This window comes from Mesorhizobium silamurunense (assembly GCF_014843905.1).
Lineage (GTDB): Bacteria > Pseudomonadota > Alphaproteobacteria > Rhizobiales > Rhizobiaceae > Mesorhizobium > Mesorhizobium silamurunense.
The window spans coordinates 1-55813 of sequence record NZ_LPVS01000050.1 but is presented as its reverse complement, the minus strand read 5'-3'; the positions used below and the strand labels follow the sequence as shown (position 1 = coordinate 55813).

Sequence of the window (55813 nt, the reverse complement as noted above, 5' to 3'; positions counted from 1 at the left end):
GCTGTCACAAGCGGTCCGGCGGTCGAGGGCGGGGGGCTTGGGGTTCGGCCGCCGGGCCTAACCGGCAGGGGCTCGGAATCGGAACAGGGCAGGCATACTTCGGGTCGCGACTCTGGGCTCATCCAATTTGTGAATAGAGCAAGCCAAACACCCTAGTTTTGCCAAGTTGGCAGCGCCGCAAGCTGGCCTATAACCCCACCGGCCGGCGAACCTAACCCCGTTTTCCGGCTCGGCCCGGCGGCCAAACCCGCCACCCAGCCACGGTCGCCGGGCTGAACGTAGGCGAGCCCCAGGCGAGACTGAGATCACTGACAGCAGTTGCCCGAGATCTAATCGGCTGGATCGGCTGGAACGCGAGCGCGAGCGGGAAGCCTTGACGCGCTATTGCGGCCGAGCAACACCATGGATGCGCAGACGGTTAATGAAAGTGGGCTGGCGCTTGGCGCGATCGTGACGATGACCGGCGCCGTCGTTGGGACGAGTAGACTGCCGGACGGGCGCACCTCTTACCTCGTCCAGTTCGACCGCAAGGGCGTAGCGGCGCAGGACTGGTTCTTTGCGGAAGACGTGGCTGATCCTGGCTTTGACGACTGAATAGCCGGATACCAAAAAGCCCCGCTTCAGCGGGGTTGCAGCACAAACAACAAAAAAGCGGGCTCTCGCCCGCTTCCCTTCGTTGCCGAGACTCTGCGTGATGCCGGTACATTCATGGTCATCGCGCCGTCGATCGGCTCAAATTGCAGCGTGCGCCTTCGGGCGGAACCTCACCGACTATCTGAAGGGACGTTCCTCGCCAGCGGCGACTGCTGGCGGGTGTATGACAGTCAATGGTGTTTGAAACAAGGCGCCTCGGCTGGTGACGCCCCCCGCGGAGGACACTAACAGCGCCAATATACCGAACAGCCGTCGTCGTCGTCGTATTGACCCCCACTGCCTCCCTGCCCTGCTATCAATACTAGAAGCCCGACTATTGCCGAGGTAACGACGGCCAAGCCGATCTTTCCAGCGAGTTCACCCCGCCGTTGCCTGGCTGCTTCGCACGCGTCTGCAGCATCGCGCTCACGTCGATAAACAGGGTCGATCTGGTACCGCTCGCGCTCCTGCAGAACATCCATCCAGTGGGTTTGCATATACAGAGCCTGTTCCTCAGCCAGATATCTGTTCACAAGTCCGCGGGTACCATCTTCGCGAACATGATAGAGCGCCCACACGGGCTGTTCGGTATGAGGCGAAAGTTCTTTCTCGATCGCATAGCTTTCCAATTTGCACCTTACTCCTCGTGCGCCCTGTTACCGCTAGCGCGGGCTTCCATGCGCCATTTGTGCGCCAGAGAATCCCGGCTAACCTCAGGAAACTCGGAAATGCGGTAATTTTGGTAAATCTAGTGGCGCACAAAAAGCGCTCCAAAATTCGCCTAAGTTATTGAATTTATTGGTGAGCGCGATGGGATTCGAACCCATGACCTACTGATTAAAAGTCAGTTGCTCTACCGGCTGAGCTACGCGCTCCCGCGGGCTGGAAACGCCGCCCTCGAAATTGCGCGGAACATAGGGAGAGTGCCGCGACCGGTCAACCGGAAAAAGATGGCTTTCCTGCCGGAGTTTTGCGGGGTTTCCATAGGCGCGCGCCGCAGATGTTTTCGCCAAGGGGGAACCACGCCAGGCCGCAAGAAAAGGGCCAGGCCGCCGTCCACCAGTCATTTCAGAAGTCTCTACAATAACAAAGGGCTGCGATCGCGGCGGGAATTGTTGCAACCCTAGGCCGTTTCTCCCCCATAGGGACGTCCAACCCCTTTTCGAGGAGAAGATTGATGAACCGGATCGCATCGGGCCTGCTGGCAGCCGCCCTCTCGGCGTCGTTCGTCGCGGCGGAGATGGCGCCAGTCAACGCTCAGCCAGCTTATGTGCCACAACCCCAAGGGCTCTCGTCGGATGTCCAGACCGTGCAGTATCGGGATTGGAGAAGGCACCGCAGCTTCAACCGCAATTTCTCGCGTCGTGATGGCGCCGTCTGGTGGAACGGCCATCGCGGCTATCGTGAGTATCATCGCGGCTATCGCCGGCATGGCGATTATTGGTTTCCGCTGGCAGCCTTCGCCACCGGCGCGCTGATTACCGGCGCCATCATCAACAACCAGAACCGTATCTACCGCGGCGATGCGCACGTGCAGTGGTGCTATGACCACTATCGCTCGTACCGTGCTTCGGACAATACCTTCCAGCCCAATTACGGTCCGCGCCGTGAATGCATTTCGCCTTACTAACGGCTTCTAGCCAGTGCCCAGGGTCGTTGACCGAGCTCGCGCCGCGGCGCGAGCTTTCTTTTGAGAGTCAGGTAGCCCAGCTGATGCTTTTGAGAACCAGATACAGGCCTCCGCCTTCACCGCGCGGTGAGCGATAGGCCCCAAGCCCGTTGCAAATCCGGACCATCGCACCGGTCAGTTCCCAACCAAGTGCTTCGAGGTCATTGGCAGTGTCTATCACATAAGCCTGAGCCAGTTCGTCTATGCCCTTCTCCTCGCCGAACGACCGAACCAGTTTGGCGTCGCTGAGAAGGTCGCCCGGCAAATTTGAATTTGCCCAAGCCCAGAGCCAGTTGCCCGCCTTGGCGCTTGTAGAGCCGGCAATCTGTATTTCGGCGACGACCTTCACGACACCGTCTGCCAAAAAAGCAGCTTCCCGGTCGTCAAGTCGTAGTCGTAGCGCGACCAACTGCCGAGGCGGAATTCTTCCTGCAAGCGACCGTTCTTTTCGTTTAGCTGGTCGAACGCCTCATCGCGCCATGCTGGATACCAGTCCGGATGCTTCACGCCCTACCCTCAGCCTGGCCTGCCTGCTTATCTTATTGCACGCTTAGCGTGCGCCGCACAGCATCACGCCAGCCCGCGAGCTTCGCCAAGCGAGTGGCTCCATCCATGTCCGGCTTGAAGCGCTTATCGAGCGCCCAGGTCTTGGCGAAATCCTTCGCTTTCGGCCACACACCGGCTTCCGATCCGGCAAGCCAGGCCGCGCCCAGCGCGGTCGTCTCCAGGATCGTCGGACGGTCGACCGGCGCATCCAGAATGTCGGCGAGACGCTGCATGGTCCAGTCGGACGCCACCATGCCGCCGTCGACCCGAAGCACGGTTTTGGCGGAAGCGCCCTTCCAGTCCTTGCGCATGGCGTCGAGCAGGTCGCGCGTCTGGAAGGCGACGGATTCCAGCGCCGCGCGGGCGAATTCTGCGGGACCCGAATTGCGGGTAAGACCGAAGATGGCGCCGCGCGCATCCGCGTCCCAGTGCGGCGCGCCGAGCCCGACGAAGGCCGGCACCAGATAGACCTGTTGCGCCGGATCGGCCGTCGCCGCGAGCGCGCCGCTATGTTCAGCCTTGCCGATCACCTTGATGCCGTCGCGCAGCCACTGCACGGCAGCACCCGCGATGAAGATCGAACCCTCAAGCGCATAGGTGGTCTTGCCGTTCAGCCGGTAGGCGATCGTGGTCAAGAGCCGGTTCTTCGAACGCACTAGGTCGGCGCCGGTGTTGAGCAACGCGAAGCAGCCTGTGCCGTAGGTGGATTTCATCATGCCGGGCTCAAAACAGGCCTGGCCGATGGTCGCTGCATGCTGGTCGCCGGCGACGCCGAGGATCCGCATCTCGGCGCCGAACAGGCTCTTCTCGGTGACGCCGAAATCATCGGCGCAGTCCTTCACCTGCGGCAGGATCGCGGCGGGTATCTTCAGGATGGACAGCAGCTCGTCGTCCCAAACGTTCTTCTCGATGTTGTAGACCAGCGTCCGCGAGGCATTCGTGGCGTCGGTGGCATGCACCTTGCCGCCGGTCAGCCGCCAGATCAGGAAACTGTCGATGGTGCCGGCGAGCAATTCGCCCTTCTCGGCGCGCTTCCTCGCGCCTTTCACCTTCTCCAGCATCCAGGCGATCTTGGTGCCGGAGAAATAGGGATCGAGCAGCAGCCCGGTCTTGCGCGTGAATGTCTTCTCCAGCCCTTGCTTCTTCAATTTCTGGCAAAGCGGCGCTGTTCGCCGGTCCTGCCAGACGATGGCATTGTGGATCGGCTTGCCGGTCGCCTTGTCCCAAATGACGACGGTCTCGCGCTGGTTGGTGATGCCGATCGCGGCCACATCCGATGCCGCGCGGCCAGCGGCCTTCAGCGCCGCCTTCACCGTCGCGACCACGCTTGCCCAGATATCTTCCGGGTCATGCTCGACCCAGCCGGAAGCCGGATAATGCTGTGTGAATTCCTGCTGGCCGATGCCGGCGACCTTCATCCTGTCGTCGAACAGGATCGCCCTGGTCGATGTTGTCCCTTGATCGATGGCCAGCACAAAACCGCTCATTCCGTTCCCTCCACTCCTCATGCAACAGGGGAGACGGCAAAGCCGCCTCCCCCGCATTTCCTACATGGGCAAGCACGCCCACGTCATGCAGTTACTTCTGCCAGCTCTTCACCAGCTCGTCGTAGTTGACGGTGATCGGCTTGTCCTTCTCGTTCTCGACCTTGAGCTGCGGCGCAAGGTTGCCCTTCGAGACGGCGTCCTTGTTCCAGTAGTCGAGGTCGTGCTCCTCGGCCATCTTCGGGCCGATGTCGCCCTGCACGCCCGCCTTCTCGAGACGCTCGAGCACCTTCTCCTGGTCGCCGCAGAGCGAGTCCATCGCTTCTTGCGGGCTCTTGGCGCCGGAAGAAGCGTCGCCGATGTTCTGCCACCAGAGCTGCGCCAGCTTCGGATAATCCGGAACGTTGGTGCCGGTCGGGGTCCACTGCACGCGTGCCGGCGAACGGTAGAACTCGACGAGGCCGCCAAGTTTCGGAGCCCGTTCGGTGAAGCTCTTGTCGTGGATGGTGGAGTCGCGGATGAAGGTGAGACCGACATGGCTCTTCTTCACGTCGATCGTCTTCGACACCACGAACTGCGCATAGAGCCACGCGGCCTTGGCGCGATCGGTCGGGGTCGACTTCATCAGCGTCCAGGAACCCGCGTCCTGGTAGCCGAGCTTCATGCCGTCCTTCCAGTAGACGCCGTGCGGCGACGGCGCGACACGCCATTTCGGCGTGCCGTCCTCGTTGACCACCGGCAGGCCGGGCTTGGCCATATCAGCGGTGAAGGCGGTGTACCAGAAGATCTGCTGCGCGATCGTGCCTTGTGAGGGCACCGGGCCCGATTCGGAGAAGGTCATGCCCTGCGCTTCCGGCGGCGCATAGGCCTTCAGCCAGTCGAGATACTTCTGGATGGCGTAGACCGAGGCCGGACCGTTGGTGTCGCCGCCGCGGGCGACGCAGGAGCCGACGGGACGCGAATTCTCGTCGACCTTGATGCCCCATTCGTCGACCGGTTTGCCGTTCGGAATACCCTTGTCGCCATTGCCGGCCATGGACAGCCACGCGTCGGTGAAGCGCCAGCCCAGCGACGGATCCTTCTTGCCGTAGTCCATATGGCCGAAGACCTTCTTGCCGTCGATCTCGCGGCCGGTGAAGAAGGCGGCGATGTCCTCATAGGCCGACCAGTTGACCGGCACGCCGAGGTCGTATCCGTACTTGGCCTTGAAGTCCGCCTTGTTCTTCTCGTCGTTGAACCAGTCGTAGCGGAACCAGTAGAGGTTCGCGAACTGCTGGTCGGGCAGCTGGTAGAGCTTGCCGTCAGGCGCGGTGGTGAACGACTTGCCGATGAAGTCGTCGACATCGAGCATCGGATCGGTGACGTCCTTGCCTTCGCCCGCCATCCAGTCCGTCAGGTTGCGCACCTGCTGGTAACGCCAGTGCGTGCCGATCAGGTCGGAGTCGTTGACCCAGCCGTCATAAAGATTCTGGCCGGTCTGCATCTGGGTCTGGATCTTCTCGACGACGTCGCCCTCCTGGATCGTGTCGTGCGTGACCTTGATGCCGGTGATGGCGGAAAAGGCCGGCGCCAGCACCTGCGATTCATAGGAATGGGTGGCGATGGTTTCCGACACGACCTTGATGTCCATGCCGGCAAACGGCTTGGCTGCGTCGATGAACCACTGCATTTCCTTTTCCTGATCGGCGCGCGAAAGCGTCGACAGGTCGCCTATCTCCTTGTCCAGAAAGGCTTTTGCCTCGTCCATCCCGGCATAGGCATGGCCAGCCCCGAGCAATAGAACAAGGGCGGTCGTTGATGTTAGAAATTGCCTTCGCATGTGTCTCCTCCAGTCTTAGGTTTCAAGTGCGATCTGGAGTGGCCGCCAGCACGCGGCCGCTCCAACTATTTCCCCCTCTATACGTATCGGAATACGCCAATCGCGTAGACCACGGAGAGAGCGAGAGCCCACCACAGGTTGGGCCCAACGAGACCCAGCCAAGCGAGATGGATAAAGGCGCTGCCGAGCAGCGAAACGAAGAGGCGGTCGCCGCGCGTCGTCTCGAAGCGCAGCACGCCGACGCGCGGATTGCCGCCCGGCGAGACATATTCCCACACGCCCATGCCGCAAAGCATCAGCGCAATGACGATGAAGAAGGCGGCCGTCGGCCAGGTCCACGCCATCCAGGAGAAGTCGAGGTTCATGGATCACACCCTTCCCAGGGCGAAGCCCTTGGCGATATAGTTGCGGACGAACCAGATCACGAGCGCGCCGGGGATCAGCGTCAGCACGCCGGCCGCGGCCAGCAGCCCCCAGTCCATGCCGGCGGCAGAGACGGTGCGGGTCATGGTGGCGGCGATCGGCTTGGCATCGGTCGTCGTCAGCGTGCGGGCGATCAGGAGCTCCACCCATGAGAACATGAAGCAGAAGAAGCAGGCCACCCCGATGCCGCTTGCGATCAACGGCATGAAGATCTTTACGAAGAAGCGCGGGAAGGAGTAGCCGTCGATATAGGCGGTCTCGTCGATCTCCTTCGGCACCCCGGACATGAAGCCTTCCAGGATCCACACCGCCAGCGGCACATTGAACAGGCAGTGCGCCAGCGCCACCGCGATATGCGTGTCGATGAGCCCGAAGGCCGAATAGAGCTGGAAGAACGGCAGCGCGAACACCGCCGGCGGCGCCATGCGGTTGGTGAGCAGCCAGAAGAACAGGTGCTTGTCGCCGAGGAAGCGGTAACGCGAGAAGGCATAGGCCGCCGGCAACGCCACGGCCACCGAGATCACCATGTTCATCACCACATAGGTGATCGAATTGAGGTAGCCCGAATACCAGGACGCATCGGTAAAGATGATCTTGTAGTTGCGCAGCGTCGGCTCATGCGGAAAGAGCGTCAGCGAGGAGATGATCTCCTGGTTGGTCTTGAAGCTCATGTTGATGAGCCAGTAGATCGGCAGGAGCAGCACGATGATGTAGATCGTCGGCACGATCCACCACCAGCGCGATTCCTCGCCGCGGCGCCGCATCAACTTCGCCACTTCGTCCTGCGACAGCGTGCTGCCTACTTCGGTGACCGCCGTTTCGCTCACGCGTGTCGTTTCGTTTACGCCCGTCATCTCAGCGCTCCGCGTCGTAGTTGGTCATCACGGTGTAGAACACCCACGACAACAGCAGGATGATCAGGAAGTAGACCAGCGACATGGCGGCCGCCGGACCGAGATCGAACTGACCGAGCGCCGTCTTGACGAGGTCGATCGACAGGAAGGTGGTCGAGTTGCCGGGACCGCCGCCGGTGACGACGAAGGGCTCGGTGTAGATCATGAAGCTGTCCATGAAGCGCAGCAGAACCGCGATCAGCAGCACCCGCTGCATCTTCGGCAACTGGATGTAGCGGAACACTGCCCAGCGCGAGGCGCCGTCGATCTTGGCCGCCTGGTAGAAGGCGTCCGGGATCGAGACCAGGCCGGCATAGCACAGCAGCACGACAAGGCTCGTCCAGTGCCAGACATCCATGATGATGACGGTGACCCAGGCATCGAACGGATCCTGGACGTAGTTATAATCGATGCCGAACGCGTTGACGTAGTAGCCGAGCAGGCCGATGTCATTGCGGCCGAAGACCTGCCAGATCGTGCCGACGACGTTCCACGGGATGAGCAGCGGCAGCGCCATCAGCACCAGGCAGACCGGCACGCCCCAGCCCTTCTTCGGCATGTTAAGCGCAATGAAGATGCCGAGCGGCACCTCGATCGCCAGGATGATGAAGGAGAAGATCAGGTTGCGCACCATCGCTTCCCAGAAGCGGTCGGAGGCCAGCAGATCCTCGAACCACTCGGTGCCGGCCCAGAAGAAGACGTTGTTTCCGAACGTGTCCTGCACCGAATAGTTGACGACGGTCATCAGCGGGATGACGGCCGAGAACGCCACCAGCACCAACATCGGCAGGACAAGGAACCAGGCCTTGTTGTTCCAGGTCTTTTCCATCTATGCCCCCATCTCGACGCGCCATGAATCGGCATAGATGTTGATGCCGGCCGGATCGAAGCGGACCTTGGGTTCGGCCGGCACCTCGTCGTCCTCGCCGATAACGGCCGCGATTTCCCGGCCTTCCAGATTGGCGCGCACCACCTTGTGGCGGCCGACGTCCTCGACCTTGCTGACGGACACGGCCATCCCTTCGCGGCCGAGCCGCACATATTCGGGACGGATGCCGAGTTCGACGGGGCCGGCTTCGGCCTTGGGCGCGCCCGGCAGCTCGATGCGCTGCGCGCCGAGCATCGCCGTCTTGCCTTCAAGCGCAACCGGCAGCACGTTCATGCCCGGCGAGCCGATGAAATAGCCGACGAAGGTGTGGCGCGGCCGCTCGAACAGCTCGGCCGGCGTGCCGATCTGCACGATCTCGCCGTCATACATGACCACGACGCGGTCGGCGAAAGTCAGCGCTTCGGTCTGGTCGTGTGTGACATAGACCATGGTGTAGCCGAAGCGGCGGTGCAGCTGCTTGAGCTGCGAGCGCAGCACCCATTTCATATGCGGGTCGATGACGGTGAGCGGCTCGTCGAACAGGATGGCATTGACGTCCGAGCGAACCAGGCCGCGGCCGAGCGATATCTTCTGCTTCTGGTCGGCGGTCAGCCGGCGTGCCTTCCGGTTGGCCATCGCGGCGAGATCGATCATGTCGAGCGTCTCGCGCACCTTGCGGTCGACGTCCGCCTCCGGCACGCGGCGGTTGCGCAGCGGAAAGGCCAGATTGTCGTAGACCGTCATGGTGTCGTAAATGACCGGGAACTGGAACACCTGGGCGATGTTGCGTTCCTGCGTCGACAGCCGTGTCACGTCGCTGCCGTTGAAGAGCAGCTTGCCGTGTGAGGGGTGAAGCAGCCCCGAAATGATGTTGAGCAAAGTGGTCTTGCCGCAGCCCGACGGCCCGAGGAGTGCATAGGCGCCGCCATCCTCGAAGACGTGGTGCACTTCCTTCAGCGCGAAATCCGAATCCTTCTTCGGATTGGGCAGGTAGGAGTGGCGGATATGGTTGACGTCGATGCGTGCCATCTCTTCCTCCTCAAGCCGCCAGCTTCGACGCCGTCACGGCGCGGCCGTTCTGGTCGAACACCATGATGTGGCGTGGATCGATGAACACCTCGACCTCGTCGTCGGTCTCGAAATCGAGGATGCCGTGGGCGAGCATGACCCAGCGCGCATCCGCGAAGTCGAGATGGACGAAGCTTTCCGAGCCGGTGATCTCGGTGATGGTGACCTTGGCCCGCACCGGCACGGCGCTCGCGTTCGGACGCTCGAGCGACAGATGGTGCGGCTGGAAGCCGATCGTGTAGCTGGCATCCGGGATACTGAGCAGTTCCGGCGGCACCGGCAGTTTCACACCGCCTTCGAGCAGGAAATCCGATCCCTTCTTGGCGAGCACGATCGTGTTGAGCGGCGGGTCGGCGAAGGTCCTTGCCGTCACCAGATCGACCGGCTTGCGAAACACGTCGATGGTCGGACCGAATTGAGTGACGCGGCCTTCGGAAAGCGTCGCCGTATTGCCGCCGAGCAAGAGCGCTTCGTGCGGCTCGGTCGTGGCATAGACGAAGATGGTGCCGGCGGCGGCGAAAATCTTCGGCAGCTCGGCTCGCAATTCCTCGCGCAGCTTGTAGTCGAGATTGGCGAGCGGCTCGTCGAGCAGAACCAGGCTGGCATTCTTGACGATGGCGCGGGCAAGCGCCGTGCGCTGCTGCTGGCCGCCCGACAGGCTGAGCGGCGTGCGGTCGAGATAGGGCGTGAGCTTGAGAAGTGCGGCGGCGTTGCGCACCTCCTTGTCGATCCTGGCCTGTTCGACGCCGGCGACCCGAAGCGGTGAGGCGATGTTCTCGTAGACCGTCATCGCCGGATAGTTGATGAATTGCTGGTAGACCATGGCGACGTTGCGCTTCTGCACCGGCTGTCCGGTGACATCCTTGCCGTCGAACCAGACCGAGCCGGAGGTCGGCGCGTCGAGCCCGGCCATCAGCCGCATCAGGCTGGTCTTGCCGGAAAGCGTCGGCCCAAGGAGAACGTTCAGCGAGCCGTGCTGAAGCGTCAGCGACACGTCGCGGATATGCTCCTGCGCGCCGACCGTCTTCGTCACGTTCCTCAGTTCCAGCATCACGCCTCCTCCCAGGCCTTGCGCATTACCGGGCGGCCTTCATTCGGCCGCCGCGACGTGGCGCCGGCCACGCATGAATTCTTCCAAGGCAGCTGTCTGTTCGCGGCTGAATTGCAGGCCGCGCTTGGTTCTGCGCCACAGCACGTCCTCGGCGGTGAGCGCCCACTCGTTCTCTACCAGATAGCGCACCTCGGCCTCGTAAAGGTCGGCGCCGAAATTGCGGCCGAGATCGGCATTCGACTTGGCCAGCCCAAGCAGCTTCTGCGCACGCGTGCCGTAGAGTCGGGTGTATCTGCGCGCCAGCCGCTGGTCGAGGAACGGATAGGCACTTTTGAGCTTCGATACCTGCGCGTCGAACCCGGTCGCCGGGAAATCGCCGCCGGGCAGCGGCGCATTGGCGGTCCATGGCTTGCCGCGCTTGCCGAGAAAGCCCTCGATCTTCTCCATCATCGATTCCGCCAGCCGGCGGAACGTCGTGATCTTGCCGCCGAAGGCATTGAGCAAGGGGGCAGCTCCCTCCCCGCCATCGGCCTTCAGCACATAGTCGCGCGTCGCTTCCTGCGCCTTCGAGGCGCCGTCGTCATAGAGCGGGCGCACCGCCGAATAGGTCCAGACGATGTCCGAACGCTTGACCGGTTGGGCGAAATATTCGCTTGCCGCGGCGCAGAGATAGTCGATCTCGGCATCACTGATCTTCACGTCATGCGGGTCGCCCGGAAAGTCGCGGTCGGTGGTGCCGATAAGAGTGAACTCTTCCTCGTAAGGAATGGCGAAGATGATGCGCCCGTCCTTGTTCTGGAAGAAATAAGCGCGCGGATCGTCAAACTTCTTGCCGATGACGATATGGCTGCCCTGCACCAGGCGGACATTGTGCACGTCGTTTTGGCCGACCGTTTTTGCCAGCACCTGATCGACCCAGGGCCCTGCCGCGTTGACCAGAAGGCGGGCGCGGACTTCCTCGGTCTCGCCGGTCAGCACATTCTGGATCTTGATCGTCCACAGCGCGCGCTCGCGGCGCGCGCTGACCACCTTGGTGCGGGTGCGGATCACGGCGCCGCGGTCGGCCGCGTCGCGGGCATTGAGTGCCACCAGGCGGGCATCGTTGACCCAGCCGTCCGAATATTCGAAGGCCTTGCGGAACAACGGCTTAAGCGGCTTGCCGGCCGGGTCGGTGGCCATGTCCAGCGTCTTCGTCGCCGGCAGCAGCTTGCGCCCGCCGATATGGTCGTAGAGGAACAGCCCGAGCCTAATCAGCCAGGCCGGACGCAGGCCCTTGGCGTAGGGCAGCACGAAGCGCATTGGCCAGATGATATGCGGCGCGTTCTTCCACAGAACCTCGCGCTCCATCAGGGCTTCGCGCACCAGGCGGAATTCGTAGAACTCGAGATAGCGCAACCCGCCATGGATCAGCTTGGTCGAACCGGAGGACGTCCCGCTGGCGAGATCGTTCATCTCGGCGAGAAATACCGAAAATCCGCGGCCAACGGCGTCGCGGGCGATGCCGCAGCCATTGATGCCGCCACCTATGACGAAAATGTCATGGATCGGTGATGCGTCCACAGTTTCCTCCACGATTTCGCATTGCACCATTTTTGTGTTTCGCGAAACCGTGGCGGGATTATTTCGAACTCAATCCGAATGTCAAACGAAATATCACAGGCGCGTGAGAAGCCCGTGAAACGACCTTATCCGAGCGCTGTCTCGATCAAACGAACCTCCGCCTCCTCGCAGATCCGGCGTACCGAAGGGATGTCGCAACGATCGGTGATAAAAGTGTTGACCTGCGACAGATGGCCGATGCGAACCGGCGCCGTGCGCTCGAATTTGGTCTGGTCGGAAACGAGGATCACGTGGCGCGCATTAGCGATGATGGCCTGCGCCACCTTGACCTCGCGAAAATCGAAATCGAGCAGCGCGCCGTCATGGTCGATGGCCGAGGCGCCGATAACGGCGTAGTCGACCTTGAACTGGCGGATGAAATCGACCGCAGCCTCGCCGACGACGCCGCCGTCGGAACCGCGCACCACGCCGCCGGCGATCACCACCTCGATCGAAGGATAGATGCGCATCCTATTGGCAACGTTGATGTTATTGGTGATGACCATAAGCCCGTTATGGTCGAGCAGCGCCTTCGAGACAGCCTCCGTCGTGGTGCCGATATTTATGAACAGCGAGGCGTTGTCGGGGATCAGCCTGGCCGCAGCGCGGCCGATCGCCTCCTTCTCCTCGGCGGCGATCTTGCGCCGCGCCTCGTATTCCATGTTCTCGATGCCGGAGGGAAACAGCGCCCCGCCATGGATGCGCGTCAGCAGCCGCTGGTCGCAGAGGTCGTTGAGATCCTTGCGGATGGTCTGCGGCGTCACGCTGAAATGTGTCGCCAGGTCGTCGACCAGCACCCGGCCGTGGTCCTTCGCCATCTGGATGATCTCTGCATGGCGCGGCGAAAGAAACATCGGCAGTCCTCCCGTTTTCGTTTTTCCTGCCTATATCGGAAAACGAAAGCGATGAAAAGGCATAAGCCGGCTAACGAAATCCATGTGACTGCAAAGCCAAACCGACCCGCAGCCGGCTGACAACCTTATGCAAGCTGTCGCGCGATCTCGGTGAAGACATCGAAAGCCATGTCGACATCGGCAGCCGTCGATTCGAACTGCCCCGCCTGGAAGCGGATCGCCACCCGCCCGTCGACGCGGGTCTGCGTCAGATAGATGCGGCCGTCGGTGTTGATGGCATCGACCAGTCGCAGATTGTGCTCGTCCGGGTCGGCGTCCGCCGGGGCGCGATGGCGGAAGGAAAACAGCGACAGCATCGGCTCGGTGACGAGCTCGAAGTCGCCTTCCCTGGCCAGACGATCGGCAAGGCCTTCACTCCAGGCAACGTGGTTGCGGATCATCTTGCGCAGGCCTTCCAGCCCATGGGCGCGCAGCAGGAACCAGAGTTTTAGCGCCCGGAACCGCCGGCCGAGCGGCACCGACCATTCCGAATAGTTGATGATGCCGTCATGGCCCAGCGTTTTTAAAAACTCCGGCTTGATCGCCAGCGTGCGCACAAGGTCTTCCGGCTGGCGGACGAACTGGATCGAGCAGTCGAATTGCGCACCAAGCCATTTGTGCGGGTTGAAGACGATGGAATCGGCGCCTTCGACACCCGCCCAGAAATGCCGGTATTCCGGACAGATCATCGCCGATCCGGCCCAGGCGGCATCGACATGGAGATAGAGGCCGTGCCGCTTCGCCACCGCCACAACGGCGGCGATGTCGTCGGTGCCGCCCGTGCTGGTGCCGCCGACGCAGGCGATGATGCCCGCCGGCAGCAGGCCGGCCTCGCGATCGGCGACGATAGCCGCCTCGAGCGCCGCCGTGTCCATGGCGCGGAAACGGCCGGCCACCGGGACGCGCACCAGGTTTTCCTCGCCGATCCCCGCCACCCAGATCGCCCGGTCGATTGAGGTGTGGACCTGGTCGGAGGAATAGACGCGCAGTTTCACCTGCCCGGCGAGACCTTGTCTGTTCCCCTGCCAGCCGAGCGCGCGCTCGCGCATCGTGAGCACCGCGGCAAGCGTCGCCGACGAAGCCGAATCCTGGATGACGCCGGAGAATCCTTCGGGCAGGCCGAGCGCCTGGCGCATCCAGTCGACGATGCGCGTCTCGAGCTCGGTCGCCGCCGGCGAGGTCTGCCAAAGCATGCACTGCGCAGCCATCGCCGAGACGAGGTATTCCGCCACCACCGAAACCGGCGCCGCGTTGGCCGGAAAATAGGCGAAGAAGCGCGGATGCTGCCAATGCGTCATGCCGGGCACGATCTTCGTTTCGAAATCGGCGAAGATCTTTTCCATCGGCTCGGCCGTTTCAGGCGGAGAGGCCTCGATGCTCCTGAATATTTCGCCGGGCGCGATTGCCGGTCGCACCGGCCGGTCACGCAGGCCGGAACGGTAATCGACACCCCAATCGGCGGCGCGTCTCGACCAATCGCGAAATTCTTCGTTGTCCATGCATCCTCCCGGCAGCCGACCGAACGCTGGTCGTCGGCCTTTCAATTTTTGATTAACATGTTAAATACAGCGAGGCTACGCAAATCGGTCCACTACCCCGGAAAGTCCGGCAGGCTGGCGAAGGCCGTCTTCAGCGCGTTGGACCAGCCGTCTGAGATGGTGCGGTAATAGGGATCGTCCTGGCCGATCCGCTTCTTGAGAGCGACCTTGAGGGCATCCTTTTCGAGGAACAGCAGGTCGAGCGGCAGGCCGACCGACAGGTTCGACTTCAGCGTCGAGTCGAAGGAAACCAAAAGCAGCTTCACCGTCTCGGCCAGGCTCATCGCCCGGTCATATGCGCGGATGATGATCGGCTTGCCGTATTTCGTCTCGCCGATCTGGAAGAACGGCGTGTCGTCGGTCGATTCGATGAAATTGCCCTCGGGATAGATCATGAACAGCCGGGGCGGGCTGCCCTTGATCTGGCCGCCGAGGATGAAGGAAGCGTTGAAATAGGAATCGGCCTTGTCGCCGGCGGGCGAGGACTGCGCGATGACCTCTTTCACCGTATCGCCGACCAACCGCACCGTCTGGTACATGGACGGCGTTTCGAGCAGCTTCTCGTGGCGATCGCCGATTGCCTTGGTACGCTCGTCGAGCAGGCTGACCACGGCTTGCGTGGTGGCCAGATTGCCCGCCGACATCAGCACGATGACACGCTCGCCGGGCTGTTCCCAGACATGCATCTTCTTGAAGGTCGAGATCGAATCCATGCCGGCATTGGTGCGCGTGTCCGACATGAACACGAGCCCGCGATCGATCTTGAGGCCGACGCAATAGGTCATAGTTCTTCTTCTGGCAGCGAATCTTGGCCGAAATTACTGCTCGACCGTCACGGTGACGGCAAGCTTCTCTTCCGCCTGGCCGAGCAGAATTCCCGATACCGGCGAAGCATCGCGATAGTCGCGTCCCGTCGCCACCCTCACATAACGTTCGTCGGGAGAAATACCGTTCGCGGGGTCAAAGGCAACCCAGCCGAGGCCCGGAACATGCGCTTCCGCCCAGGCGTGGCTCGCCGCTTGCTCGACTGCAGCGTCCATCATCAGATAGCCGCTGACATAGCGTGCTGGAAAGCCCATGGCACGCGCCGCGGCGGCGAAGATGTGGCTGTGATCCTGGCAGACGCCGCTCTTCAGTGCCAGAGCCTCTTCGGCCGGCGTAACGACGCTGGTCGCGCCCGGCTTGTAGTCGACGCGCTCGCGGATCGTGCCCATCAGCCGGTGCAGTCGCTCGATATCGCTCCCCTCGCCCGCCGCGCCTGCCAATTCGCGAATGCCGTCGCCGACGGTCGTAAGCAGCGTTTGCTGGCCGAACAGCCAGAGCGGCGCGAAACCATGATGCGCGCCGGACACGCCGGCCGTGTCGCGCGTCGTCACCTCGCCCGCCGCCTCGACTATGATGGTGTGGTGGCCGCCTTCGGCGCTCACCAGTCGCGTGTCGTTGCCGAAATGGTCGGTGAAGCGCACTTCCTCGCGCGCGCCATCAACCTTGATCGCCCAGGATGCGACCGTCTGTGTCGGTCCGTTCACCGGAAGCAGGCGCAACCGCTGCAGCAGATATTGCACCGGCGCATCGTAGCGGTACTCGGTCCGGTGTATGATCTTGAGCCGCATGGCGCCCGCCCCTTCAGCGCTCAGTAGAACCGGTAGTCCTGGGCGATCTCGTCGCCCAGCCTGGTGTTGTCGCGAATGAATTCGGCCAGGAACTCGTGCAGGCCGTGGTCGAAAATGTCCTTGATCGAGCCCTTCCTCAGCATGGCCTGGATCTTCTCGGCCGTAGCGTGACAGGCATGGCGCTCGCCATAGTCGTCGGCGAGAAATTTCAGATGCTCGCCGAGGAACCGGTAGCAGAAGGTGAGCGAGCGCGGCATGCGGACATTGAGGATCAGATAGTCGGCGATGTTGGTCGGCTTGTAGTCGGCGTCATAGACCCAGCGGTAGGAGCGGTGCGCCGACACCGAGCGCAGGATCGATTCCCATTGATAATTGTCGAGCGTCGAGCCCACCCAGGAGATCGAAGGCAGCAACACGTAGTATTTCACGTCGAGGATGCGCGCCGTGTTGTCGGCGCGCTCGACATAGGTGCCGAGCTGCGAGAAGTCGAAGATCTCGTTGCGCAGCATGGTGCCGTAGAACGAGCCGCGGATCAGCGCCGTCTCGCGCTTGATCGCGTCGAGCACCGTCGGCAGGTCGCGCTCGTCGATCGGCCTTGCCAGCATGCGCTTCAGCGACATCCAGGCTTCGTTGATGCTCTCCCAGGTCTCGCGCGTCAGCGCGGTGCGCACCATGCGCGCGTTGTTGCGCGCCGTCTCGATCGACGACATCGTGCTCGACGGATTGGAGGTGTCGCGCAGCAGGAAATCCGAGACGTTGGCGACGGTGTAGTCCTCGTATTTCTGGCTGAAGGCGACATCGGAACCGGCGCTGAGCAGCACCGAATTCCATTCCTCCGAAGCGTTCTGCGTGCGCGTCAGCGCCATGCGCAAGCCCGCATCGACCAGGCGCGCCATGTTTTCGGCCCGCTCGATATAGCGGTTCATCCAGTAGAGACCGTTGGCGGTGCGGCCAAGAAGCATGTCAGGCCCTTCGGGCTAGCGAATAGTGAGTAGTGAATAGTGAGTGGTGAATGGTGAATAGTTCAGCAATCGTGCTCGACGGCGCGTCATCTTCATAGGTTCAATCAATCCGGGCACCAGAACGTCTCCATTTCACTATTCACTATTCACTATTCACTATTCACCACCATTCAATCATCCAGCACCCATGTATCCTTCGTCCCCCCGCCCTGCGAGGAGTTGACCACCAGCGAGCCTTGCTTGAGTGCCACCCGGGTCAAGCCGCCGGGCACGATCTGGATGCGGTCGGAGACCAGCACATAAGGCCGAAGGTCGACATGGCGCGGCGATAGGCCCTTCTCGGTCAGGATCGGGCAGGTCGACAGCGCAAGCGTCGGCTGGGCGATGTAGTTCGTGGGCTTGGCCTGGAGTTTCTTGGCGAAGTCCTGGCATTCCTTCTTGGTCGCCGCCGGGCCGACCAGCATGCCGTAGCCGCCGGAGCCGTGCACTTCCTTGATGACGAGTTCGCCGATGTGCTCCAGCACATATTTCAGGCTGTCCGGCTCCGAGCAGCGCCAGGTCGGGATGTTGCCGAGGATCGCCTTGCGGCCGGTGTAGAACTCTACGATCTCGGGCATGTAGGAATAGATCGCCTTGTCGTCGGCAATGCCGGTGCCCGGCGCATTGGCGATGGTGATGTTGCCGGCGCGATAGACATCCATGATGCCCGGCACGCCGAGCGCGGAATCCGGCCGGAAGGTCAGCGGATCGAGGAAGGCATCGTCCACGCGCCGGTAGAGCACGTCGATCTGCTTGTAGCCTTCGGTGGTGCGCATCGTGACATGGCCATCGACGACGCGCAGATCCTGGCCCTCGACCAGTTGCACGCCCATCTGATCGGCGAGGAAGGCGTGCTCGAAATAGGCGGAGTTGTAGCTGCCCGGTGTCAGCACCGCGATGGTCGGCGCACCCTTGGTGCCCTGCGGACGCACAGCCGCCAGCGACTGGCGCAGCAGTTGCGGATAATTCTCGACCGGCCGCACCTTGATCTGCTGGAACAGCTCCGGGAAGAGCTGCATCATCGTCTCGCGGTTCTCCAGCATGTAGGAGACGCCGGAGGGCGTGCGGGCATTGTCTTCCAGAACGTAGAATTCGTTCTCGCTGATGCGCACGATATCGACGCCGATGATATGGGTGTAGACGCCGGCCGGTGGCTTCACACCGATCATCTCTGGCAGGAACGCTTCGTTCTTCGCCACCAGCTCCCTAGGAACGCGCCCGGCGCGCAGGATTTCCTGGCGGTGGTAGATATCGTCGAGAAAGGCGTTCAGCGCCTGCACGCGCTGCTCGATGCCCTGCGTCAGCCGGCGCCATTCCTGGCCGGAAATGATGCGCGGGACGATATCGAAAGGGATCAGCCGCTCGGAGGCTTCCTGCTCGCCATAGACGGCAAAGGTGATGCCGGTCTTGCGGAAGACGCGTTCGGCGTCCTGCATTTTCTGGGTGAGCCTGGCCGGATCCTGTTCCTTCAGCCAGCGATCGTAAGCCTGGTATGGTCTTCTCAATCCGGAGACTTCCGGAAGCATTTCGTCGAACGCTGCCAATCGCGTACTCCCCTCTGAAGCCATTTCACTGGCCCGGCCGGAGAAAATCAAGCGCAATCGGTGAATTGGGCGGCGGTGGCGGCCGCTCCATGCAAATTGCCTAAGATTAGGGCAGCGGGAACGATGCTGGGTCAGATCCTGCCCGGTGACCGGGCAGCAAACGGCAGTCAGAACGCGCGGAAGGTGACGATGGTGAAGGTGTCCTTGATTCCGGGCAGGATCTGCACCTTCTCATTGACGAAGTGGCCGATATCTTCCTCATCGTCGAGATAGAACTTGGCAAGCAGGTCGTAATTGCCGGCGGTCGAGTAGATCTCGGAGGCGATCTCTGCATCGGCGAGCGCGCTGGCGACCTCATAGGCTTTGCCCAGATCGCACTTTATCTGCACGAAAAATGCCTTCATTGCCGGTCCTGCCAGTCTTGCGCGAATGAGCGGCCCTTGTGGCAGACTGCCGCCCGGCTTTCAAGCATCAGGCGGCGCGCGCCTTGGCGACCGCTTGCCGCAATTCGGCGGCTGGCATGCCGCGCCGGTAACGGCTGCCGCCGATCACCAATGCCGGCGCGCCCCTCAGCCAGGCATGGGTATGGCATGGAGGGCCAAGAATCTTCCGCCGGCGATGAAACCGCGGCGCGTCGACGCGCGTATGTTAGATTGCGTTCGCAAAGCGAATTCCGGGGAGGCAGGCCATGCGTCGCTTATTGTTCGCATTAGCTCTCGTTCCAGTGCTCGTGGCTTCGATCGCCTTTGCCGGCGACGCCGAGGTCAAAGCGGCGCAAACGGTCATCGACAGCCAGCTGAAAGCCTTCCTCGCCGATGACGGCGCCACCGCCTACAGCTTCGCCGCGCCGAACGTGAAGCGGATCTTCCCGACCGTCGACACCTTCATGAACATGGTGACCAACGGCTATGCGCCGGTGCGCAGGCCGCAGAGCTACTCTTTCGGGAAGGTCGAGCAGACCGGACCGGGCTCGATCATCCAGCAGGTGCTGATCGTCGGGCCCGACGGCAAGGACTATGAGGCGGTCTATACGCTGGAGCAGCAGCCGGACGGCAGCTTCAAGATCACCGGCTGCAGCCTACGGGCGGCGAACTCAGTCAGCACCTAGAATACTCAAATAGAATCGCCGCCTCAAAAATGATAATTCAGGCTGTAGAAATCCGTCTCAAACGAAGTAGCAGACGATGCCTGAGATCGAAGCGCCTGCGTCAATCCCATTCAAAATTCGCACAACCTTTCCGGCACAACCTTTCCGGGTCGAATTTCAGGAATCAAGGAATGGACCCCCGAGGAGATCAAGCTCATCATCACGTCCTACCAGGAACGCTATTCCGAAGAATGGCAGTCCTATCTTGATGCCGAGGACAAAAATGGGTTCATTTCCAGTGAGATGAGTGATCGCATTTGTTCATTCATTGAGGAATTGTTTCCCGGCTTACATCGAAAGCACTATCGCGCTGGCGCAGTTGATTTTCGATTTGCGAACGAACGCACTTTTCACTTTTCCATGTGGCAACCCGAAAACCGACTCTTGCGCAGAGAAAAGCTGTTAGCTCACATAAAGAAACATCGGCAAATTGTTAATGGTTACGTCGAATGGAACGAAGAGCAGGTCATTGTTTTGTTGGAGCATATCAAAAGCAATGATCCTGATCTTTGGGTAGATTATTGCGACTCATACAACAACATCGGCTTCATAGGTCTCGGAATCGTCGGTCGAATTAAGGCGCATATTGCGGCCCTATTCCCTCTTCCGGAGGATTGCAGCAATAAGGGTGCAAGGCGCGGGCTATTGGACGAGGCCAATCGCCGGTACGGCTTTGAAATGCTCAAACCGGCAAACGCCAAGATCCGGGATCAGCTTGAGACCGAGTGGTTCAATCAGCGGCGCGGGTGGATGACTTTTGAAGAATGGCGCCAGCAGGTAAAGTTGCGCACCAAAAACAGTTCAGACAAACGCGATTAGGACCGGGCCGTGGCCGGAATATCGCCCCTCGCCCAGCCTTCCGAAATCTCGGCAACGCGCGTCTCGAAGGCTTTTGCCTCGATCGCTGCGCGGATGTCCTGCATCAGCTTCTGATAGTAGGACAGGTTGTTCCAGGTGAGCAGCATTGCGCCGAGCGATTCCTGTGAGCGCACGAGATGATGCAGATAGGCGCGCGAATAGTCGCGCGCGGCGGGGCAATCGCTTTCCTCGTCCAGCGGACGCGGATCGTCGGCATGGCGGGCATTGCGCAGGTTGATCTTGCCGCGGCGCGTATAGGCAAGCCCATGGCGGCCGGCGCGCGTCGGCATCACGCAATCGAACATGTCGATGCCGCGCGCCACCGACTTCAATATGTCGTCCGGCGTGCCGACGCCCATCAGATAGCGCGGCCTGTCGGCCGGCAGTTCCGGGCAGGTTATGTCCAGCATCTCCAGCATAACCGCCTGAGGCTCGCCCACCGCCAGCCCGCCGACCGCGTAACCCTTCAGGTCCATCGCCTTCAGCGCCTGCGCCGAGCGCACGCGCATGACCGCACTGTCGCCGCCCTGGACGATGCCGAACATCGCCTTGCCCGGCTGGTCGCTGAACGCGGTCTTGCAGCGCTCGGCCCAGCGCAGCGACAGTTCCATCGCGCGCTCGATTTCCGTCGGCTTGGCCGGCAACGCGGTGCATTCGTCAAGCTGCATCTGAATATCGGAATCGAGCAGCCCCTGGATCTCGATCGACCGCTCCGGGGACATCTCGTAGGGCGCGCCGTCGATATGCGAGCGAAAGGTGACGCCCTTCTCGGTCAGCTTCCTGAGCTTCGACAGCGACATGACCTGGAAGCCGCCGCTATCGGTCAGGATCGGGTGCGGCCAGCGCGCGAACTCATGCAGGCCGCCGAGCTTCGCCACGCGCTCGGCGCCTGGCCTGAGCATCAGGTGATAGGTGTTGCCGAGGATGATGTCGGAGCCGACGCCGCGCACCTGGTCCATATACATGGCCTTGACGGTGCCGCCGGTGCCGACCGGCATGAAGGCCGGCGTGCGGATCTCGCCGCGCGGCATGCTGATTACGCCGCGCCGCGCCTTGCCGTCGGTGGCGAGCAGCTTGAAGGAGAAAACGTTAGTCATTGAGTTCCTTTTCGGGCGTCTCCGCTCGGAAAAGCAGGCTGGAGTCTCCGTAGGAGTAGAACCTGTAGCGGCTCTCGATGGCATGCGCATAGGCCGAACGCATCGTCTCCAGCCCGCTGAAGGCCGAGACCAGCATGAACAGCGTCGAGCGCGGCAGATGGAAATTGGTCATCAACATGTCGGCCGTCCGGAAACGGTAGCCGGGCGTGATGAATATATCGGTCGGTCCGGACCAGGCCTCGATCCTGCCGTCTTCCAGCGCAGCGCTCTCCAGGAGGCGCAGCGACGTCGTGCCGACGGCGACGATCCGCCCTCCCCGCGCCTTTGCGGCGTTGAGCGCAGCCGCCGTCTCAGGACTTACCGAGCCTATTTCCGCATGCATCTTGTGGTCGGAAGTATCGTCGGCCTTCACCGGCAGGAAGGTGCCGGCCCCGACATGGAGCGTGACGAAGCGGCGCTCGATACCCTTGGCGTCGAGCGCTGCGAACAGCTCCGGCGTGAAATGCAACCCCGCGGTAGGGGCGGCGACAGCGCCCTCTTCCCTGGCATAGATGGTCTGGTAGTCGCTGCGGTCGCGCTCGTCATCGTCGCGCTTCGAGGCGATGTAGGGCGGCAACGGAATGTGACCGACGGCGTGCATTGCCTCGTCGAGGAACGGGCCGGAGAGGTCGAATCCGAGCAGCGCCTCGCCCGCTTCGCCCTTTTCGATCACTGTCGCATCGAGCTGGCCGAGGAAACAGGAATTCTGGTCATGGCCGAAATGGATGCGGTCGCCGACAGCGATGCGTTTGCCCGGCCGCATGAAAGCCTTCCAGCGATCCGGCGTCACCCGCATGTGCAGCGTGGCCTCGACCTGTGCCATCGCCTCGCCGCGCCTGCGGATTCCTTTTAGCTGCGCCGGAATGACCTTGGTGTCGTTGAACACCAGCACATCGCCGTCCTTAAGCAGCGACGGCAGATCGCGCACCGTTCGATCATCGAGACCTTGGCCGGGCCTGACGAGCAGCATCCTGGCGCTGTCGCGCGGCTCCGCCGGGCGCAGCGCGATGCGCTCCTCCGGCAGATCGAAGTCGAACAGACCGACGCGCATCAGAACAGCCGGATGAGCAGCGCTCCGGCGAGCAGCAACACGGCCCCGGCAACGCGGCCAAGCGAAATCTCGCGCACCGCGACGCCGAGGAAGCCGGCGCGATCGACGAGCATGCCGGCGATCAGCTGGCCGGCGACCAGGAAGGCCATCAGCGCGGCGGCGCCGATGCGCGGCGTAAGGATGGTGGAGAGCGTGACATAGAAGCCGCCGAGCACGCCGCCGGCAACGAACAGCCACGGCGCCGGCGCCTTCCAGTCCAGCGAGATGCCCTGCAGCTTCACCACGGCGACCGCGATGATGCCGAGCACGACGGCACCCGACAGGAACGAAAAGGCGGCGGCCGCGACCGGAAGGCCGAGGCCGCGCGCCAATTGCGAGTTGATCGGCGCCTGGATGGCGATGAAGGCGCCGGACAGGATGCCAAGCAGGGACCAGACTGCGCCCATCATCGTTATGCCTTACTTGACGTCGGCCGCGACCTTCAGCGACACGATCTTGTCGGGATCCTGCACCGGCTCGCCGCGCTTGATCTTGTCGACATTCTCCATGCCTTCGATGACCTGGCCCCAGACCGTGTACTGGCGGTTGAGGAAGGAAGCGTCGTCGAAGCAGATGAAGAACTGCGAGTTGGCCGAGTTCGGGTTCTGCGCGCGGGCCATCGAGCAGGTGCCGCGGCCGTGATTGGCGTTGGAGAATTCGGCCTTCAGGTCGGGCTTGTCCGAGCCGCCCATGCCCGCGCGGGATGGCGCGAAGGTCGGCTTGCTCGAATTGCCGAACTTGACGTCGCCGGTCTGCGCCATGAAGCCGTCGATGACGCGATGGAACACCACGCCGTCATAGGCGCCCTCGCGCGCCAGTTCCTTGATGCGGGCGACGTGGCCGGGCGCCAGGTCGGGATACATCTCGATGACGACCGGGCCCTTGGTCGTTTCCATGATGAGCGCGTTCTCGCGATCCTTGATCTCAGCCATGTCAGAAAATCCTTTTGAAAATTGCGGGAAGTTATTTGCCGTCGGCGGCGATGCGGACCTTGATCATGCGGTCCGGGTCGGTGACGGTGCCGTTGTCCGCCTCATCGCCCTTCTTGATCTTGTCGATAAGGTCCATGCCGCTCTCGACCTTGCCGACGATGGTGTACTGGCCGTCGAGGTTCGGCGCCGGCGCGAACATGATGAAGAACTGTGAATTGGCCGAATTCGGGTCCTGCGAGCGGGCCATGCCGACGACACCGCGGGTGAATTGCTCGGTCTGCGAGAACTCGGCCGGCAGGTCGGGAAGATCGGAACCGCCGGTGCCGACGGCTTCGGGATTGAAACCCTTCTTCATGTTGCCGAACTTCACGTCGCCGGTCTGCGCCATGAAGCCGTCGATCACGCGATGGAAGGCGACATTGTCATAGGCGCCCTCGCGCACCAGCTTCTTGATCTGCGCGACGTGCTTGGGCGCGAGATCGGGACGCAGAGCGATGGTCACGTCGCCGTCCTTCAGCGTGATGATCATCGTGTTTTCCTTGTCGGCGGCGAAGGCAGGGAAGGACGCCGCCAAAAGGCCGGCAAGCACGACAAGGAACGAAGCGAGCTTTTTCAGCTGCATTGGGATCTCCGAAAAGATTACTTTGCGAATTTGGCGGTGAGCGCGCCGGCAACCGCCGCCGGCACGAATGGGCGGATGTCACCGCCCATCGACGCAATCTGGCGCACGAGTGTGGCGGTAATGGTGCGCACGGAAGGGCTGGCGGGCAGGAAAACCGTCTGCAGCTCCGGCGCCATGGTTTCGTTCATGCCGGCCATCTGCATCTCGTAGTCGAGATCGGTGCCGTCGCGCAGGCCGCGGATGATGATCGATGCGCCATGCTTCCTGGCGGCGTCGATGACGAGGCCATCGAACGAGACGACCTTGATGCGGCCGCTGTCGCTGCCGAACTCGGCCCTGGTCGCGGTCTCGATCAGCTTGACGCGTTCCTCGAAGGAAAACAGCGGCGTCTTGCCGGGGTGGATGCCGATCGCCGCGTAGACCGTATCGGCCACGGCAAGCGAGGCCTTCAAGACATCGAGATGGCCGTTGGTCAGCGGATCGAAGGAGCCGGCATAAAGGGCGGTGCGTTCAGTCATGGCAGGCTTCTAGCGAGCCTCTCAAACAAAGGCAAATCCCATTGATGTGCCCGCTCGTGAACCTTTTCACGGACATGAACGACAGATGAATGCGACAATCACGAATGCTTCACGCAGCGTTCACTAGGTTGCCGCTTCAGGAGATGAAACCAAAGCACCATCTTTATCGTTGTGAGCGCAGGAGAACACGCAAATGCTGATCTACATGCTTGCCACTGCAATGACCATCGTGATGCTGATCGCCACCGCATTCGGGTTGCATCAGGAAGCAGCGCGGGTGCGCGTCAAGGCCAACACCAAGCGCCTCGATGGCTTCGTCGCCCGCAACGTTTACCGTCGCTTCTGATTTCCAGCCATGATCGCACCGGCCCAGAGGGCCGATGGCGCGTAGCCAAAGCCTATTCGGGGTTTCCCTCGCCCGCATCTTCTGCGGAGCCAGCTTCACCCGAAGGCGCTTCTTCGGCTTCCTCGTCCGACTGCGGCTCCGAAATCCGCTCGACCGACACCACTTTCTCACCTTCGGCCGTGTTGAAGATGGTCACGCCCTTGGTGGCGCGGCTGGCGAAACGAATGCCTTCCACCGGCACACGGATGACAGTGCCGCCGTCCGAAACCAGCATGATCTGATCGTCATTGCCGACCGGGAAGGTCGCGACGAGCCGCCCGATCTCGGCCACCTTCGAGACATCGGTGGCGCGGATGCCCTTGCCGCCGCGGCCCGTCAGGCGGAAATCATAGGACGACGAACGCTTGCCGTAGCCATATTCGGTCACCGTCAGCACAAGCTGCTCATGCATCTTGAGGAATTCGTAGCGCTCGTCGGAAAGTTCCGCCTCCTCACCGATCTCCTCATTGGTCAGCGCGATTTCTTCCTCCTCGCCGGCCGTCCCGACGGCAAGGCGGCGCTCGGCCGCCGCACGCTTCAGGTAAGCGGCGCGTTCGGCAGGCGAAGCATCGACATGCTCGATGATAGACATCGAGATCACACGGTCCGTCTCGGCCATGGCGATGCCGCGCACGCCGACGGAGTTGCGGCTCTGGAAGACGCGCACGTCGGAGACCGGGAAGCGGATGCACTGGCCGGAATTCGCCGTCAGAAGCACGTCGTCATTGTCGGTGCAGGTCTCGACGCCGAGGATCTCGTCGCCCTCTTCCTCCAGCTTCATCGCGATCTTGCCGTTGCGGTTGACCTGGACGAAGTCGGACAGCTTGTTGCGCCGCACCGTGCCGCGCGTGGTGGCGAACATCACGTCGAGCTCGCCCCAGCTCGTCTCGTCCTCGGGCAGCGGCATGATGGTGGTGATGCGTTCGCCCTGCTCGAGCGGCAGCATGTTGATCAGCGCCTTGCCGCGCGACTGCGGGTTGCCGACCGGGAGGCGCCAGACCTTTTCCTTGTAGACGATGCCGCGCGAAGAGAAGAACAGCACGGGCGTGTGCGTGTTGGCGACGAACAGCCGGGTGACGAAATCCTCTTCCTTGGTCGACATGCCGGAGCGGCCCTTGCCGCCGCGGCGCTGCGCCCGGTAGAGCGAGAGCGGCACGCGCTTGATGTAGCCAGAATGGCTCACCGTCACGACCATGTCCTCGCGCTGGATCAGGTCCTCGTCTTCCATGTCCGCCCCGCCTTCGGCGAGCTCGGTGCGGCGCGGCGTGCCGAACTCGTCGCGCACCGCGATCAGCTCGTCCTTGACGATCTGCTGGATGCGCGCGCGGGAAGACAAAATGTCAAGGTAATCAACGATTTCGGCGCCGATCTTGTTCAATTCGTCGGCGATCTCGTCGCGGCCGAGCGCGGTCAGACGCTGCAGGCGCAGATCGAGGATGGCGCGTGCCTGCTCTTCGGAGAGATTGTAGGTGCCGTCCTCGTTGATGCGGTGGCGCGGATCATCGATCAGCTGGATGAGCGGAGCGACGTCGTGGGATGGCCAGCGCCGTTCCATCAACTGCTCGCGCGCCGTCTGCGGGTCGGGCGCGGTGCGGATCAGCTTGATCACCTCGTCGATGTTGGCGACCGCGATGGCAAGACCGACCAACACATGAGCCCTCTCACGAGCCTTCCGCAAAAGGTACTTCGTGCGCCGGCTGATCACCTCCTCGCGGAAGCCGACGAAAGCCTTCAGCATGTCGATCAGCGTCAGCACTTCCGGCTTGCCGCCGTTCAGCGCCACCATGTTGGCGCCGAACGAGGTCTGCAGCGGCGTGAAACGGTAAAGCTGGTTCAGGATGACGTCGGCGACCGCCTCGCGCTTCAGTTCGATGACGACGCGGTAGCCCTGGCGATCGCTCTCGTCGCGGATGTCGGAGATGCCCTCGATGCGCTTGTCGCGCACCAGTTCGGCCATCTTCTCGATCATCGACGCCTTGTTCACCTGGTAGGGAATCTCGGTGACGATGATCGATTCACGATCGTTGCCGCGCGCCTCGATATTGACGCGGCCGCGCATAACGATCGAGCCGCGGCCCGTCGAATAGGCGTTGTAGATGCCGGAGCGGCCGAGCGCGATGCCGCCGGTCGGGAAATCCGGACCGGGCACGATTTCCATCAGCGACGGCAGATCGATTGCCGGATTGTCGATGATGGCGATGGCGCCGTTGCAGACCTCGGCCAGATTGTGCGGAGGGATGTTGGTTGCCATGCCGACGGCGATGCCGCCGGAGCCGTTGACGAGAAGATTGGGGAAGCGCGCCGGCAGGACCTTCGGCTCACTGCCTGACGCATCGTAAGTGTCCTGGAAATCGACGGTTTCCTTGTCGATATCCTCCAGCAATTCATGCGCGACCTTGGTCAGCCGGGACTCGGTGTAGCGCATCGCCGCCGGCGGATCGCCGTCGATCGAACCAAAATTGCCTTGACCGTCGATCAGCGGCACGCGCAGCGACCAGTCCTGCGCCATGCGAACCAGCGCGTCGTAGATCGAGGCGTCGCCATGCGGATGGTATTTACCCATCACGTCGGCGACCGGGCGCGCCGACTTCACATATTTGCGGTTCCAGTGGTAGCCGCTCTCATGCGAGGCGTAGAGGATGCGGCGATGCACTGGCTTCAAGCCGTCGCGCACGTCGGGCAGCGCGCGGCTGACGATCACGCTCATGGCGTAATCGAGATAGGAGCGCTGCATCTCCTCGATGATCGAAATCGGCTCGATGCCGGTGGGGCCGCCCTCCGGCCCGCGCGGTGTCTTCTGGTCGGTCAAATCAGGTCACAATCCAGTCAGGAATCACTCGCCGCTTATATAGGAAGCCGGGCTGAAACTCCAATGGCGGCGACACTTTTCCAGAGACAATTTTGATGGCAATTTCAAATGGATATCGCTGATTGCGACGATATGGCCAAGCTGCATTTCGCGCTTGCTGGGCAAGGTCGGCGATATCGAACCGCTTTGGCTAACGTCCGCGTCCGCCCGCCCGTTTGGCGCGATAGGCGCCGGGAGCCTCGCCCATCTTGCGCCGGAACCGGCGGTTGAAGGTCGACAGATCGTTGAAGCCGGCGTCGAAAGCGATTGTCGAGATCGCCTCGTCCGACGCGCGCAGCCGCACCGCGGCGCGGTGCAGCCTGGTCCTCAACAGGAATTGGTATGGCGTCATACCGGCGACCTGCCGGAACGTGCGCAGGAAATGATAGGGGCTGGTCGCAGTGCCGTCGGCGAGTTCGGCCAGCGATAGCGGCCGCCCGGCATTGAGCTCGATCAGGCGCACCGCTTCGGCAACGCGTTTCTGGTCGCGCCGGCTGGGTGCCCGGGCAATCTCGGACGTATCCGCCGCAGCCCCGACAACCGCGCCGGCAATGCGCAGCCCAAGTTCCTCGAATGCCTCGCTGTCGGCCGTTTCCCGCGCGGCCTCCGCTTGCGCCAGCAACGGCGCCAGCGCCGGCAAGGGCGTCAGGCGCGGACCGGCGAAGCCAAGCCGCTTCGCGCCCGGCACATCCGCGACCAGGCGCTCCATGTAGGCGGGAGAAAAATGGAAGGAGAGGCAGCGATCGCCGGCGCCATGCTCGTGGCCGCATTCGTAGCAGGCGCCGGGATTGCCGAGCAGGATGGCGCCGGGAGCAAGCACCGCCATGCCCTGGCCCGTCCGGTAGCGGAACGTGCCCCTGGTCACGGCGGCGACGCAGAAGCTGCGGTGCTGTTCCTCGAACGGCTTGTCGCCGGCGCCGGCGGTGCAGATCACGTCGGATACCTGCCAACCTCGACCCGACGCAAGGTTTTTCGCGGTCGTCGTCATCACATGGAAGATAGCAATTTTTCCCAAGCGCAGAACCCCGCCATGCGCCTATTGCTCGGCCTCTCCTGACAAACGAGGCAGCAGCCATGACCGACCCCTTTGCCGAAGCCCTGCACAGCGACGGCCCCAACCCGGATCTCGCCGAAAAGCTGAAACTCTACGGCCGCTTCATCGGCGCCTGGACGTTCGACGCCACGCGCACTTTAGAGGACGGCACCAAACTAACCGGACGCGGCGAGGTGCATTTCGGCTGGGTCCTGGAAGGCAAGGCCGTCCAGGACGTCTGGATCCTGCCCGCGCGCGATGCCGGTCCCTCGCCATCGCTCGGGCCATGGACCTTCTACGGCACGACGCTGCGCGTCTACGATCCCGGCGTGGACGCCTGGCACATCTTCTGGAACGATCCCCGTAACCAGTATTACAGCCGGCAGCTCGGCCGCGCCGAAGACGACATGATAGTGCAGCAAGGCGCCGACGACACCGGCTCCTCGGTGCGCTGGAGCTTTTCGCGCATCACCGAAAGCTCGTTCCGCTGGCTGGGCGAACGTTCGCATGACGGCGGCGCAACTTGGCGCATCGAGGTCGAGTTCCTCGCCCGTCGCGCGACTCCAGCCTGAGCAGTCAACCACCTGTAATCATGGAGAAAACCATGCTCGACCATATCTCGATCGGCGTCCGCGACGCCAACGCCTCGAAACGCTTCTACGACGCCGCCCTGCAGCCGCTCGGCTATTCCTGCCTCAGCCAGTCGCCTGGCTCGCTCGGCTACGGCGCGAAAACGGTGGAGCTCTGGGTCAACGAGGCCGGCCGCCCGGTGCCGGCCGACAAAGACTCCGGCCTGCATTTCTGCTTCGCCGCGCCGACGCGCGCCGGCGTCGATGCATTTCATGCGGCGGCGTTGCGCGAGGGCGGCCAGGACAATGGCCCGCCCGGCCTGCGCGCCGCCTACGGCGACAACTACTATGCGGCGTTCGTCATCGACCCGGACGGGTATCGCATGGAAGCCTGTTGCAGCAAAGCCCAATAGCCGGCTGATTTCCCCTTCCGCCTGTTCCCACCGCTCCGGCTTTGCTCTACCAATTGCGGGGCTTGGGCGTCGCCCGGCGGGAGGGGACCAGCGATGCCGAGCTTCGACAGCCTGTTCAACGCCTTCGTCACCATCCTGGTGACCATCGACCCGCCCGGGCTGGCGCCGCTCTTTCTCGCCGTCACGCGAGGCATGAACCGCGATGAGCGCCAGCAGGTCTCGGTGCGCGCTTCGGTGATCGGCTTCCTGGTGATGGCGCTGTTCGCCGTCGCCGGCGCCTCGATCCTGTCGGTGTTCGGCATCACGCTGCCGGCCTTTCGTGTGGCCGGCGGCTTCCTGCTTTTCTTCATCGCCTTCGAAATGGTGTTCGAGCGGCGTCAGGACCGCAAGGAGAAGATCGGCGACGTCGCCATCACCAAGGACATGATCCACAACATCGCCGCCTTCCCGCTGGCGATCCCGCTGATCGCCGGCCCGGGCGCGATCTCGGCGACCGTGCTGCTGTCGGGACATTTCGAGGGTTTTGGCGCTCAAGCCGCGCTGGTCGGCATCATCGCGATCTGCCTTGTCCTCACCTATCTGGTGTTCGTGCTGGCCGAGCGCATCGATCGCATCCTCGGCCAGACCGGCCGCTCGATCCTGACGAGGCTGCTCGGCGTCATCCTTGCGGCGTTGGCGGTGCAGTTCGTGGCGGACGGCGTCAGGGCGCTGATGGCGGCCTGAGCAATATCCCTACTGGCTGCTGCCTACTGCCTACTGCCTATTTCTGCACCGTATCGACCACCTCGAAATCATGCGTGACCGTCGCCGTCTTGGCCATCATCGCGGTGGCCGAGCAGTATTTCTCGATCGACAGATCGATCGCACGTTTCACCTTGTCTCGCGACAGGGCTCGGCCCTTGACGATGAAATGCATGTGGATGCGGGTGAAGACGCGCGGCTCGGTCTCGGCGCGATCGGCGTCGAGCTCGACCACGCAGTCCTCGACCGCTTCGCGGCCCTTCTCGAGGATATGGACGACATCATAGGCCGAGCAGCCGCCAGTGCCGATCAGCACCAGTTCCATCGGGCTTGGCCCCGGCGTCCTGCCTTCCGGCCCATGCGCCGTGCCCAGCACGACCTTGTGACCGCTGCCGGACTCGCCGACAAAGGTGCGTTCCTCGACCCATTTGACGCGTGCTTTCACGATGACCTCCTTGCAATACCGCCCTATTGACCGAACACGACTGCGTGCATGATGCGGCCAGGCAGCAGCGTGAAGATACCGGCGCCGACCAGGGCGAAAACATAGAGTTTCATCATGACGCTGCGATGCGCGGCCACCTTATGGGCGTGCGCATACCACACCGCCAGCGGCGCCGTCACCAGCACCAGGATCGACAGGAGATGGATCGGGCTGAACGGCCCGATCAGGCGGATTTGCTGAATCCAGAAGCTAGAGACGGCGATGACCGGCATCAGCGCCGCCCAAACATAGCCCATCACGCGATGGCGGATCGTTCCTTTCGGCAGCGCCAATTGAGCGCCGCCGACGGCGAGCGCTGCAATGGCTGCGAAAGCGTGCCACGGAATGGGAGGCGGCGCCGACAGAAGCGGTCCAGCGACATCGCCTCTCCTCAAACGATCATCGCGACCTTTATGCTCAGAACGGAATCTCGTCGTCCAGCTCGCGCGACGAACCGCCGCCACCGCCCTTGGAACCGCCGCCGCCGCCACGGCTAAAACCTTCGTTCGGGCCGGACTGGCCGAAATCGGAACCACGGCTGTTGCCGCCACCGGCATAGTTGCCGACCTGGCCGCCACCCTCACCGCGCGCATCGAGCATCTGCAGCTCGCCGCGGAATTTCTGCAGCACGATCTCGGTCGTGTAGCGGTCGTTGCCGGTCTGGTCCTGCCATTTGCGCGTCTGCAACTGGCCCTCGACATAGACCTTCATGCCCTTCTTCAAATACTGCTCGGCCACCTTGGCGAGCTGATCGTTGAAGATGACGACGTTATGCCACTCGGTCTTTTCCTTGCGCTCACCGGAATTCTTGTCGCGCCAGCTTTCCGAAGTGGCGACGCGGATGTTGACGACCGGATCGCCCGAATTCAGGCGGCGGATTTCAGGGTCCGCGCCGAGGTTGCCGACCAGAATGACCTTGTTGACGCTACCCGCCATGATACTTCTCCGCGCTCATCCGAAACAAAATCTATGTTGCCGCACCTTACAGCCTGTGAGTCTCCGCCGCCCGCAAAGGCTGGCTTTTCCCACAAGGTTTTTGTTCTCTTTTCGTTCTAGTTCCAGCCACCGCCTCTGTCAAGGAATGTCAGCAAAGGCATGGCCAGGCCACCGTATCTCGATATGGCGATCAAATAGCGGCTTGCCAAATCGATAAGTATCGACTTATGCTTTTACCATGATCGAGACAGAGATTTTCCGGGCCTTGGCCGATCCTACCCGCCGCGCCGTCTATGAGCGGTTGGCAGCCGGCGAGAGGACGGTGTCCGAGTTGCGCGCCGGTATGAGCGTATCGCAGCCCGCGGTCTCGCAGCACCTGGCCGTGCTGCGCGGCGCCGGCCTCGTGGTCGAGCGGCGCGCCGGCCGCAACGCCTATTATCGCGCCGACCCGCAAGGGCTCGATCCCCTGCTCGGCTGGATCGAACGCTACCGCGCCTTCTGGCCGGAGCGCATCGAGAGGTTGAAGGCGGTTCTGAAGGAAATGGACCAATGACGGCTACAAAACACCCGACAGCGACCGATGCGCCGCTCAGCTTCGAATGCGAGCTTGCCGACCCGCCGGAAAAGGTGTGGCGGGCGCTGACCGAGCCGGAGCTGCTCGCCGCCTGGATGATGCCGAACGACATCAGGCCAGAGACCGGTAAGCGCTTCGCCTTTGCCGGACCAGGCTCAGCAATCGACTGCGAAGTGCTCGACGCCGAGCCCGGCAAGCTGCTGCGCTATTCCTGGCGCGAGCGGCCAAGTGCCGAAGATGCCGACCATCTGCCGGCATTCGATAGCATCGTCACCTTTACACTTGCGCGTACGGTCTCCGGCGGCACGCATCTCAGCATCGTCCATGACGGCTTCGTGCCGGTGGCGCAGCCTGTCCTCGCCGTTGCCGGTGCCGGCTGCGGCCTTTCGCTCGACGCGCGCAAGAACGCAACCGCCGCCAATGCGCCATGCATGATGCTGCGCGCGGCCTGATCAACCGAGGAGACTTGGCTACGAGCGCCTTTGCCAATCTGGTGCCGATGGTGATCGAGCAGTCGAGCCGCGGCGAACGCGCCTTCGACATTTTCTCGCGGCTGCTGCGCGAGCGCATCGTCTTCATCAACGGCGAGATCAATGACGGCATGTCGGCGCTGGTCTGCGCACAGTTGCTGTCGCTGGAATCGGACCATCCCGACAAGGAGATATCGATCTACATCAACTCGCCGGGCGGCGTGGTGACCAGCGGCTTCGCCATCTACGACACGATGCAGTACATCTCCTGCCCGGTGTCGACGGTATGCATGGGCTTTGCGGCCTCGATGGCCTCTTTCCTTTTGATGGCCGGCTCGCCCGGCCGGCGCATCGCTCTGCCCAACACCAGGATCGTCCTGCATCAGCCGCTCGGCGGCTTCCAGGGCCAGGCCTCCGACATCCAGCGCCATGCCGAAGACATCCTGCGCACCAAGCGCCATATGACGGAACTCTACGCCAGGCATTGCGGCCGCAGCTACGAAGAGGTCGAGCGCACGCTCGATCGCGACTACTTCATGACCGCCGAGGAGGCCAAGGCCTGGGGCCTCGTCGACCATGTTTACGACACGCGCAAGAAGGCGGCATGACAGCGACCGCGCGGCAATTTGATTGCTGCGCGTCTGGCCTCGCTCCCAGCGCGCCTCTATAGTTGGCGAATGACGACGCACCGGCAATCCAGACATTTGCGCATCGGCCTCGCCGCTCTCGCTGGCGCTCTGATTGGCAGCACATCGGCTTTTGCCGACGACGGCTCGACGCAGAAATTGCCTGGCGTCAGCGGCGATTATCGCATCGCCAAGCCTGCGCCACAGCCGGAACCGGACGACGCGCTGCCCGCCGGCAGCAACGGCACGTTCAAGATCGGCGATACCGATGTCAGGATTTCCGGCAGCATAACCATCGACATGGCAACGGGCGGCATCAGGCCACCCAACCACTGATGGCGAACCGGCAGGTTTAGAATCCGCTTGCTCGCAAAAGTGTAAGCCCCGCCACTGCTTCCGCAGGTGGACGGGGCTTTCATGGATCTAAAACCCAATTTTAGCCGGGAGTGGACTGCCGGCGTTCTGTTTCGGATGCTGCGCGGCGTTCAGCCGACGATCCGACTATGGTCTCTGATTGTGCGTAATCGGCAGGTCACGGTTTGTCGGGCTGGCGCTCACGCCTGCCCTGGCTCTTATGCCCGCCGCGGCTCCATCTTTGTGTGGAGCCTCAAGGGACTGTCCGGTGGCGTCATGCTCCGCTCCTGGGTCCGTTGCGACAATGTCGTTCGAAGCGCAAATCGCTAACGCCTGCGGCGTCTCGCAGGCCACCTCTGGGTGACGAGGCCATCGAAAGACGGCCGGCTTCGTTGACGTTTCGAGACTGCGCCCGTGAGTCGCCGGCGTCAACCGTTGAATAGCCGGTTACCGAAAATTGTGATCGCCGGGACGTTACGTCCAGGTAAGTCGATGGCACCGGCGCCTTAGCCGAACTGTCGCCAGCGCATCCATTGTTTCCACAGCGCTTTGTCAGGAGCGTGTTCAGCCTTTGTTCTTTCTGCTTGCTCGCCCGCGCGAAAGACGGTTAAACGCTTCTGTCGAGATTTGTGGCGTCTCTCGACGTGGCGGCGAAAATACCTACATAAAGGATGGCCGGGAAACCCCGCCACTCCAGCAAATTCCAGACCTGAGGCGGCGACCGGCGATGGCCGACCAAAAATACCTTTCCATTCGCGGGGCCCGCGAACACAATCTCAAGAACGTCGATCTCGACCTGCCGCGCGACAGCCTGATCGTCATGACCGGCCTGTCAGGATCCGGCAAGTCGTCGCTCGCCTTCGACACCATCTATGCCGAGGGCCAGCGCCGCTATGTCGAAAGCCTGTCGGCCTATGCCCGCCAGTTCCTGGAGATGATGCAGAAGCCGGACGTCGACCAGATCGACGGCCTGTCGCCCGCCATCTCGATCGAACAGAAGACCACTTCGCGCAACCCGCGTTCGACGGTCGGCACCGTCACCGAAATCTACGACTACATGCGACTGCTGTTCGCGCGTGTCGGCATTCCCTATTCGCCGGCCACCGGCCTGCCGATCGAGAGCCAGACGGTCAGCCAGATGGTCGACCGCGTGCTGGCGCTTGACGAGGGCACCCGCCTCTATCTGCTGGCGCCGATCGTGCGCGGCCGCAAGGGCGAGTACCGCAAGGAACTGCTGGAGCTGCAGAAGAAGGGTTTCCAGCGCGTCAAGGTCGACGGCGTTTTTTACGAGATCGCCGACGTGCCGGCGCTGGACAAAAAGTACAAGCACGACATCGACGTCGTCGTTGACCGCATCGTCGTGCGCGGCGATCTGGCGACGCGGCTGGCGGACTCGATGGAAACCGCGCTGAAGCTCGCCGACGGCTTGGCGGTGGCCGAATTCGCCGACAGGCCGCTCGACGCCAGCCAGACGGGCGAGGACTCGGTCAACAAGTCGAAGAACGAGACGCATGAACGCATCATGTTCTCGGAGAAATTCGCCTGCCCGGTCTCGGGCTTCACCATTCCCGAGATCGAGCCCAGGCTGTTCTCCTTCAACAATCCGTTCGGCGCCTGCCCGACCTGCGATGGCCTCGGCAGCCAGCGCGCCATCGACGCCAACCTCGTCGTGCCGGACGAGAATGTCTCGCTGCGCGATGGCGCCATCAGCCCATGGGCGAAGTCGACCTCGCCCTACTACGCGCAGACGCTGGAAGCGCTCGGCAAGGTCTATGGCTTCAAGCTCGGCGACAAGTTCAAGGATCTGAGCGCGGAGGCGCAACAGGCCGTGCTGCACGGCACGGGCGAGCGCGAGATCACCTTCCAGTATGATGACGGCCTGCGCTCCTATAAGACCACAAAGACCTTCGAGGGCGTCATTCCCAATCTCGACCGACGCTGGAAAGAGACGGAATCGGCGTGGATGCGCGAGGAGATCGAGCGTTTCATGTCGGCGACGCCCTGCCCCGCCTGCAATGGCTATCGGCTGAAGCCGGAAGCACTCGCCGTCAAGATCGCCGGCAGGCACATCGGCGAGGTCACCGAGCTGTCGATCCGCAGGGCCGACCAGTGGTTCACCGACCTGCCGGCGCAGCTCAACGAGAAACAGAACGAGATCGCGGTCAGGGTGCTGAAGGAAATCCGCGAGCGGCTGCGCTTCCTCAACGATGTCGGCCTCGACTATCTGACGCTGTCGCGCAATTCCGGCACGCTGTCGGGCGGCGAGAGCCAGCGCATCCGGCTCGCCTCTCAGATCGGCTCCGGCCTCACCGGCGTGCTCTATGTCCTGGACGAGCCTTCGATCGGCCTGCACCAGCGCGACAATGCGCGCCTGCTCGACACGCTGAAGCACCTGCGCGACATCGGCAACACGGTGATCGTCGTCGAGCATGACGAGGATGCGATCCTGCATGCCGACTATGTCGTCGACATCGGCCCCGCCGCCGGCATCCATGGCGGCGAGATCATCGCGCAGGGCACGCCGCAGCAGATCATGGCCACGCCTGCCTCGATCACCGGCAAGTACTTGTCAGGCGAGCTCGAAGTGGCGACGCCGGAAGTGCGCCGCGAGGCGAAGAAGAACCGGCGCATCAAGGTCGTGGGCGCGCGCGGCAACAACCTGAAGAACGTCACGGCGGAGATCCCGCTCGGCACCTTCACCTGCGTAACCGGCGTGTCCGGCGGCGGCAAGTCGACCTTCCTGATCGAGACGCTGTTCAAGGCGGCCTCGCGCCGCATCATGGGCTCGCGCGAGCATCCGGCCGAGCATGACCGCATCGAGGGGCTGGAGTTCCTCGACAAGGTCATCGACATCGACCAGTCGCCGATCGGCCGCACGCCGCGTTCCAACCCGGCGACCTATACCGGCGCCTTCACGCCGATCCGCGACTGGTTCGCCCGGCTGCCGGAGGCCAAAGCGCGCGGCTACCAGCCCGGCCGCTTCTCCTTCAACGTCAAGGGCGGCCGCTGCGAGGCCTGCCAGGGCGACGGCGTCATCAAGATCGAGATGCACTTCCTGCCCGACGTCTATGTCACCTGCGACGTCTGCCACGGCAAGCGCTACAACCGCGAGACGCTCGACGTGCTGTTCAAGGGCAAGTCGATCGCCGACGTGCTCGACATGACAGTCGAGGAAGGCGTCGACTTCTTTTCGGCGGTGCCCGGCGTGCGCGACAAGCTGGAGACGCTGAAGCAGGTCGGCCTCGGCTACATCCATATCGGCCAGCAGGCGACGACGCTGTCGGGCGGCGAGGCCCAGCGCATCAAGCTCGCCAAGGAGCTGTCGCGCAAGGCGACCGGCAAGACGCTCTACATCCTCGACGAGCCGACCACCGGCCTGCACTTCCACGATGTCGCCAAGCTGCTCGAAGTGCTGCACGAGCTGGTCGACCAGGGCAACACGGTGGTGGTCATCGAGCATAATCTCGAAGTCATCAAGACAGCCGACTGGGTGCTCGACCTCGGCCCCGAAGGCGGCGACGGCGGCGGCGAGCTGGTTGCCTCCGGCACACCGGAAGCGATCGTGCGCGAAAAACGCAGCTACACCGGCCAGTTCCTGAAGGAGCTTCTGGAGCGCCGCCCCGGAGGCAAGCGCGAAGCGGCGGAGTGATGGCAACACACGGCCTCATCACGGTCGAGAGCCGCTTTGACGTGTCCGAAACCATCAGCCGCCTGATGGATGCGGTCATGCGCGCAGGATTGGTTGTGTTTGCCTGCGTGGACCGCGAGGCCGGCGCGCTCAGCATTGGTGAGTTCCTACGGCCAACCGTACTGTTGATCTTCGGCCATCCCAAGGGTGGCACCCCGCTGATGCAGGACCAGCAACTTGCCGGCATCGACTTGCCGGTGAAGGCATTGGCCTGGGAAGATGAGCAAGGCAAGGTCTGGCTGTCTTATAATGATGCGCAGTGGCTGGCCGAACGTCACGGGCTCGGAGAGACTAGCCGCGATGCCATCGCGGCTATCGCCGCAGGCATGGAAAAGGTGATCGCGGCCGCTGCTGGAACCAATCAATCATGAGACTTGCTCGCTCCGAAGATCTTTCCGCCATCGTCGCGCTGACCATTGAAGCCTACGCGCCCTACACCGCCCTGCTGGGCGCCCCGCCGATCCCTGTCACGGAAGACTATGCGCCGTGCATCGAGCGCGGCGAAATCTGGCTGCTGGAGAGCGGCGGCGAACTGGCCGGGCTGATTGTCCTCGAACGGCATCCTGACCACGCCATGATCTTCAGTGTCGCCGTAGCGCCGGCCTTCCAGGGCAAGAAGCTCGGCCTCAGGCTGCTCAATTTCGCCGACGAGCAGGCGCGGTCGTGGCACCTGCCGGAGGTTCGGCTCTACACCAATTCGCGGATGGAGCGGAACATCGCGCTCTATTCGGTCTATGGCTATCGCGAGACGGGTCGCCGGCCCAATCCGTACCGGCCGGGTTGGACCGTGGTCGACATGACCAAGCCCGTCGGCAAAGCCGCCTGATCAATTTGAAACTGGGAGGAAGAAGATGAGCCAAGGAAAGATCCGCTCCGGCATGGGCGGCTGGACCTTCGAGCCATGGGATACCTCCTTCTATCCGGACAAGCTGTCGAAAGCGAAGCAGCTCCATTATGCGAGCCGCCAGGTGCCGAGCATCGAGGTCAACGGCACCTACTATTCCAGCTTCAAGGAACCGACCTTCGTCAAATGGGCCAGCGAAGCGCCTGACGGTTTCGTCTATTCGCTGAAAGGCAACCGCTTCGTCACCAGCCGCCGCGTGCTGGGCGAGGCAGGCGAATCGATGATGCGCTTCCTGGGTTCGGGCGTCGCGGCGCTCGGCGACAAGCTCGGGCCGATCCTGTGGCAGTTCGCGCCGACGAAAAAATTCGATGCGGACGATTTCGAAGCCTTTTTGAAGCTGCTGCCCGAGAAGCAGGACGGCATGCCGCTGCGCCATGCGCTCGAGGTCCGGCATGACAGCTTCGTCGTGCCGGAATTTCCGGCGCTGGCGCGAAAATACAATGCCGCGATCGTCTATGCCGACCATGCCAAATATCCGGCGATCGCCGACGTCACCGGCGATTTCGTCTATGCCCGCCTGCAGACCGGCAGCGACGACAATCCCGACTGCTACACGCCGAAAGGTCTCGACGAGTGGGCGGCGCGGGCAAAAACCTGGGCCGAAGGCAAGCAGCCGGCCGACCTGCCGCGCGCCGACCCCAAGACCGATGCGCCGGTCAAGCCGCGCGATGTCTTCGTCTACTTCATCACCGAGGGCAAGGTGCGCGCGCCCTTCGGCGCCATGGCGCTGATGAAGCGGGTAACCGATTGAGGCGTGTTGAGATTCAGGTTAGGCCGAGCCGAAAATGTTGGTTTCCCAGAACCGGAGCGGAGCGTACTTGAAGTACGTGAGCACCGGAAGCGCAGGAAACCGGCATTTGCAGGCCGGCATCACCTGAATATCAACACACCTTAAAGCGGCGAGCCTTCGCTGCGGTCGGATTTGCCCTCTTGGTGTCGGATACACTTTGCCTTGCTCCGTCGGAACTTGCCGGGCATCTCGACCGTTTTGCCTATCTCGCCAGGGGCCGGTTTTCATAGCGGTTGGGCGCCGCAGGACGCTGGCTAAGGCCACAGTATCGGGAGAACCCGAAGAAAGCGAGGTGATATGGCTGTCATCCTCATCGGGGCATTGCTTACTGTCGCCGGGATTGTGTACATGGCGGGCGCAGTTCTGTGGCGCGGGCAACTTAGCGATCCGGCACCTGCAGCCTCGGATCGCCCGAAGCCATACCTCGCAACGCCTGGCCCGACGCTCGAGCCACGCCGGCGCGGCCTCCGTTTCCTCGGCCTTTCACAGAATTGGCCAGGTCTGCTGATGATGGCGATTGGCCTTATCCTGCTGTTGTCGGCAGCGATCCTATAACGCAGGAATTCCGGCATCTTCACCGCTATCGAAACGTTATCGATACTTCCTTGCCGCATTAAGGCACCTACGCCAGGTTGCAGAAGCCGGCGCCGGCAAGGACGGGTGCATGCTGCTCGACTACAACTCATTGCTGCTGGCCATCGGCTTCTCCGCCGCCTGCCGCAGCCTCACGCTGTTCGGAACCTGGCTGACCGCCCGTTCCGACAAGTTCCTGCTGACATGGGCGATCAGCGTGCTGGTGGTCGTGGCCGAGGTCTTTGTTTATCACGCCTATATCGATGCGCCCGGAACATCCCTCGGCGTCCTGACGCTGGCGCTGCTGCTGCTCGGCTTCTCGGTGATGCTGGGCGCCGCCCACCAGTTCCACACCGGCCGCTCACCACTGTCGCGCATCGCGCTTGCCGCCGGCATCTCCTTCACGCTGGCGTTGCCGCCCATGGCGCTCGGCTATGACGGACTGGGCTTCATGCTCGAGAACTCGCTTGCGGCTCTGCTCCTTTTCGGCACGGCGCGTGAATATTGGAAAGGCCGCGCGGAGGCGCCGGCGCAGCTTGTTGGCGTGGCGCTGCTCAATTCGCTGACCGCGGCCTCCTTCGTGCTGTGCGCCGCCGTGCTCGCATGGGACGGCAAGGTTGTCCTCGGCCATGCGCCGAGCAACTGGGCCGAGGATCTCAGCCTGGTCATCGTCATCGCCTCGATGACCGGCATCGGCGCGCTGTCGCTGGCGCTCAACCAAGGGCGGCTCGCGCGCGCCACCACAAGCGCGAGGCTGAGACCGATGCACTGACCGGGCTGCTCAACCGTCGCGCGTTGTTCGACCGGCACGGCAAGACACCTGTCGGCGCCTTCATGGCGGTGGTGGTGTTCGACCTCGACGGCTTCAAGGCAATCAACGACCGGTTCGGCCACGCCGCCGGCGACGAGGTGCTGAAGGTCTTCGCCGAAGAACTGTCCGGCAATCTGCGGCCGACCGACGTCGCCGCCCGCATGGGCGGCGAGGAATTCGCGCTGGTGCTGAAACGCACCTTGCCCGAGATGGTCGAGGGCACGGCCGAACGGATAAGGATGGCTTTTGCAGCGCGAGCGATCGAGACCGAGACGGGCCGGCTAAATTGCACGGTGAGCGCCGGTTTCGCGTTCGGCAGCAGCGAAGGCTTGAGCTTCGACAAGGTGCTCAGCGCCGCCGACAAGGCGCTTTACGCAGCCAAGCGCGGCGGCCGCAACCGCGTGCTCGACATCCGCCGCTGCGCTTGAAGCTTAATGCATGTCGCCCAAAAGTGCACAGCGGTTTTGGGAGGACGACATGCATCAAAACAAAGACTTAAAGCGCACGCCGTCAGTGTCGCCCCATCACTTCGTTATAGGCGTCGAGATCGACGTAAAAGACCTTGGTTATTTCTCCGAGCAGATCGTCCTCGTCGTAGCCTTGCGACATCAGGATGTTGATCGCCGTCATGATATCCACGCGTTCAGTGAGGCGTCCCTTCTGATAGTCCTCGACAAAACGTTCCATCGCCTTCCCCTGGCAAGTTCTTTGTTGGACGCATCGACCGACAATCACTCTTGGGAAAGCTAGGCAGGTTTGCTTGCGTGGAACTTGCGACCGGGCCCGCCCCCTTCCCCTCATTCGCGACTGATACGGAAAGCGGCCGACTCACCAAGGCCAAGAAAAGACTAGCACGCGGCTCCACACGCGCCAGAGTTAGGAAGGACCGGGTCGGAGAAATATTTGGTTTGCTATCGGTTCACGGGCTCGCCTGAAGTCGAGCCGCCGGTTTAGACTGTAAGGAACTTCCGCACATCCGCCCGATCGAGGTCCTCGGCCGGCCCGGTGTGCACGATCCGGCCGCGGTCCATGATGTTGACCTCGTCGGCAAGCTCACGGCAGAAGTCGAGATACTGCTCGACCAGAAGCACCGCGATCCCAGCCTGGTCGCGCAGATAGCGGATGGCGCGGCCAATGTCCTTGATGATCGAGGGCTGGATGCCTTCGGTCGGCTCGTCGAGCACGAGCAGCTTCGGCCGCATCACCAGCGCGCGGCCGATGGCGAGCTGCTGCTGCTGGCCGCCGGACAGGTCGCCGCCGCGGCGGCCCAGCATCTGCTTCAGCACCGGGAACAGCTCGAAGACATGCGCCGGAATGTTGCGGTCGCCGCGCCTCAGCGGCGCGAAGCCCGATTCCAGGTTTTCGCGCACCGTGAGCAGGGGAAAGATTTCCCTGCCCTGCGGCACGAATGCGATGCCCGACCGGGCGCGGTCATACGCCGCGCTCCGGTCGAGCGCCTTCCCCTCGAAGGCAACGCTTCCGCTCGTCAGCCGGTGATGGCCGACGATCGATCTCATCAAACTGGTCTTGCCGACGCCGTTGCGGCCGAGCACGCAGGTGATCTTGCCCGCGCCGGCCTTCAGCGAAACGCCGCGCAGCGCCTGCGCGGCGCCATAGTGGAGCGTGGCATTGGAGACTTCGAGCATGGTCAGATCCTCCTTCTCCAGCGCTTCAGAAAAGCGAAATCGAACCGGCAGAACGGAACCCGCCAGACCATGCTCACCGCCCCAGATAGACTTCGACGACGCGCTCGTCGGCCGAAACGAAATCGAGAGTGCCTTCCGACAGCACGGAGCCCTCGTGCAGGCAGGTGACCTTGACGCCGAGCTCGCGCACGAAATGCATGTCGTGCTCGACGACGATCACAGAGTGATCGCGGGCGATATCCTTGAGCAGCCGTGCGGTTTCCTCGGTTTCGGCGTCCGTCATTCCGGCGACAGGCTCGTCGACGAGCAGCAGCTTCGGGTCCTGCGCCAAGAGCATGCCGATCTCCAGCCACTGCTTCTGGCCGTGGCTGAGATTGGCGGCAAGCTCGCCGCGCTTGTCGCCGAGACGGATGATGCCGAGGATGTCGTCGATGCGCTGCGTTTCGGCGGTCGAACGGTGATGGAACAGGGCCGGGAAGATCGAGCGCGGCCCTTTCAGCGCCAGCATCAGATTGTCCTCGACGCTGTGGCTCTCGAAGACCGTCGGCTTCTGGAATTTGCGGCCGATGCCCATCATGGCGATCTCAGCCTCGTCGTGCCTGGTCAGGTCGACCTGGCCGTCGAAGAACACCTCGCCCTCGTCCGGCCGCGTCTTGCCGGTGACGATGTCCATCATCGTCGTCTTGCCGGCGCCGTTGGGGCCGATGATCGCGCGCATCTCGCCCTTGTCGAGCACCAGCGACAGATTGTTGATGGCGCGAAAACCGTCGAAGGAAACCGAGACGCCGTCGAGATAGAGGATGGTGTTCGACTTGCTCATGATCGCTCACTCCGCCGGCTGCGGTTCGGGACCGGAGGCGGACCAGGCGCCTGGCGTTCGTGCGGCCGAGCGCACGATCTTGGCTGGAGGTTCTTCCGGATCGGCGCCGGCTTCCGCGGCGAGCGAGGCCGCGCGCAGCGCCTTGGCCCTGCCGTGCCACGAATCCCACATGCCGACGATGCCCTTGGGCAGGAAGAGCGTGACGGCGACGAACAATCCGCCCAGCGCGAACAGCCAGAATTCCGGCAGCACGCCGGTGAACCAGGATTTGCCGGCGTTGACGAGGAGCGCGCCGACGATCGGACCGACAATGGTGCCGCGCCCGCCGACAGCGGTCCAGATCACCACCTCGATCGAGTTGGCCGGGTCGAACTCGCCGGGATTGATGATGCCTACCTGCGGCACGTAGAGCGCCCCGCCAATGCCGGCCATGATCGCCGAGACGGTGAAGGCGAACAGCTTGACGTTCTCCGCCCGCCAGCCGAGGAAGCGCGTGCGGCTCTCGGCGTCGCGCACCGCCATCAGGAGCTTGCCATATTTGGAGCGCACGATCGCCGCGGTGAGAAGAACCGCGAGCGCAAGCGTGACCGCACTCGCTGCAAACAGCGCCGAACGCGTCGCGTTGGCTTGCACGTTGAAGCCGAGAATGTCCTTGAAATCGGTCAGGCCGTTGTTGCCGCCAAAACCCATGTCGTTGCGGAAGAAGGCAAGCAGCAGCGCGTAGGTCATCGCCTGGGTGATGATCGAGAGGTACACACCCGTGACGCGGCTGCGGAAGGCGAACCAGCCGAACACGAAGGCGAGCAGTCCGGGCACCGCCAGCACCATGAGTGCCGCAAACCAGAAATGGTCGAAGCCGTACCAGAACCAGGGCAGCTCCTTGTAGTTCAGGAACACCATGAAATCCGGCAGGATCGGGTTGCCGTAGACGCCGCGCGAGCCGATCTGGCGCATCAGATACATGCCCATCGCATAGCCTCCGAGCGCGAAGAAGGCGCCATGGCCGAGCGAGAGGATGCCGCAATAGCCCCAGACGAGATCGAGCGCCAAGGCGAGCAGCGCATAGCAGAGATACTTGCCGACCAACGCGACGATGTAAGGCGGGATATAGAAGGCACTCGTCGGCGAAACCGCAAGGTTGAGCAGCGGCACGATGACGGCCGCTGCCAGCAGGACCAGGACGGTGATCGCGATGCGACGGTCGGCACCGAAGAAACGCTGCGTGATCATGCTTCCACCGCCCTGCCCTTGAGCGCGAACAGGCCGCGCGGGCGTTTTTGGATGAACAGGATGATCAGCACCAGCACGACGATCTTGCCGAGCACGGCGCCGGCGTAGGGCTCGAGGACCTTGTTGACGATGCCGAGCGAGAAGGCGCCGACCAGCGTGCCCCAGAGATTGCCGACGCCGCCGAAGACGACGACCATGAAGCTGTCGATGATGTAGCCGCGGCCGAGATTGGGCGAGACATTGTCGATCTGGCTGAGCGCCACGCCGGCAATGCCTGCAATGCCGGAGCCGAGCGCGAAGGTCAGCGCGTCAACCCATGGCGTGCGGATGCCCATCGAAGCAGCCATGCGGCGGTTGGCGGTGACGGCGCGCATCTGCAGCCCCCAGGGCGTGCGCTTCATGACGTAGAGCAGCACCGCGAACACGGCGAGCGCGAACACCAGGATCCACAGCCGGTTCCAGGTGATCGCAAGTTGGCCGACATCGAAAGAGCCAGACATCCAGGACGGATTGCCGACCTCCTGGTTGGTCGGCCCGAAGATGGTGCGCACCGCCTGCTGCAGGATCAGCGAAACGCCCCAGGTGGCCAAAAGCGTTTCCAGCGGGCGGCCATAGAGGAAGCGGATGATGCCGCGCTCGATGGCAAGCCCGACCAGCGCCGCAACCAGGAAGGCGAGCGGCAGCGCGATGACCAGCGACCAGTCGAACAGGCCCGGGAATGAGGTACGGATCACCTGCTGGACGACGAAGGTGGTATAGGCGCCGAGCATCACCATCTCGCCATGCGCCATGTTGATGACGCCCATGACGCCGAAGGTGATGGCGAGCCCGATCGCGGCAAGCAGCAGCACCGATCCGAGCGAGATGCCGTACCAGATGTTCTGGCCGGCATCCCACAGCGCCAGCGTCGAATTAATGCGACTGACGGCGGCGCTCGCAGCCTCCTTGACGGTGCCCTGGGCGCCGGCCTCGACCGACGTCAGCAGGGAAAGCGCATCGCGGTCGCCGCGCGCCGCGATGACCGAGACGGCGGCCAGCTTGTCGGCTTCGGGCTTGTCCGAAACCAGAACCGACGCCGCACGCGCCTGTTCGAACAGGACCTTGACGCTGGCATCGGTCTCGGCGGCGATGGCGGCGTCAAGCGGTTCGATGTTCGCCGCGCCGGGCGTCTTGAACATGGTCGCAGCCGCGGCAAGGCGCACGCTCGCATCCTTGGCCCGTAGCGTCAGCGTGCCCAGCGCATCGCGGATGACGCGGCGCAGGCTATTGTTGACCTTGATCTTGGTGAGGTCGGCTTTGGCCGCGTCGGCCGCCTTCTCGCCGCTCAGCGGATCGAGCACTTCGATGCCGTCACCCGCCTCCTTGCCGACGAAGACCTGGGAATCGGCCTTGCGGATGTAGAGATTGCCGTCGGCGAGCGCCGAAAGCGGGCGCTCGACGGCCGGATCGCCGCTCGTGGCCAGTTCGCGCACGACGGCCTCAGTGGCCGAAAAGTTGGTGGCAGTCGCGAATTTGGCGATGATTGCCCGGAGATCGGCTTCGGCCGCGCTCGACGGCAACAGACTTGCCATTGTCAGCAGCAGCAACAGTCCAATCGCGCGCAGCAAGTTCATCGTCTTCGAGCTGTTCTCAAAGGTTTGAAGATTGCCTGGGCGGGCCGGAGGATTGGCCCGCCCAGGCTGCGGTCTCGGATCGTGGGGCCACTCCGCGATCCGACAGACCTGGGAGGATCAGTTGGTGCCCTTGCCGCCGCACTTGCCGGTGGCGACGTTGAAGTTGCCGCAGCTGAGCGGCGCGCGCCAATCGGAGATCAAGTCCTTGGAATCCGGCAGGTAGTCGGACCATTCGTCGCCCATCACTAGGCCCGGCGTCTGCGAGACGGTCTCGAACTGGCCGTCGGCCTGGATTTCGCCGATCAGCACCGGCTTGGTGATGTGGTGGTTCGGCATCATCGTCGAATAGCCGCCGGTCAGGTTCGGCACCGACACGCCGACCATGGCGTCGATCACCTTGTCCGGATCGGTGGTGCCGGCCTTCTCGACGGCCTTCACCCACATGTTGAAGCCGATGTAATGGGCTTCCATCGGGTCGTTGGTGGTGCGCTTGTCGTTCTTGATAAACTTGTGCCAGTCGTCGATGAACTTCTTGTTCTCGGGCGTGTCGACGCTCTCGAAATAGTTCCAGGCGGCGAGATGGCCGACCAGCGGACCGGTGTCGAGGCCGGCCAGTTCTTCCTCGCCGACCGAGAACGCCATGACCGGGATGTCCTCGGCCTTGATGCCCTGGTTGCCGAGTTCCTTGTAGAACGGCACGTTGGCGTCGCCGTTGACCGTCGACACGACCGCCGTCTTCTTGCCGGCCGAACCGAACTTCTTGATCGCCGAAACCTCGGTCTGCCAGTCGGAGAAGCCGAACGGCGTGTAGTTGACCATGATGTCCTCGGCCGGCACGCCCTTGGACTTGAGGTACGCCTCGAGGATCTTGTTGGTGGTGCGCGGATAGACGTAGTCGGTGCCTTCGAGCACCCAGCGCTTCACCGAGCCGCCATCGGCGCTCATCAGATAGTCGACGGCCGGAATGGCCTGCTGGTTCGGCGCGGCACCGGTATAGAAGACGTTGCGCTCGCTCTCCTCGCCCTCGTACTGGACGGGATAGAACAGGATGTTGTCGAGCTCGCTGAACACCGGCAGCACCGACTTGCGCGACACCGAGGTCCAGCAGCCGAACACCGCCGCCACCTTGTCCTTGGAGATCAGCTCGCGCGCCTTTTCGGCGAACAGCGGCCAGTTGGAAGCCGGATCGACGACGACCGCCTCGAGCTTCTTGCCGAGCAGGCCGCCCTTGGCGTTCTGCTCCTCGATCAGCATCAGCATGACGTCCTTCAGCGTCGTCTCCGAAATCGCCATGGTCCCCGACAGCGAATGGAGGATGCCGACCTTGATCGTGTCGTCGGCGGCCTTGGCGGGCACCGACATCGACAGGCCGGCAGCGATCACGCCGGCCGAAAACATTTTTGTTATTGTCGAGAAATTACCCCTCATGTTCCACGCTCCCAAGCTGGTTGTTTTGCATCGCAACATAGCGGTGCAAGCGACGTGCCAAACACGGCAGCGTGGCAGGGTGCGGAGCGATAGATCAGTGTTTACAATCGGTTATCACATAGCCGTCGAACATATCGGGACTCTTCGGGCGCGGACGGATTGAGAAAACTTTGCGCATATCTGCCCAGATTTTGCTCAAATGGTAAAAATGCCCAAACTTTAATCTAAGCTTGGCATACCGCAATTTGCCGGCGGTTGCGAGACGGTGGCAAAATAGGGCAAGGTCGCCGCGCAAACGAGCGACGTCATGGCTTTACGAATCATCCTGAGCTTCCTGCTTCTCGCGTCCGCCGCCGGCGGTGCCCGCGCAGATTTCACAGACGGCAAGCTGCCCGACGGGACCTATCACTGCGAGGTCTATCTGCTCGGCATGTTCATCAATCTCGGCGACATCACCATCAAGGGTGATCTTTACAGCGGTCCAGTGACCTTCGGCGCAGCGCCACAGGCCTACAATTACCAGATGAATCCCAATGGCGAGATCAGTTGGCTCGGTCCTGTCGGCGGCTACACCAGCGGCGGCAATTCGATCTCGACGACGCAGGCGACACTCGACGGCCCGGGCAGCCCGTCCTTCGACATCATCATGAAGCAGCCCGACGGCGCCTTCACGGCGTCGACCTGCACCAAGGGATAGCGGCGGCCCGTCCGCAGCCGCCCCTGACCGATTCCGCCCCCCTGACAAAAAAGGCGCGGAACCCGATCGGGTCCCGCGCCAGCAGGCAGCCGGGAGGTGGAACTAGATGCTTTTCGCCGACATCTGTGCGGCTATGTAGTCGGCCTGGCGGATGGCCAGCGACACTATCGTCAGTGTCGGGTTTTCGGCGCCGCCGGTGGTAAATTGACTGCCGTCGGAGACGAACAGGTTCTTGATGTCGTGCGCCTGGCCGTGCTTGTTGACGACGCCGTCGGCCGGCTTCTCGCTCATCCGGTTGGTGCCGAGATTGTGGGTTGAGGGATAAGGCGGCGTCGGGAAGGTTCGTGTCGCTCCAACAGCCGCGTAGAGCGCCTGGCCTTGCTTGTAGGCGTGATCACGCATTGCCGTGTCGTTGGCATGGTCGTCGAAATGGACGTCGGCGATCGGCATGCCGTGCTCGTCCTTTTCGTCCTTGTGCAGCGTGATGCGGTTCTCCTCGCGCGGCATGTCCTCGCCGACGATCCACAGGCCCGCCATGTGGTCGTAGTGGTCGAGCGCCGTGGTGAAGGAGCGGCCCCAGCCGCCGGGATTGAGGAAGGCCGCCATGAACGGCAGACCGAGCGATAGCGTCTCCATCTCGTAGCCGCCGACGAAGCCGCGCGAAGGATCGTGGCGCGCCTCGTCGCGGATGATGCCGGCCATGGTCGTGCCGCGATACATATGCACCGGCTTGTCGAAGATGGCGTAGACCGAGCCGGTCGTGTGGCGCATATAGTTCTTGCCCACCTGCCCCGACGAATTGGCAAGCCCGTGTGGGAACTTGCTCGATTCGGAGTTGAGCAGCAGGCGCGGGCTTTCGATCGAATTGCCGGCGACCGCGACGATCCGGGCCTTCTGTTCCTGCAGCTTGCCGTCCTTGTCGGCATAGACGACGCCGGTCACCTTGCCCGAGGCATCATGGTTGATCTTGATGACCATCGAATTCGGCCGGACCTCGAGATGGCCGGTCGCTTCACCCTTCGGAATCTCGGTGTAGAGCGTCGACCATTTGGCGGCCCATTTGCAGCCCTGGAAGCAGAAGCCTGTCTGCTGACAGGAGTTGCGGTCGTCGCGCTCAACCGAATTGATGGCCATGTTGCCGGTGTGGCATTCCTTGTAGCCGAGCTTGTCGGCGCCGGCCTTGAGCACCTTGAAGTTGTTGTTGCCGGGCAGGCGCGGCCAGTTGTTGGTGCCGGTCACACCCATCTTGGCTTCGGCCTTGGCGTAATAGGGCTCCATCTCGGCGAGCGTCACGGGCCAGTCGACAAGGTTCGCGCCCTTCACCTTGCCGTAGGTCGAAAGCGTCTTGAACTCGTGCTCCTGGAAGCGCAGCGACGCGCCCGCCCAGTGCGTGGTCGAGCCGCCGACCGACTTGACGATCCAGGCTGGCAGGTTCGGGAAATCCTTCGCCACGCGCCAGTCGCCGGAGGTGGCGCGCTTGTCCTTCCAGGCAAGTTGGGCAAAGGAATCCCACTCGTCATTGACGAAGTCCTCGTATTCGTGGCGGGCGCCCGCTTCGAGGATGACGACGTCGATGCCTTTCTGCGCCAACTCGTTGCCGAGCGTGCCGCCGCCGGCGCCCGAGCCGATGATGACGACCACGCCGTCGTTCTTGAGATCAAATTGTGCTGCCATGGTTTCCTCCCATGAAATCGGTCAAAAGCGGTTCAATCGGTCAAACGCGGTTTGGCACAAAGCGGCTCAGAGCCACTCGATGTCGTTGAAGCCGCGCGCGATGTAACCACCCTTGGAATAGGACTCGCCCTCGTAACCGAAGATCGGCCACACCTCCTTCTGGTTGTAGAGGCTGACCACAAGGCCGCCGCGCACCGCCTGGAAGAACGGCGTCTTCTCGATCTCCTTGAGCAGTGCGACCCGCTGCTCTTCCCAGCCAAGCCCGCGATAACCGCCCTCACCAGCCTTCTTGTCGAGATCGGCGATGCCCTTCTCGATCAGCTCCTTGTGGGCCGGATCCTTGGCTGCCGTCTCGTCATGACCCTTGACGGCAATGGCGTAATATTTGTCCGGCACCTGATCATGCGGATAGATGTCGCGCGCCACCTGGATCAGTGTCGCCATCGTCTCGGGCTTCAGCGCCGAGGTTTCCAGCCCCCAGGCATGTTCGGGGCTGATGACGGCGCTGCCGGAAATGATGAGCAGCGCGCCTGCGCCGCCGCGCTTGAGAAGCTCGCGCCGCGAAAGGCCAAGTTTCCTTTCTTGGGGCTGCTTCCTCTCATAGATCGTGACCATAGTTTCCTCCCTGCTTGCTGTTCGCACTCTGGCGAGTGCCGATGCTGGCGCCGCGTCGGTCCGCGCGGCATTTGTCCCCTATTGGAAGCGCCCTCCTCGCTGCAGGACCTCGATCTTGTAGCCGTCGGGGTCCTCGATGAAGAAGAAGCGGGCGATGAGCGCTCCGTCGCGGTTGAACTCCACGATCTTCTTCGGGTTGAGGCCGAGCGCGCCGAGCCGGTCGTGCTCGCTGTCGAGATCGGCGACGGAGACGGCGAGATGACCATAGCCGTCGCCCAGCGCATAAGGCTCCATGCGTCCCTTGTTGACCGTCAGCTCGACCTCGAATGGAGCATCGGCATTGCTGAGATAGATCAGCGTGAAAGTCTCGAAATCGAGCCGCTGCGCGACATCGAGGCCGAAGGCCTTGCTGTAGAAATCGACGGATCGGGCCTCGTCGAGAACCCGGATCATGGTATGGATCGCCTTCGCCAAATCGGACTCCGCAGCTTTTCGTGGTTTCGAAGCCGATTATGCGCGCCGGCGAAAAAAGGTGGTGGCAGCCGATTACCACGCATGCGGCCGGAAAACGGGTAGTGTCGCGCCAGTTTTAAGGACGAAAGTCCGATTGCCGACACGGTTTGTCAGGCCGAAGATGAAAGCGCAGGCAGTGTTCAAAAGGCGCCAATCACCCAATCGGCGCCCAAGACCAACAAGAACGGGAGGTAACGATGTGCAGGGTCTTTGCCGGACAGGATCCGGAAGGCTACCGGCAGATCAACCGGTCGATCCGGATCGACGGGCATTCGACGAGCATCCAGCTTGAGGCGACGTTCTGGGCGCTGCTCGACGAGATCGCCGAAAGCCAGGGCCTGACGACGCCCAAATTCATCTCGACGCTCTATGACGAGGCGATCGAGATCAACGGCCAGATTCCGAACTTCGCTTCGATGCTGCGCACGACCTGCGCGCTCTATCTGCGCGGTCACCGGCCGACCGCGACAGAGCAAGCTGCGCTGAAACAGGTAGCTGCCTAGCTCTCCACGGCCACTTCGAGCGCCAGGCGCGTCATGTCGGCGAACAACGCCTGGCGTTCGGAATAGTCGGTCTGCTCGTCCGTGGCGACGTGGTCGACCACGGTAAGCAGCGACAACGCGCGCGCGCCGAACCGCGCCGAGATGCGGTAGAGCGCGCTGGTTTCCATATCGACCGCCAGCGCGCCGAGCGCCCTGGGCTCGTCGAACCGGGCGCGGCCGTCGGGATGATGGAAGACGTCGCTGCAGACCGTCAGCCCGGCGCTGCAGGCTATGCCGAGATCGGCGGCCCGCTGCAGCGCCAGCGCATGAAGCGCCTCATCGGGCCCCGCCGGCTGGTACAGTCCGAACACCTGCCCGCTGATCGCCCCCTCGGCGCGTACGGCGCTGGAAACGACCAGGCCCCGCAGCGGAACGTTCTCGGACAGCGCGCCGCATGTTCCTGTGCGGATCAGCGTCTTGACGCCATGATAATCAAGCAGCTCGTAGGCATAGATCAGAAAGGACGAGACCCCGATGCCGGTCGCCTGGATGCTGACCGGCTTGCCGCGGAACAGGCCGGTGAAGCCAAGCGCGCCCCGGCGGCGATTGACGCAGCGTGGCGCCTCGAGAAAAGTTTCCGCCATCCATTGAGCGCGCTCGGGGTCGCCCGGCAGCAGCACCGTTTCGGCGTAATCTCCCCTGCCCGCCTCGATGTGCGGCGTCACGCGCTATCACCCCCATGATAGGACCCATCCTATCTCCATCATGGCAGGGTCGCAGCAATGTGCAAGCGCTAGCTGTTTTAGGATTCCAGCACGTCCTTGACGATCGTCGCCAGTTGCTTGAGCGAGAAGGGCTTGGGCAGGAAGCCGAAATGCGCGTCGGCCGGCAGGTTTCTGGCGAAGGCGTCCTCGGCATAGCCGGAAACGAAGACGAACTTGATGTCCGGCTGCCGCTTGCGCAGCTCGCCAAGCAGCGTCGGGCCGTCCATTTCCGGCATCACCACATCGGACACGACGATGTCGACCTTGCCGCCGAGGGCCTCGAAGACCTCCAGCGCCTCGACGCCGGAAGACGCCTCGTGCACTGTGTAACCGCGTGAGGTCAACGCCCGCACGCCACCCATGCGAACGGCATCCTCGTCCTCGACCAGAAGCACGGTCGCAGAACCGGAGAGATCCTTGGCGGTATCGGCCGACTTGGCCGACGTGGCGGCGGCCGCCGCGGCGTCGACCGGCTCGCTCGCCTTCTTCACCTCGGCGACGTGGCGCGGCAGGAAGATACGGAACACCGTCCCCTTGCCGACCTCGGAATCGCAGTAGATGAAGCCGCCGGTCTGCTTGATGATGCCGTAGACCATCGAGAGACCGAGGCCTGTGCCCTTGCCGACCTCCTTGGTGGTGAAGAAGGGTTCGAAGATCTTCTTCAGCACGTCCGGCGCGATGCCGCTGCCGGTGTCCTCGACCTCGACGAGAACGTAGTCGGCCGGCGCAAGCTCGCGATAGGCGAAGGATTTGCACTCTTCGGCCATGACGTTGCGGGTGTGCACGGTAAGGTCGCCGCCGGCCGGCATCGCGTCGCGTGCGTTGACGGCGAGATTGACCACCACCTGCTCGAACTGGCCGATGTCGACCTTGACGGGCCACAGATCGCGGCCGTGGTCGATCTTCAGCCTGATGTCGTTGCCGACCAGGCGGGCAAGCAGCATCCGAAGATCGGCAAGCACATCGGTCAGGTTGAGCACTTCCGGCCGCAAGGTCTGCTTGCGCGAGAAGGCGAGCAATTGCCTGACAAGCGACGCCGCGCGGTTGGCGTTCTGCTTGATGTTCATGATGTCGGGGAAGGACGGGTCCGACGGCCGGTGATTGGTGAGCAGAAGGTCCGACGCCATGATGATGGCGGTAAGCACGTTGTTGAAGTCGTGCGCGATGCCGCCGGCAAGCTGGCCGACCGCCTGCATCTTCTGGCTCTGCGCCATCTGGCCCTCGAGCGCCTTCTGCTCGGTGGTCTCGACGGCGTAGACTATGGCCGATTCCTCTGCTCCCTCGCCGGCGCCGTCAGCGACCGCATTGACGTAGAAGCGGATGTGGCGCTCCTCATGGCCGGGCAGCAGCGAGTCGATCGGCTCGATATTGGCCTGCCGCTGCCGCGCCTTCTCGAAGGCGGCGGCAAAGGCCGGCCGGTCGCGCTCATGCACCACGGTCTCGAAGCGCACGCGCCGGTCGACTGCGTCGCGGTCGACGACGGACGAAAACAGCGACAGGAACGGCGCGTTGGTGCGCAGGATGCGCCCGCCGGGATCGACGCCGGCAATCGCCATCGGCGTCGAGTTGAAGAAGCGGGTGAAGCGGACCTCCGAGGCGCGGAGGTCCGCGGAAGCATCCTCGCCCTGGGTGCGGTTGAGCACGATGGTGCGGGTCGGCCCGTTCACCCCTTCGCGGCTTGCCGAAACGCGGTGCATGAAGCGGACCGGAAGCGCCTGGCCGCTCATTGTCGTGAGATCGAGGTCGATGACGGCATTGCGCGTGGTGCCGGGATCCGCCTTGACCGAGCGGACGAGCGCCATGCCGTCGCCGGCGACGATCTCCGGCAGCGTGACCGCGCCCGGAGTGAAGCTGGCAAGGTCGATGCCCAGCCATTCGGCAAGTGTGGCGTTGATATAGGTGACGCGGCCTTCCTGGTCGGCCGAGAAGAAGCCGGCCGGCGCGTGGTCGAGATGGTCTATCGCCTTTTGCAGGTCGAGGAAGAACCGCTCCTGCTCCGCCCGCTCCTGCGAGATGTCGGCGATCTGCCAGGCAAGCATCGGCAGCCGCTGACCCGGCACGTTGAAGGCGCGGGCCCGGGCGCGGTACCAGCGCGCGCCGGGCTCGGCCCCGGGCTTGATCGACTGCGCCAGGCGGAATTCACCGTCGCCGGCCTGGCCGTCGCGCAGTCCGGACGCCAGCCGGTAGATGGTCATCGAGGCCTCGGGAACATCCGAAAGCAGCCCTTCGACCGTCTTGAGGTCCGCCGCCGAAGCGGCGCCCGTCATGTCGGCGTAGGCCCGGTTGGCGTAGATAACGCGACCCTTGGTGTCGGTGACCAGGAGACCTTGCGACATCGAATCGACGAAGGCTTTGGACAGCTCGTCGCCGGTCGAACGCGGGGCGATCTGCACGAAGCCGATAGCCGTCGCGAACAGAAAGCCGACGCCGATCATGGCGAGCACGCCCAGCATGCCGAGCAGGAACGGATCGCCGAGGCGCTCGCGGAACAACCCGAAGACGACCGCTGCGCCGGTCAAGACGACGATGAAGACGATGAGCCTGGCGACGGCGCCCGGACGCGTGTTTTGGTCGACGATCGGTACCGGATAGAAATCGCCGCGCGTTTCCTTGGCCATGTGCCCCCTGCTCGTGATTCCGATGCCCCGACACCCGCGAACGGCCGGTTGAATCACATTCTCCTGTAGCGGAAAAGGCCCCGGCGGCAAATGTCCGATAAAATCAACGATTCATGTTTCAAACTGTTCACGATGGGTGATGCCGCCTTGCGGCGGCTAGTCCCTAAGGTCTAGTGTCGCCTCACCTCAAGAAGGCGATTGGGTGCACCGATGCTGCAGTGGCTGGATAGCGTGGCGGGTCCGGGTTATGTCGCAGCAATCCTGTGGACGTTTGCAGCCCTTATCCTGCTGGTCGTCGTCCTCCTCGTCATCAAGGTGGTCCGCAACCTGACTTTCGGCACCTTCGTTGCCGGCGGCAGGAACCGCAAGACGCGGCTCGCCGTCATGGACGCCACCGCTGTCGACAGCCACCGCCGGCTGGTGCTGGTGCGGCGCGACGATATCGAACACCTGATCCTCATCGGCGGCCCGACGGATGTCGTCGTCGAACGCGACATAAGGCTGGCAGCACCCCGCCGCCCGGCGCTGACCGGCGACAGCGGCCAGCAGCAGGCCGCCGCGCCGCGCCC

Annotated in this window: 58 protein-coding genes, 1 tRNA gene and 2 pseudogenes; 20 read left to right on the top strand and 41 right to left on the bottom strand. The window is 62.9% G+C overall.

Annotation, left to right across the window (positions count from 1 at the left end; genetic code table 11):
• Nucleotides 1–402: 402 nt before the first annotated feature.
• A complete protein-coding gene (locus AU465_RS13820) occupies nt 403–594 on the top strand; it encodes a hypothetical protein (protein WP_192248091.1) in 192 nt (63 codons plus the stop codon).
• A gap of 284 nt (nt 595–878) precedes the next feature.
• Here the strand turns inward: AU465_RS13820 and AU465_RS13815 are convergent, their stop codons facing one another.
• Together AU465_RS13815 and AU465_RS13810 are read right to left on the bottom strand one after the other, a co-directional pair.
• Nucleotides 879–1262, bottom strand: a complete 384-nt coding sequence (locus AU465_RS13815; RefSeq protein WP_192248088.1) for a hypothetical protein — start codon at nt 1260–1262, stop codon at nt 879–881.
• A 170-nt stretch (nt 1263–1432) separates the two neighbouring features.
• Nucleotides 1433–1508 (bottom strand) — tRNA-Lys (locus tag AU465_RS13810).
• Nucleotides 1509–1810: 302 nt separating this feature from the next.
• On the opposite strand from AU465_RS13810, the gene AU465_RS13805 reads away from it, so the two are divergent.
• The gene (locus tag AU465_RS13805) at nt 1811–2263 is read left to right on the top strand and encodes a BA14K family protein (protein ID WP_192248085.1); all 453 of its coding nucleotides are present in this window, start codon (nt 1811–1813) and stop codon (nt 2261–2263) included.
• Between the two features lie 67 nt (nt 2264–2330).
• On the opposite strand, the gene AU465_RS13800 is transcribed toward AU465_RS13805, so the two are convergent.
• The 17 genes from AU465_RS13800 to AU465_RS13725 form a co-directional block, all read right to left on the bottom strand.
• Entirely contained in the window at nt 2331–2651 is a 321-nt protein-coding gene (locus AU465_RS13800; protein ID WP_246506080.1) for a DUF6882 domain-containing protein, read from the bottom strand.
• A complete protein-coding gene (locus tag AU465_RS36530) occupies nt 2648–2809 on the bottom strand; it encodes a DUF6882 domain-containing protein (protein WP_246506079.1) in 162 nt (53 codons plus the stop codon). Before AU465_RS36530 ends, AU465_RS13800 begins: the two co-directional genes overlap by 4 nt.
• A 32-nt stretch (nt 2810–2841) precedes the next feature.
• On the bottom strand, nt 2842–4335 hold the full coding sequence (gene glpK / locus AU465_RS13795; RefSeq protein ID WP_192248082.1) for a glycerol kinase GlpK: 1494 nt from the start codon (nt 4333–4335) through the stop codon (nt 2842–2844).
• 91 nt (nt 4336–4426) lie between these two features.
• Complete coding sequence (locus AU465_RS13790; protein ID WP_192248079.1) at nt 4427–6151, bottom strand: ABC transporter substrate-binding protein; 1725 nt, start codon at nt 6149–6151, stop codon at nt 4427–4429.
• Between the two features lie 77 nt (nt 6152–6228).
• Nucleotides 6229–6516, bottom strand: coding sequence for a DUF2160 domain-containing protein (locus tag AU465_RS13785; protein WP_140750230.1), 288 nt, complete (start codon nt 6514–6516; stop codon nt 6229–6231).
• A 3-nt stretch (nt 6517–6519) separates the two neighbouring features.
• Nucleotides 6520–7428 carry a carbohydrate ABC transporter permease gene (locus tag AU465_RS13780; RefSeq protein WP_192248076.1) on the bottom strand — a complete coding sequence of 303 codons (909 nt, stop codon included), beginning with the start codon at nt 7426–7428 and terminating at the stop codon, nt 6520–6522.
• Between the two features lies 1 nt (nt 7429).
• A complete protein-coding gene (locus tag AU465_RS13775) occupies nt 7430–8296 on the bottom strand; it encodes a carbohydrate ABC transporter permease (protein ID WP_192248073.1) in 867 nt (288 codons plus the stop codon).
• A complete protein-coding gene (locus AU465_RS13770; RefSeq protein ID WP_192248070.1) occupies nt 8297–9364 on the bottom strand; it encodes an ABC transporter ATP-binding protein in 1068 nt (355 codons plus the stop codon). It abuts the gene before it with no gap.
• Between the two features lie 10 nt (nt 9365–9374).
• Entirely contained in the window at nt 9375–10454 is a 1080-nt protein-coding gene (locus tag AU465_RS13765; RefSeq protein WP_192248066.1) for an ABC transporter ATP-binding protein, read from the bottom strand.
• 39 nt (nt 10455–10493) lie between these two features.
• Nucleotides 10494–12014 carry a glycerol-3-phosphate dehydrogenase gene (gene glpD, locus AU465_RS13760; RefSeq protein WP_192248062.1) on the bottom strand — a complete coding sequence of 507 codons (1521 nt, stop codon included), beginning with the start codon at nt 12012–12014 and terminating at the stop codon, nt 10494–10496.
• 125 nt (nt 12015–12139) lie between these two features.
• Nucleotides 12140–12907, bottom strand: a complete 768-nt coding sequence (locus AU465_RS13755) for a DeoR/GlpR family DNA-binding transcription regulator (protein ID WP_192248059.1) — start codon at nt 12905–12907, stop codon at nt 12140–12142.
• 125 nt (nt 12908–13032) lie between these two features.
• Entirely contained in the window at nt 13033–14445 is a 1413-nt protein-coding gene (locus tag AU465_RS13750; protein WP_192248056.1) for a pyridoxal phosphate-dependent decarboxylase family protein, read from the bottom strand.
• 92 nt (nt 14446–14537) lie between these two features.
• Nucleotides 14538–15269 carry a proteasome-type protease gene (locus tag AU465_RS13745; protein ID WP_192248052.1) on the bottom strand — a complete coding sequence of 244 codons (732 nt, stop codon included), beginning with the start codon at nt 15267–15269 and terminating at the stop codon, nt 14538–14540.
• Nucleotides 15270–15302: 33 nt separating this feature from the next.
• Entirely contained in the window at nt 15303–16097 is a 795-nt protein-coding gene (locus AU465_RS13740) for a transglutaminase family protein (RefSeq protein ID WP_192248048.1), read from the bottom strand.
• A 20-nt stretch (nt 16098–16117) separates the two neighbouring features.
• Entirely contained in the window at nt 16118–17059 is a 942-nt protein-coding gene (locus AU465_RS13735) for an alpha-E domain-containing protein (RefSeq protein ID WP_192248045.1), read from the bottom strand.
• Nucleotides 17060–17229: 170 nt separating this feature from the next.
• The gene (locus tag AU465_RS13730) at nt 17230–18642 is read right to left on the bottom strand and encodes a circularly permuted type 2 ATP-grasp protein (protein WP_192248042.1); all 1413 of its coding nucleotides are present in this window, start codon (nt 18640–18642) and stop codon (nt 17230–17232) included.
• A gap of 167 nt (nt 18643–18809) precedes the next feature.
• Nucleotides 18810–19046 carry an Lrp/AsnC ligand binding domain-containing protein gene (locus AU465_RS13725; protein WP_192248039.1) on the bottom strand — a complete coding sequence of 79 codons (237 nt, stop codon included), beginning with the start codon at nt 19044–19046 and terminating at the stop codon, nt 18810–18812.
• A 284-nt stretch (nt 19047–19330) separates the two neighbouring features.
• Between AU465_RS13725 and AU465_RS13720 the strand changes: the two genes are divergently transcribed.
• Together AU465_RS13720 and AU465_RS13715 are read left to right on the top strand one after the other, a co-directional pair.
• Entirely contained in the window at nt 19331–19750 is a 420-nt protein-coding gene (locus AU465_RS13720) for a DUF4864 domain-containing protein (RefSeq protein ID WP_192248035.1), read from the top strand.
• Between the two features lie 282 nt (nt 19751–20032).
• Nucleotides 20033–20608, top strand: a complete 576-nt coding sequence (locus tag AU465_RS13715) for a hypothetical protein (protein ID WP_192248032.1) — start codon at nt 20033–20035, stop codon at nt 20606–20608.
• On the opposite strand, the gene tgt is transcribed toward AU465_RS13715, so the two are convergent.
• The 6 genes from tgt to coaD form a co-directional block, all read right to left on the bottom strand.
• Nucleotides 20605–21744 carry a tRNA guanosine(34) transglycosylase Tgt gene (gene tgt, locus AU465_RS13710; protein ID WP_192248029.1) on the bottom strand — a complete coding sequence of 380 codons (1140 nt, stop codon included), beginning with the start codon at nt 21742–21744 and terminating at the stop codon, nt 20605–20607. The genes AU465_RS13715 and tgt overlap by 4 nt on opposite strands.
• On the bottom strand, nt 21737–22834 hold the full coding sequence (gene queA, locus AU465_RS13705) for a tRNA preQ1(34) S-adenosylmethionine ribosyltransferase-isomerase QueA (RefSeq protein WP_192248026.1): 1098 nt from the start codon (nt 22832–22834) through the stop codon (nt 21737–21739). The genes tgt and queA overlap by 8 nt, the downstream gene beginning before the upstream one ends.
• Nucleotides 22834–23283 carry a DMT family transporter gene (locus tag AU465_RS13700; protein WP_192248023.1) on the bottom strand — a complete coding sequence of 150 codons (450 nt, stop codon included), beginning with the start codon at nt 23281–23283 and terminating at the stop codon, nt 22834–22836. Before AU465_RS13700 ends, queA begins: the two co-directional genes overlap by 1 nt.
• Before the next feature lie 9 nt (nt 23284–23292).
• Complete coding sequence (locus AU465_RS13695) at nt 23293–23805, bottom strand: peptidylprolyl isomerase (protein ID WP_040972289.1); 513 nt, start codon at nt 23803–23805, stop codon at nt 23293–23295.
• A 31-nt stretch (nt 23806–23836) separates the two neighbouring features.
• On the bottom strand, nt 23837–24334 hold the full coding sequence (locus AU465_RS13690) for a peptidylprolyl isomerase (RefSeq protein ID WP_246506087.1): 498 nt from the start codon (nt 24332–24334) through the stop codon (nt 23837–23839).
• A gap of 110 nt (nt 24335–24444) precedes the next feature.
• Nucleotides 24445–24945 carry a pantetheine-phosphate adenylyltransferase gene (gene coaD / locus AU465_RS13685; protein WP_192248017.1) on the bottom strand — a complete coding sequence of 167 codons (501 nt, stop codon included), beginning with the start codon at nt 24943–24945 and terminating at the stop codon, nt 24445–24447.
• Between the two features lie 193 nt (nt 24946–25138).
• On the opposite strand from coaD, the gene AU465_RS13680 reads away from it, so the two are divergent.
• Nucleotides 25139–25291: a hypothetical protein gene (locus AU465_RS13680; protein WP_127301494.1), complete on the top strand. Its 153-nt coding sequence runs from the start codon at nt 25139–25141 to the stop codon at nt 25289–25291.
• A 52-nt stretch (nt 25292–25343) separates the two neighbouring features.
• Here AU465_RS13680 and gyrA read toward each other — a convergent pair whose 3' ends face one another.
• Nucleotides 25344–28139, bottom strand: a complete 2796-nt coding sequence (gene gyrA / locus AU465_RS13675) for a DNA gyrase subunit A (RefSeq protein ID WP_192248014.1) — start codon at nt 28137–28139, stop codon at nt 25344–25346.
• 190 nt (nt 28140–28329) lie between these two features.
• Nucleotides 28330–29166, bottom strand: coding sequence for a helix-turn-helix transcriptional regulator (locus AU465_RS13670; RefSeq protein WP_192248108.1), 837 nt, complete (start codon nt 29164–29166; stop codon nt 28330–28332).
• Nucleotides 29167–29252: 86 nt separating this feature from the next.
• On the opposite strand from AU465_RS13670, the gene AU465_RS13665 reads away from it, so the two are divergent.
• From AU465_RS13665 to AU465_RS13655, 3 genes are all read left to right on the top strand, one after another.
• On the top strand, nt 29253–29783 hold the full coding sequence (locus AU465_RS13665; RefSeq protein WP_192248011.1) for a hypothetical protein: 531 nt from the start codon (nt 29253–29255) through the stop codon (nt 29781–29783).
• Nucleotides 29784–29815: 32 nt separating this feature from the next.
• Complete coding sequence (locus tag AU465_RS13660; RefSeq protein ID WP_192248008.1) at nt 29816–30193, top strand: VOC family protein; 378 nt, start codon at nt 29816–29818, stop codon at nt 30191–30193.
• A gap of 93 nt (nt 30194–30286) precedes the next feature.
• Nucleotides 30287–30916, top strand: a complete 630-nt coding sequence (locus AU465_RS13655) for a MarC family protein (protein WP_192248005.1) — start codon at nt 30287–30289, stop codon at nt 30914–30916.
• 37 nt (nt 30917–30953) lie between these two features.
• On the opposite strand, the gene AU465_RS13650 is transcribed toward AU465_RS13655, so the two are convergent.
• The 3 genes from AU465_RS13650 to ssb are packed head-to-tail and all read right to left on the bottom strand — an operon-like array spanning nt 30954 to nt 32354.
• A complete protein-coding gene (locus AU465_RS13650; protein WP_192248002.1) occupies nt 30954–31379 on the bottom strand; it encodes an OsmC family protein in 426 nt (141 codons plus the stop codon).
• A gap of 23 nt (nt 31380–31402) precedes the next feature.
• On the bottom strand, nt 31403–31813 hold the full coding sequence (locus AU465_RS13645) for a DUF2306 domain-containing protein (protein ID WP_192247999.1): 411 nt from the start codon (nt 31811–31813) through the stop codon (nt 31403–31405).
• 22 nt (nt 31814–31835) lie between these two features.
• On the bottom strand, nt 31836–32354 hold the full coding sequence (gene ssb, locus AU465_RS13640; RefSeq protein ID WP_192247996.1) for a single-stranded DNA-binding protein: 519 nt from the start codon (nt 32352–32354) through the stop codon (nt 31836–31838).
• A 238-nt stretch (nt 32355–32592) separates the two neighbouring features.
• On the opposite strand from ssb, the gene AU465_RS13635 reads away from it, so the two are divergent.
• The 9 genes and pseudogenes from AU465_RS13635 to AU465_RS13595 all read left to right on the top strand — a co-directional run bounded on the left by AU465_RS13635 (nt 32593) and on the right by AU465_RS13595 (nt 41572).
• Nucleotides 32593–32907: an ArsR/SmtB family transcription factor gene (locus tag AU465_RS13635; protein ID WP_192247992.1), complete on the top strand. Its 315-nt coding sequence runs from the start codon at nt 32593–32595 to the stop codon at nt 32905–32907.
• The gene (locus AU465_RS13630; protein WP_192247989.1) at nt 32904–33380 is read left to right on the top strand and encodes an SRPBCC family protein; all 477 of its coding nucleotides are present in this window, start codon (nt 32904–32906) and stop codon (nt 33378–33380) included. Before AU465_RS13635 ends, AU465_RS13630 begins: the two co-directional genes overlap by 4 nt.
• Before the next feature lie 14 nt (nt 33381–33394).
• The gene (locus AU465_RS13625) at nt 33395–34006 is read left to right on the top strand and encodes an ATP-dependent Clp protease proteolytic subunit (protein WP_281396758.1); all 612 of its coding nucleotides are present in this window, start codon (nt 33395–33397) and stop codon (nt 34004–34006) included.
• Nucleotides 34007–34075: 69 nt separating this feature from the next.
• Nucleotides 34076–34360: a hypothetical protein gene (locus AU465_RS13620; RefSeq protein ID WP_192247983.1), complete on the top strand. Its 285-nt coding sequence runs from the start codon at nt 34076–34078 to the stop codon at nt 34358–34360.
• Nucleotides 34361–35105: 745 nt separating this feature from the next.
• On the top strand, nt 35106–38027 hold the full coding sequence (uvrA, locus tag AU465_RS13615; RefSeq protein ID WP_192247981.1) for an excinuclease ABC subunit UvrA: 2922 nt from the start codon (nt 35106–35108) through the stop codon (nt 38025–38027).
• Nucleotides 38027–38437 (top strand): DUF302 domain-containing protein, encoded by a 411-nt coding sequence (locus AU465_RS13610; RefSeq protein ID WP_192247978.1) that lies wholly within the window; start codon nt 38027–38029, stop codon nt 38435–38437. The genes uvrA and AU465_RS13610 overlap by 1 nt, the downstream gene beginning before the upstream one ends.
• Nucleotides 38434–38892 carry a GNAT family N-acetyltransferase gene (locus tag AU465_RS13605; RefSeq protein ID WP_192247974.1) on the top strand — a complete coding sequence of 153 codons (459 nt, stop codon included), beginning with the start codon at nt 38434–38436 and terminating at the stop codon, nt 38890–38892. The genes AU465_RS13610 and AU465_RS13605 overlap by 4 nt, the downstream gene beginning before the upstream one ends.
• 25 nt (nt 38893–38917) lie before the next feature.
• A complete protein-coding gene (locus tag AU465_RS13600) occupies nt 38918–39721 on the top strand; it encodes a DUF72 domain-containing protein (protein ID WP_192247971.1) in 804 nt (267 codons plus the stop codon).
• A 703-nt stretch (nt 39722–40424) separates the two neighbouring features.
• Nucleotides 40425–41572, top strand: a pseudogene (locus AU465_RS13595) (GGDEF domain-containing protein).
• Between the two features lie 82 nt (nt 41573–41654).
• Here the strand turns inward: AU465_RS13595 and AU465_RS13590 are convergent.
• The 6 genes from AU465_RS13590 to urtA form a co-directional block, all read right to left on the bottom strand.
• The gene (locus AU465_RS13590; protein ID WP_192247968.1) at nt 41655–41831 is read right to left on the bottom strand and encodes a hypothetical protein; all 177 of its coding nucleotides are present in this window, start codon (nt 41829–41831) and stop codon (nt 41655–41657) included.
• Nucleotides 41832–42094: 263 nt separating this feature from the next.
• On the bottom strand, nt 42095–42790 hold the full coding sequence (gene urtE, locus AU465_RS13585; protein WP_192247965.1) for an urea ABC transporter ATP-binding subunit UrtE: 696 nt from the start codon (nt 42788–42790) through the stop codon (nt 42095–42097).
• 73 nt (nt 42791–42863) lie between these two features.
• Nucleotides 42864–43610 (bottom strand): urea ABC transporter ATP-binding protein UrtD, encoded by a 747-nt coding sequence (gene urtD, locus AU465_RS13580; RefSeq protein ID WP_192247962.1) that lies wholly within the window; start codon nt 43608–43610, stop codon nt 42864–42866.
• Nucleotides 43611–43616: 6 nt separating this feature from the next.
• The gene (gene urtC, locus AU465_RS13575) at nt 43617–44840 is read right to left on the bottom strand and encodes an urea ABC transporter permease subunit UrtC (RefSeq protein WP_192247960.1); all 1224 of its coding nucleotides are present in this window, start codon (nt 44838–44840) and stop codon (nt 43617–43619) included.
• Nucleotides 44837–46453 carry an urea ABC transporter permease subunit UrtB gene (gene urtB, locus AU465_RS13570; protein WP_192247957.1) on the bottom strand — a complete coding sequence of 539 codons (1617 nt, stop codon included), beginning with the start codon at nt 46451–46453 and terminating at the stop codon, nt 44837–44839. The genes urtC and urtB overlap by 4 nt, the downstream gene beginning before the upstream one ends.
• 117 nt (nt 46454–46570) lie before the next feature.
• Nucleotides 46571–47851 (bottom strand): urea ABC transporter substrate-binding protein, encoded by a 1281-nt coding sequence (gene urtA, locus AU465_RS13565; RefSeq protein ID WP_246506083.1) that lies wholly within the window; start codon nt 47849–47851, stop codon nt 46571–46573.
• A 337-nt stretch (nt 47852–48188) separates the two neighbouring features.
• Here urtA and AU465_RS13560 point away from each other — a divergent pair, with 337 nt between their 5' ends.
• Nucleotides 48189–48578, top strand: coding sequence for a hypothetical protein (locus AU465_RS13560; protein WP_192247951.1), 390 nt, complete (start codon nt 48189–48191; stop codon nt 48576–48578).
• Nucleotides 48579–48680: 102 nt separating this feature from the next.
• Here AU465_RS13560 and AU465_RS13555 read toward each other — a convergent pair whose 3' ends face one another.
• The 3 genes from AU465_RS13555 to AU465_RS13545 form a co-directional block, all read right to left on the bottom strand.
• Nucleotides 48681–50252: a GMC family oxidoreductase gene (locus AU465_RS13555; protein WP_192247948.1), complete on the bottom strand. Its 1572-nt coding sequence runs from the start codon at nt 50250–50252 to the stop codon at nt 48681–48683.
• A gap of 66 nt (nt 50253–50318) precedes the next feature.
• On the bottom strand, nt 50319–50867 hold the full coding sequence (locus AU465_RS13550; protein ID WP_192247945.1) for a gluconate 2-dehydrogenase subunit 3 family protein: 549 nt from the start codon (nt 50865–50867) through the stop codon (nt 50319–50321).
• 78 nt (nt 50868–50945) lie between these two features.
• Nucleotides 50946–51341: a VOC family protein gene (locus AU465_RS13545; RefSeq protein WP_192247942.1), complete on the bottom strand. Its 396-nt coding sequence runs from the start codon at nt 51339–51341 to the stop codon at nt 50946–50948.
• Nucleotides 51342–51577: 236 nt separating this feature from the next.
• Between AU465_RS13545 and AU465_RS13540 the strand changes: the two genes are divergently transcribed.
• A complete protein-coding gene (locus AU465_RS13540) occupies nt 51578–51883 on the top strand; it encodes a ribbon-helix-helix domain-containing protein (protein WP_192247939.1) in 306 nt (101 codons plus the stop codon).
• Here AU465_RS13540 and AU465_RS13535 read toward each other — a convergent pair.
• Nucleotides 51880–52587: a purine-nucleoside phosphorylase gene (locus AU465_RS13535; RefSeq protein WP_192247936.1), complete on the bottom strand. Its 708-nt coding sequence runs from the start codon at nt 52585–52587 to the stop codon at nt 51880–51882. The genes AU465_RS13540 and AU465_RS13535 overlap by 4 nt on opposite strands.
• A gap of 77 nt (nt 52588–52664) precedes the next feature.
• Entirely contained in the window at nt 52665–55244 is a 2580-nt protein-coding gene (cckA, locus tag AU465_RS13530; RefSeq protein ID WP_192247933.1) for a cell cycle histidine kinase CckA, read from the bottom strand.
• Nucleotides 55245–55454: 210 nt separating this feature from the next.
• On the opposite strand from cckA, the pseudogene AU465_RS13525 reads away from it, so the two are divergent.
• A pseudogene (locus tag AU465_RS13525) lies at nt 55455–55813 on the top strand (flagellar biosynthetic protein FliO); the annotation flags it as partial.

Coding starts and splice junctions, on each gene's coding strand:
- AU465_RS13820 (WP_192248091.1), top strand. CDS start 403: ATGGATGCGCAGACGGTTAATGAAAGTGGGCTGGCGCTTGGCGCGATC.
- AU465_RS13805 (WP_192248085.1), top strand. CDS start 1,811: ATGAACCGGATCGCATCGGGCCTGCTGGCAGCCGCCCTCTCGGCGTCG.
- glpK (WP_192248082.1), bottom strand. CDS start 4,335: ATGAGCGGTTTTGTGCTGGCCATCGATCAAGGGACAACATCGACCAGG.
- AU465_RS13790 (WP_192248079.1), bottom strand. CDS start 6,151: ATGCGAAGGCAATTTCTAACATCAACGACCGCCCTTGTTCTATTGCTC.
- AU465_RS13785 (WP_140750230.1), bottom strand. CDS start 6,516: ATGAACCTCGACTTCTCCTGGATGGCGTGGACCTGGCCGACGGCCGCC.
- AU465_RS13780 (WP_192248076.1), bottom strand. CDS start 7,428: ATGACGGGCGTAAACGAAACGACACGCGTGAGCGAAACGGCGGTCACC.
- AU465_RS13775 (WP_192248073.1), bottom strand. CDS start 8,296: ATGGAAAAGACCTGGAACAACAAGGCCTGGTTCCTTGTCCTGCCGATG.
- AU465_RS13770 (WP_192248070.1), bottom strand. CDS start 9,364: ATGGCACGCATCGACGTCAACCATATCCGCCACTCCTACCTGCCCAAT.
- AU465_RS13765 (WP_192248066.1), bottom strand. CDS start 10,454: ATGCTGGAACTGAGGAACGTGACGAAGACGGTCGGCGCGCAGGAGCAT.
- AU465_RS13755 (WP_192248059.1), bottom strand. CDS start 12,907: ATGTTTCTTTCGCCGCGCCATGCAGAGATCATCCAGATGGCGAAGGAC.
- AU465_RS13750 (WP_192248056.1), bottom strand. CDS start 14,445: ATGGACAACGAAGAATTTCGCGATTGGTCGAGACGCGCCGCCGATTGG.
- AU465_RS13745 (WP_192248052.1), bottom strand. CDS start 15,269: ATGACCTATTGCGTCGGCCTCAAGATCGATCGCGGGCTCGTGTTCATG.
- AU465_RS13740 (WP_192248048.1), bottom strand. CDS start 16,097: ATGCGGCTCAAGATCATACACCGGACCGAGTACCGCTACGATGCGCCG.
- AU465_RS13735 (WP_192248045.1), bottom strand. CDS start 17,059: ATGCTTCTTGGCCGCACCGCCAACGGTCTCTACTGGATGAACCGCTAT.
- AU465_RS13725 (WP_192248039.1), bottom strand. CDS start 19,046: ATGAAGGCATTTTTCGTGCAGATAAAGTGCGATCTGGGCAAAGCCTAT.
- AU465_RS13720 (WP_192248035.1), top strand. CDS start 19,331: ATGCGTCGCTTATTGTTCGCATTAGCTCTCGTTCCAGTGCTCGTGGCT.
- AU465_RS13715 (WP_192248032.1), top strand. CDS start 20,033: ATGAGTGATCGCATTTGTTCATTCATTGAGGAATTGTTTCCCGGCTTA.
- tgt (WP_192248029.1), bottom strand. CDS start 21,744: ATGACTAACGTTTTCTCCTTCAAGCTGCTCGCCACCGACGGCAAGGCG.
- queA (WP_192248026.1), bottom strand. CDS start 22,834: ATGCGCGTCGGTCTGTTCGACTTCGATCTGCCGGAGGAGCGCATCGCG.
- AU465_RS13700 (WP_192248023.1), bottom strand. CDS start 23,283: ATGATGGGCGCAGTCTGGTCCCTGCTTGGCATCCTGTCCGGCGCCTTC.
- AU465_RS13695 (WP_040972289.1), bottom strand. CDS start 23,805: ATGGCTGAGATCAAGGATCGCGAGAACGCGCTCATCATGGAAACGACC.
- AU465_RS13690 (WP_246506087.1), bottom strand. CDS start 24,334: ATGATCATCACGCTGAAGGACGGCGACGTGACCATCGCTCTGCGTCCC.
- coaD (WP_192248017.1), bottom strand. CDS start 24,945: ATGACTGAACGCACCGCCCTTTATGCCGGCTCCTTCGATCCGCTGACC.
- AU465_RS13680 (WP_127301494.1), top strand. CDS start 25,139: ATGCTGATCTACATGCTTGCCACTGCAATGACCATCGTGATGCTGATC.
- AU465_RS13670 (WP_192248108.1), bottom strand. CDS start 29,166: ATGACGACGACCGCGAAAAACCTTGCGTCGGGTCGAGGTTGGCAGGTA.
- AU465_RS13665 (WP_192248011.1), top strand. CDS start 29,253: ATGACCGACCCCTTTGCCGAAGCCCTGCACAGCGACGGCCCCAACCCG.
- AU465_RS13660 (WP_192248008.1), top strand. CDS start 29,816: ATGCTCGACCATATCTCGATCGGCGTCCGCGACGCCAACGCCTCGAAA.
- AU465_RS13655 (WP_192248005.1), top strand. CDS start 30,287: ATGCCGAGCTTCGACAGCCTGTTCAACGCCTTCGTCACCATCCTGGTG.
- ssb (WP_192247996.1), bottom strand. CDS start 32,354: ATGGCGGGTAGCGTCAACAAGGTCATTCTGGTCGGCAACCTCGGCGCG.
- AU465_RS13635 (WP_192247992.1), top strand. CDS start 32,593: ATGATCGAGACAGAGATTTTCCGGGCCTTGGCCGATCCTACCCGCCGC.
- AU465_RS13630 (WP_192247989.1), top strand. CDS start 32,904: ATGACGGCTACAAAACACCCGACAGCGACCGATGCGCCGCTCAGCTTC.
- AU465_RS13620 (WP_192247983.1), top strand. CDS start 34,076: ATGACGACGCACCGGCAATCCAGACATTTGCGCATCGGCCTCGCCGCT.
- uvrA (WP_192247981.1), top strand. CDS start 35,106: ATGGCCGACCAAAAATACCTTTCCATTCGCGGGGCCCGCGAACACAAT.
- AU465_RS13610 (WP_192247978.1), top strand. CDS start 38,027: ATGGCAACACACGGCCTCATCACGGTCGAGAGCCGCTTTGACGTGTCC.
- AU465_RS13605 (WP_192247974.1), top strand. CDS start 38,434: ATGAGACTTGCTCGCTCCGAAGATCTTTCCGCCATCGTCGCGCTGACC.
- AU465_RS13600 (WP_192247971.1), top strand. CDS start 38,918: ATGAGCCAAGGAAAGATCCGCTCCGGCATGGGCGGCTGGACCTTCGAG.
- AU465_RS13590 (WP_192247968.1), bottom strand. CDS start 41,831: ATGGAACGTTTTGTCGAGGACTATCAGAAGGGACGCCTCACTGAACGC.
- urtE (WP_192247965.1), bottom strand. CDS start 42,790: ATGCTCGAAGTCTCCAATGCCACGCTCCACTATGGCGCCGCGCAGGCG.
- urtD (WP_192247962.1), bottom strand. CDS start 43,610: ATGAGCAAGTCGAACACCATCCTCTATCTCGACGGCGTCTCGGTTTCC.
- urtC (WP_192247960.1), bottom strand. CDS start 44,840: ATGATCACGCAGCGTTTCTTCGGTGCCGACCGTCGCATCGCGATCACC.
- urtB (WP_192247957.1), bottom strand. CDS start 46,453: ATGAACTTGCTGCGCGCGATTGGACTGTTGCTGCTGCTGACAATGGCA.
- urtA (WP_246506083.1), bottom strand. CDS start 47,851: ATGTTTTCGGCCGGCGTGATCGCTGCCGGCCTGTCGATGTCGGTGCCC.
- AU465_RS13560 (WP_192247951.1), top strand. CDS start 48,189: ATGGCTTTACGAATCATCCTGAGCTTCCTGCTTCTCGCGTCCGCCGCC.
- AU465_RS13555 (WP_192247948.1), bottom strand. CDS start 50,252: ATGGCAGCACAATTTGATCTCAAGAACGACGGCGTGGTCGTCATCATC.
- AU465_RS13550 (WP_192247945.1), bottom strand. CDS start 50,867: ATGGTCACGATCTATGAGAGGAAGCAGCCCCAAGAAAGGAAACTTGGC.
- AU465_RS13540 (WP_192247939.1), top strand. CDS start 51,578: ATGTGCAGGGTCTTTGCCGGACAGGATCCGGAAGGCTACCGGCAGATC.
- cckA (WP_192247933.1), bottom strand. CDS start 55,244: ATGGCCAAGGAAACGCGCGGCGATTTCTATCCGGTACCGATCGTCGAC.